The 57671-nt window shown below is 61.3% G+C and carries 48 protein-coding genes and 1 pseudogene (2 of these 49 cut by a window edge); 18 read left to right on the top strand and 31 right to left on the bottom strand.

Annotated features, from left to right (window positions below; all coding sequences use genetic code 11):
* Positions 1-942, top strand: the end of a protein-coding gene (locus GIV26_RS02200) for an MGH1-like glycoside hydrolase domain-containing protein (protein WP_236279407.1). Its footprint begins 1695 nt before the window's first position; 942 of the gene's 2637 nt are visible here — the last part of the coding sequence; its start codon lies off the left edge, out of view; the stop codon is at positions 940-942.
* A 191-nt stretch (positions 943-1133) separates the two neighbouring features.
* Here GIV26_RS02200 and GIV26_RS02195 read toward each other — a convergent pair whose 3' ends face one another.
* Together GIV26_RS02195 and GIV26_RS02190 are read right to left on the bottom strand one after the other, a co-directional pair.
* Entirely contained in the window at positions 1134-1448 is a 315-nt protein-coding gene (locus GIV26_RS02195) for an SCP2 sterol-binding domain-containing protein (protein WP_034125754.1), read from the bottom strand.
* A 56-nt stretch (positions 1449-1504) separates the two neighbouring features.
* The gene (locus GIV26_RS02190; protein ID WP_236279406.1) at positions 1505-2215 is read right to left on the bottom strand and encodes a histidine phosphatase family protein; all 711 of its coding nucleotides are present in this window, start codon (positions 2213-2215) and stop codon (positions 1505-1507) included.
* A 194-nt stretch (positions 2216-2409) separates the two neighbouring features.
* On the opposite strand from GIV26_RS02190, the gene sohB reads away from it, so the two are divergent.
* Complete coding sequence (gene sohB, locus GIV26_RS02185; protein ID WP_014718187.1) at positions 2410-3435, top strand: protease SohB; 1026 nt, start codon at positions 2410-2412, stop codon at positions 3433-3435.
* A gap of 149 nt (positions 3436-3584) precedes the next feature.
* Here sohB and dhaL read toward each other — a convergent pair whose 3' ends face one another.
* From dhaL to GIV26_RS02150, 7 genes are all read right to left on the bottom strand, one after another.
* Positions 3585-4229, bottom strand: a complete 645-nt coding sequence (dhaL, locus tag GIV26_RS02180) for a dihydroxyacetone kinase subunit DhaL (protein WP_236279405.1) — start codon at positions 4227-4229, stop codon at positions 3585-3587.
* Positions 4230-4232: 3 nt separating this feature from the next.
* Positions 4233-5234, bottom strand: coding sequence for a dihydroxyacetone kinase subunit DhaK (locus GIV26_RS02175; protein WP_236279404.1), 1002 nt, complete (start codon positions 5232-5234; stop codon positions 4233-4235).
* 96 nt (positions 5235-5330) lie between these two features.
* Positions 5331-6446 carry an erythritol/L-threitol dehydrogenase gene (locus GIV26_RS02170; protein WP_019817618.1) on the bottom strand — a complete coding sequence of 372 codons (1116 nt, stop codon included), beginning with the start codon at positions 6444-6446 and terminating at the stop codon, positions 5331-5333.
* Positions 6447-6473: 27 nt separating this feature from the next.
* A complete protein-coding gene (locus GIV26_RS02165; protein WP_236279403.1) occupies positions 6474-7229 on the bottom strand; it encodes an SDR family oxidoreductase in 756 nt (251 codons plus the stop codon).
* Between the two features lie 121 nt (positions 7230-7350).
* Positions 7351-8358, bottom strand: coding sequence for a substrate-binding domain-containing protein (locus GIV26_RS02160; protein WP_236279402.1), 1008 nt, complete (start codon positions 8356-8358; stop codon positions 7351-7353).
* Positions 8359-8392: 34 nt separating this feature from the next.
* The gene (locus GIV26_RS02155; RefSeq protein WP_014718193.1) at positions 8393-9370 is read right to left on the bottom strand and encodes an ABC transporter permease; all 978 of its coding nucleotides are present in this window, start codon (positions 9368-9370) and stop codon (positions 8393-8395) included.
* Positions 9367-10854, bottom strand: a complete 1488-nt coding sequence (locus GIV26_RS02150; RefSeq protein ID WP_236279401.1) for a sugar ABC transporter ATP-binding protein — start codon at positions 10852-10854, stop codon at positions 9367-9369. Before GIV26_RS02150 ends, GIV26_RS02155 begins: the two co-directional genes overlap by 4 nt.
* 262 nt (positions 10855-11116) lie before the next feature.
* On the opposite strand from GIV26_RS02150, the gene rpiB reads away from it, so the two are divergent.
* From rpiB to GIV26_RS02135, 3 genes are all read left to right on the top strand, one after another.
* On the top strand, positions 11117-11578 hold the full coding sequence (gene rpiB, locus GIV26_RS02145) for a ribose 5-phosphate isomerase B (protein WP_034125746.1): 462 nt from the start codon (positions 11117-11119) through the stop codon (positions 11576-11578).
* A 63-nt stretch (positions 11579-11641) separates the two neighbouring features.
* Positions 11642-12622, top strand: coding sequence for a sugar-binding transcriptional regulator (locus GIV26_RS02140; RefSeq protein WP_034125745.1), 981 nt, complete (start codon positions 11642-11644; stop codon positions 12620-12622).
* 431 nt (positions 12623-13053) lie between these two features.
* A complete protein-coding gene (locus tag GIV26_RS02135) occupies positions 13054-14622 on the top strand; it encodes a TerC family protein (protein WP_034125744.1) in 1569 nt (522 codons plus the stop codon).
* Positions 14623-14692: 70 nt separating this feature from the next.
* On the opposite strand, the pseudogene GIV26_RS02130 reads toward GIV26_RS02135, so the two are convergent.
* Both GIV26_RS02130 and GIV26_RS02125 read right to left on the bottom strand, forming a co-directional pair.
* Positions 14693-14926 (bottom strand): annotated as a pseudogene (locus tag GIV26_RS02130) (thioredoxin family protein); the annotation flags it as partial.
* 80 nt (positions 14927-15006) lie between these two features.
* Entirely contained in the window at positions 15007-15255 is a 249-nt protein-coding gene (locus GIV26_RS02125; RefSeq protein WP_034125743.1) for a hypothetical protein, read from the bottom strand.
* Positions 15256-15537: 282 nt separating this feature from the next.
* Here GIV26_RS02125 and GIV26_RS02120 point away from each other — a divergent pair, with 282 nt between their 5' ends.
* From GIV26_RS02120 to GIV26_RS02085, 8 genes are all read left to right on the top strand, one after another.
* Complete coding sequence (locus tag GIV26_RS02120; protein ID WP_034125742.1) at positions 15538-16386, top strand: transporter substrate-binding domain-containing protein; 849 nt, start codon at positions 15538-15540, stop codon at positions 16384-16386.
* Between the two features lie 52 nt (positions 16387-16438).
* A complete protein-coding gene (locus GIV26_RS02115) occupies positions 16439-17101 on the top strand; it encodes an amino acid ABC transporter permease (protein WP_034125741.1) in 663 nt (220 codons plus the stop codon).
* Positions 17102-17112: 11 nt separating this feature from the next.
* A complete protein-coding gene (locus tag GIV26_RS02110; protein WP_034135844.1) occupies positions 17113-17775 on the top strand; it encodes an amino acid ABC transporter permease in 663 nt (220 codons plus the stop codon).
* A complete protein-coding gene (locus GIV26_RS02105) occupies positions 17772-18554 on the top strand; it encodes an amino acid ABC transporter ATP-binding protein (protein ID WP_020301585.1) in 783 nt (260 codons plus the stop codon). Before GIV26_RS02110 ends, GIV26_RS02105 begins: the two co-directional genes overlap by 4 nt.
* 14 nt (positions 18555-18568) lie before the next feature.
* A complete protein-coding gene (locus GIV26_RS02100; RefSeq protein ID WP_236279400.1) occupies positions 18569-18958 on the top strand; it encodes a RidA family protein in 390 nt (129 codons plus the stop codon).
* Between the two features lie 134 nt (positions 18959-19092).
* Entirely contained in the window at positions 19093-19857 is a 765-nt protein-coding gene (locus GIV26_RS02095; RefSeq protein ID WP_034125739.1) for an IclR family transcriptional regulator, read from the top strand.
* Positions 19858-19866: 9 nt separating this feature from the next.
* Complete coding sequence (locus GIV26_RS02090; protein WP_197882016.1) at positions 19867-21075, top strand: amino acid deaminase; 1209 nt, start codon at positions 19867-19869, stop codon at positions 21073-21075.
* 143 nt (positions 21076-21218) lie between these two features.
* Positions 21219-22124, top strand: a complete 906-nt coding sequence (locus GIV26_RS02085) for a sugar kinase (RefSeq protein WP_236279399.1) — start codon at positions 21219-21221, stop codon at positions 22122-22124.
* Between the two features lie 125 nt (positions 22125-22249).
* Here GIV26_RS02085 and GIV26_RS02080 read toward each other — a convergent pair whose 3' ends face one another.
* The 14 genes from GIV26_RS02080 to GIV26_RS02015 form a co-directional block, all read right to left on the bottom strand.
* A complete protein-coding gene (locus GIV26_RS02080; protein WP_003174397.1) occupies positions 22250-22525 on the bottom strand; it encodes a peptidylprolyl isomerase in 276 nt (91 codons plus the stop codon).
* Between the two features lie 43 nt (positions 22526-22568).
* A complete protein-coding gene (locus GIV26_RS02075; RefSeq protein WP_072447743.1) occupies positions 22569-25106 on the bottom strand; it encodes a PAS domain-containing hybrid sensor histidine kinase/response regulator in 2538 nt (845 codons plus the stop codon).
* A 138-nt stretch (positions 25107-25244) separates the two neighbouring features.
* The gene (locus GIV26_RS02070; protein ID WP_236279398.1) at positions 25245-27200 is read right to left on the bottom strand and encodes an acetoacetate--CoA ligase; all 1956 of its coding nucleotides are present in this window, start codon (positions 27198-27200) and stop codon (positions 25245-25247) included.
* Positions 27201-27327: 127 nt separating this feature from the next.
* Positions 27328-28101: a 3-hydroxybutyrate dehydrogenase gene (locus GIV26_RS02065; RefSeq protein ID WP_236279397.1), complete on the bottom strand. Its 774-nt coding sequence runs from the start codon at positions 28099-28101 to the stop codon at positions 27328-27330.
* A 7-nt stretch (positions 28102-28108) separates the two neighbouring features.
* Positions 28109-29500, bottom strand: coding sequence for a GntP family permease (locus GIV26_RS02060; protein WP_054896542.1), 1392 nt, complete (start codon positions 29498-29500; stop codon positions 28109-28111).
* Between the two features lie 295 nt (positions 29501-29795).
* Positions 29796-31187, bottom strand: coding sequence for a sigma-54 interaction domain-containing protein (locus tag GIV26_RS02055; RefSeq protein ID WP_236279396.1), 1392 nt, complete (start codon positions 31185-31187; stop codon positions 29796-29798).
* Between the two features lie 145 nt (positions 31188-31332).
* Complete coding sequence (locus GIV26_RS02050) at positions 31333-32904, bottom strand: ABC transporter ATP-binding protein (protein WP_054896540.1); 1572 nt, start codon at positions 32902-32904, stop codon at positions 31333-31335.
* A 10-nt stretch (positions 32905-32914) separates the two neighbouring features.
* Positions 32915-33937, bottom strand: coding sequence for an ABC transporter permease (locus tag GIV26_RS02045; RefSeq protein WP_236279395.1), 1023 nt, complete (start codon positions 33935-33937; stop codon positions 32915-32917).
* Positions 33937-34995 carry a microcin C ABC transporter permease YejB gene (locus tag GIV26_RS02040; RefSeq protein ID WP_005788805.1) on the bottom strand — a complete coding sequence of 353 codons (1059 nt, stop codon included), beginning with the start codon at positions 34993-34995 and terminating at the stop codon, positions 33937-33939. Before GIV26_RS02040 ends, GIV26_RS02045 begins: the two co-directional genes overlap by 1 nt.
* Positions 34995-36854, bottom strand: a complete 1860-nt coding sequence (locus GIV26_RS02035; protein WP_236279394.1) for an extracellular solute-binding protein — start codon at positions 36852-36854, stop codon at positions 34995-34997. The genes GIV26_RS02040 and GIV26_RS02035 overlap by 1 nt, the downstream gene beginning before the upstream one ends.
* A gap of 129 nt (positions 36855-36983) precedes the next feature.
* Positions 36984-37265: a peptidylprolyl isomerase gene (locus GIV26_RS02030; RefSeq protein WP_236279393.1), complete on the bottom strand. Its 282-nt coding sequence runs from the start codon at positions 37263-37265 to the stop codon at positions 36984-36986.
* Positions 37266-37372: 107 nt separating this feature from the next.
* The gene (locus GIV26_RS02025; protein WP_236279392.1) at positions 37373-37867 is read right to left on the bottom strand and encodes a DUF1543 domain-containing protein; all 495 of its coding nucleotides are present in this window, start codon (positions 37865-37867) and stop codon (positions 37373-37375) included.
* Between the two features lie 148 nt (positions 37868-38015).
* Positions 38016-38498 (bottom strand): copper chaperone PCu(A)C, encoded by a 483-nt coding sequence (locus tag GIV26_RS02020; protein ID WP_054896538.1) that lies wholly within the window; start codon positions 38496-38498, stop codon positions 38016-38018.
* A complete protein-coding gene (locus GIV26_RS02015; protein WP_236279391.1) occupies positions 38498-39106 on the bottom strand; it encodes an SCO family protein in 609 nt (202 codons plus the stop codon). The genes GIV26_RS02020 and GIV26_RS02015 overlap by 1 nt, the downstream gene beginning before the upstream one ends.
* 181 nt (positions 39107-39287) lie before the next feature.
* On the opposite strand from GIV26_RS02015, the gene GIV26_RS02010 reads away from it, so the two are divergent.
* From GIV26_RS02010 to GIV26_RS02000, 3 genes are all read left to right on the top strand, one after another.
* Complete coding sequence (locus tag GIV26_RS02010) at positions 39288-39671, top strand: DUF2946 domain-containing protein (protein ID WP_054918556.1); 384 nt, start codon at positions 39288-39290, stop codon at positions 39669-39671.
* Positions 39672-39733: 62 nt separating this feature from the next.
* The gene (locus tag GIV26_RS02005) at positions 39734-40279 is read left to right on the top strand and encodes a putative natural product biosynthesis protein (protein WP_057977459.1); all 546 of its coding nucleotides are present in this window, start codon (positions 39734-39736) and stop codon (positions 40277-40279) included.
* A gap of 129 nt (positions 40280-40408) precedes the next feature.
* Positions 40409-43303 (top strand): RHS repeat-associated core domain-containing protein, encoded by a 2895-nt coding sequence (locus tag GIV26_RS02000; RefSeq protein WP_236279390.1) that lies wholly within the window; start codon positions 40409-40411, stop codon positions 43301-43303.
* A 54-nt stretch (positions 43304-43357) separates the two neighbouring features.
* Here the strand turns inward: GIV26_RS02000 and GIV26_RS01995 are convergent, their stop codons facing one another.
* The 4 genes from GIV26_RS01995 to GIV26_RS01980 all read right to left on the bottom strand — a co-directional run bounded on the left by GIV26_RS01995 (position 43358) and on the right by GIV26_RS01980 (position 55795).
* Positions 43358-47788, bottom strand: a complete 4431-nt coding sequence (locus tag GIV26_RS01995) for a SpvB/TcaC N-terminal domain-containing protein (RefSeq protein ID WP_236279389.1) — start codon at positions 47786-47788, stop codon at positions 43358-43360.
* Positions 47785-52464 carry a neuraminidase-like domain-containing protein gene (locus GIV26_RS01990; protein WP_236279388.1) on the bottom strand — a complete coding sequence of 1560 codons (4680 nt, stop codon included), beginning with the start codon at positions 52462-52464 and terminating at the stop codon, positions 47785-47787. Before GIV26_RS01990 ends, GIV26_RS01995 begins: the two co-directional genes overlap by 4 nt.
* A gap of 34 nt (positions 52465-52498) precedes the next feature.
* Positions 52499-55135, bottom strand: coding sequence for a Tc toxin subunit A (locus tag GIV26_RS01985; RefSeq protein ID WP_236279387.1), 2637 nt, complete (start codon positions 55133-55135; stop codon positions 52499-52501).
* Positions 55136-55318: 183 nt separating this feature from the next.
* Positions 55319-55795 (bottom strand): hemerythrin domain-containing protein, encoded by a 477-nt coding sequence (locus GIV26_RS01980; protein ID WP_003191732.1) that lies wholly within the window; start codon positions 55793-55795, stop codon positions 55319-55321.
* A gap of 300 nt (positions 55796-56095) precedes the next feature.
* On the opposite strand from GIV26_RS01980, the gene GIV26_RS01975 reads away from it, so the two are divergent.
* Entirely contained in the window at positions 56096-56302 is a 207-nt protein-coding gene (locus GIV26_RS01975; protein ID WP_003191730.1) for a hypothetical protein, read from the top strand.
* Between the two features lie 60 nt (positions 56303-56362).
* Here GIV26_RS01975 and GIV26_RS01970 read toward each other — a convergent pair whose 3' ends face one another.
* Together GIV26_RS01970 and GIV26_RS01965 are read right to left on the bottom strand one after the other, a co-directional pair.
* The gene (locus GIV26_RS01970; protein ID WP_003191729.1) at positions 56363-56923 is read right to left on the bottom strand and encodes a type 1 glutamine amidotransferase domain-containing protein; all 561 of its coding nucleotides are present in this window, start codon (positions 56921-56923) and stop codon (positions 56363-56365) included.
* Between the two features lie 30 nt (positions 56924-56953).
* Positions 56954-57457: a DUF4142 domain-containing protein gene (locus GIV26_RS01965; protein ID WP_054918543.1), complete on the bottom strand. Its 504-nt coding sequence runs from the start codon at positions 57455-57457 to the stop codon at positions 56954-56956.
* Positions 57458-57653: 196 nt separating this feature from the next.
* On the opposite strand from GIV26_RS01965, the gene GIV26_RS01960 reads away from it, so the two are divergent.
* Positions 57654-57671, top strand: partial view of a hypothetical protein gene (locus GIV26_RS01960; RefSeq protein ID WP_054897760.1) — the 5' end (the start) only. It continues 192 nt past the right edge of the window; 18 of the gene's 210 nt are visible here — the first part of the coding sequence; its start codon is at positions 57654-57656; its stop codon lies off the right edge, out of view.

Here is a 57671-nt window from a genome sequence, read left to right as displayed (position 1 = left end):
GCCCTGGACCTGATGCGCATCGGCCTGGAGTTGGCCAAGCGCAATGTGGTGTACGTGGACATTGCCGTGAAGTTTTTCGAGCATTTCCTCTACATCGCCGGCGCTATCAACCGCGTCGATGACAGCGCCGAAGGCTTGTGGGATGAGCAGGACCAGTTTTTCTACGACGTACTGCACCGTCCTGATGGCCAGAGCGAACCGGTGCGCCTGCGCTCCATCGTCGGGTTAATGCCGCTGTTCGCGGTGCTTGTGCTGGAACAGCGCGAGCACGAGGGCCTGGGAGGCTTGCGCGAGCGCCTGCTGGGCTTTATGCATCATCGGCCGGACCTGGCCAGGTTGGTTTCGCGCTGGACCGAACCGGGGCAGGGCAACCGCCTGTTGCTGGCGCTGCTGCGCGGTGAACGCACCAAGGATTTGCTGCGACGCATGCTGGATGACCAGGAGTTCTTGTCGGCCTTTGGCGTGCGCGCCCTGTCCAAGGCGTTCGCCGAGCAGCCCCTGGCGTTGAAGATGAATGGCGACACCTTGTGCGCCAGTTACCAACCCGGTGAATCCGACTCACGCTTGTACGGCGGCAACTCCAATTGGCGCGGGCCGCTGTGGATGCCGGTCAATTACATGCTGATTGAATCGTTGCGCGAATTTCATCGCTATTACGCGGAGCATTTTTCCGTGGAGTACCCGACGGGCAGTGGGTATCTGGCGTCACTCGAGGAAGTGGCTGACAGCCTCAGCGAGCGGCTGACGCGGCTGTTTCTCAAAGATGAAAACGGTGTGCGGCCGTCGATGGCGGGGTATGCGCAGTTGCAGGAAGACCCGGCCAGTCGTGACCTGGTGTTGTTCCATGAGTATTTTCATGGTGAGACAGGGCGAGGGTTGGGGGCTTCACACCAGACCGGGTGGAGCGCGTTGGTGGCGTTGTTGCTACAGCCAAAAACCTGAGCAGTCCTACGGATTTGCTTTTCTGTGGGAGCTGCTTGCCTGCGATACAGGCACCGCGGTGCGTCCGGCAAATGGAGTAGATGCCATCGCAGGCAAGCCAGCTCCCACAGGGGATCTTCATTCACCGCGAGAATGCCGGCAAAAAAATCCCGCCTGGGGAGGCGGGATCAGGATTCAGGGTTACCCGTGAATCAGGAAGGGAACAGCTCGCTCAGCTTCATCGCCAGCATCATGTCGCCTTCGGTGCGCAGCTTGCCGCCCATGAACGCTTGCATGCCGTCGGTGGAGCCGTCGACGATGCCTTCCAGGGTCTCGCTGTCCATCACCAGGGTGACCTGCGCGTCAGGGTTTTCGCCTTCTTTGAGCTCGCAGGTCTTGTCCTTGACCACCAGCGAGAAATTCTTGCTGTCGTCGATACGGAAACCGAACACCAGGTCCAAGCCTTCGGCAGCGCTTGGGTTGAATTTGGCTTTCATTGCTTCTACTGCTTTAGCTACGTCAGTCATGGTTTCGATCCTTAAGGGTAGAGTCCAGTGACCTTGGGGTCACGGTTGGCCGCAGTTCATCGGAAAGTGATGAGCTGCGGCGCCTTCAACAGTTGCAAGTGGGCGTGACTGTTGAAGGAAGCCAGTGCCACCTCGCGACCACGGAACTTCAGTTGGTTGAGCGAGGTGTTAACAATTTGCCAGTTCATTTCGAAGGCCTGGGCGGCAGGCATTCGGGTAATCAGGTGGAGCAGGGCGGTGATGGTGCCGCCGGAGGTGAATACGGCGATTTTGTCGGTGTGGTTGGCGGCTTCAAGGATCCGCTGCAAACCACCCTGGACCCGCTCGACAAACCCCAGCCAGCTTTCCAGCCCGGGCGGATCATAGGTGCCGGCCAGCCAGCGTTCGATGATCAGGGCGAAAATGCGTTGGAACTCGCTGCGGTTCTGCGGGCCATTGCGCAGGACGTGCACGGCATCCGGTTCACTGCTGAGCAGGTCGGGTAACAGGCCGCGAATGATTGCCTCGCCGTCGAACTCGTTGAACGCGCTGTCTGTTTCCAATGCCGGAACCGGCAAGCCCAGGGCGCTGTACTGGTCGAACGTGGCGCTGGCAGTGTGCTGCTGGCGACGCAGGTCGCCGGCGATGCAGCGGTCAAACGCAATGCCCAGGTCTGCCAGGTGGCGACCGAGCACTTGCGCTTGTTCCACGCCAATGGGCGAGAGGACGTCATAGTCGTCTGCACCGAAGGAAGCCTGGCCATGTCGAATCAGATAAATGCTGCCCACGTCCGTTTTCCCGGTACGTTGAAAGTCTGGCGAGGTTATGAGGATGCCTGCGAGCTGTCAATGAAAAAACATACGCTTGTTTTAAAAGCGCGTTGGAGCCCACCTGCTGGCGGTTTGATCACTGGCTCCTTCGCAGTGGCGTCGGTATGCTGGGGCCATCCGCGCCTGGCGCAGTGCATTTTTTAAGGAGACATATGGATTTTTTGGCCGAATACGCGAGCTTTCTGGCGAAGACCGTCACCCTGGTGGTCGCTATTCTGGTGGTACTGATCAGCTTTGCAGCACTGCGCAGCAAAGGTCGTCGTAAATCCGCCGGCCAATTGCAGGTCAGCAAGCTGAATGATTTCTACAAGGGCTTGCGTGAGCGCCTGGAGTCCAGCCTGCTCGACAAGGACCAGCTCAAGGCCCTGCGCAAGTCCGAAAGCAAAGCTGAAAAGAAGAAAGACAAGAAGAAGCCCGAGCCCAAGCCACGGGTATTCGTGCTGGATTTCGACGGTGACATCAAGGCCTCGGCCACCGAAAGCCTGCGCCATGAAATCACCGCACTGCTGAGCCTGGCCACGCCCAAGGATGAAGTGGTGTTACGCCTGGAAAGCGGCGGCGGCATGGTGCACAGCTATGGCCTGGCCTCCTCGCAACTGGCGCGTATCCGCCAGGCCGGCGTGCCGTTGACCGTGTGCATCGACAAAGTCGCGGCGAGCGGTGGCTACATGATGGCGTGCATCGGCGAGAAGATCATCAGCGCTCCCTTCGCCATTCTCGGTTCCATTGGCGTGGTGGCGCAGTTGCCCAACGTCAATCGCCTGCTTAAAAAGCACGACATCGACTTTGAAGTGCTGACCGCCGGTGAATACAAGCGCACGCTCACTGTGTTTGGCGAAAACACCGAGAAGGGCCGGGAGAAGTTCCAAGAAGACCTGGACATCACCCATCAGCTGTTCAAGAACTTCGTCTCGCGTTACCGCCCGCAGTTGGCGATTGACGAGGTGGCCACTGGCGAAGTGTGGTTGGGGGTTGCCGCTCTCGACAAACAACTGGTCGATGAGCTGCAAACCAGCGATGAATACCTGGCCACCAAGGCCAAGACCGCCGAAGTGTTCCACTTGCACTATGCCGAGCGTAAGAGCCTGCAAGAGCGCGTGGGCCTGGCGGCCAGCGGTTCGGTGGACCGGGTGCTGTTGACCTGGTGGAGCCGCTTGACCCAGCAGCGGTTCTGGTAAGCCAGTACTGAAAACCAGGTAGTCCCTTGTCGATCGTTCCCACGCTCCGCGTGGGAATGCCTCCAGTGACGCTCTGCGTCACCCTGGCGTAAGGTGGAACGCGGAGCGTCCAAGGCTGCATTCCCACGCGGAGCGTGGGAACGCTCATGTCAGGTCAAACGGGGTTTAATCGAGTCCGCCAACTGCGTAAGGATCAGGCAGCACGACACGGCCCCGGCATCCAGAACGCCGAGGGAACGCTCACCCAAACGACTGGCTCGGCCAATCTTGGCCACCAGGTCCTTGGTCGAATCCCGCCCCTGAGAAGCAGCGCTTTTCATCGCATCGAGTGCATCGCTGAAAGAACGCGCCGCTGTATGCGCCCGTTCAAAGGCTTCCACCGCCGGGATCAACGTGTCCATCAAGCACTTGTCGCCCACGCCCGCTTCGGTGATGTCCTGCAGCGAGGTCAAGCCGCCGCGCAGCAAGTGGGCGAAGGTGGCAGCGTCGATGTCTTCACTGCCGCGCACTTCGTCGGCCATGCCGATAAACAGGCTGCCATACAAGGGCCCCATGGAGCCGCCGATGCCTTCCATCAGGCTCAGGGTCAGTTCATCCAGGGCTTCGGCCAGCGTCAGTTGGCGGCCTTCGATCGTACGGCCGCAATGGGCAAAGCCCTTGGCCATGTTGATGCCATGATCGCCATCGCCGATGGCGCCGTCGACTTCGCTAAGGTACTCACGGTTGGCCACGATCACGCTGACCAGGTCGGCGACGATGGCGCTACCCTCATGGGTGGAAAAATGCTGGCTCATGGTTCACTCCGCCTGGGTCATGCCGATGGAGCGGCAGGGTTGGTCGATCAGGGTTTTCAGCTCGGCGTCGAGGCCGAGCAGGGTCAAGGTCACGCCCATCATCTCCAGGGAAGTGAAGTAGTTGCCCACGTAGCAACGGTGAATCTTCAAACCTTTGGCCTTGAGCTGTTTTTCCACCTCGGCGTAGAAAATATACAACTCCATCACCGGGGTGGCGCCCAGGCCTGAGACCAGCACCACCACGCTGTCGTCCTGGCTGAAATCGCGGTCGGCGAGGATCGGCGCCAGCATGCGCTTGGCCATGGCGGCGGCCGGTTCAATCGGGATGACTTCGATGCCCGGCTCGCCATGATGGCCAATACCTAATTCCATCTGCCCGTCGGGAATCTGGAAGTTCGGTTTGCCCACCGCGGCTATCGTGCAGGGCGTAAGGCCGATACCAATCGAGCGGCAGTGGTCGACGGTTTTCTGCGCCACCCGAATCACGCCGTCCAGGTCGTAATGCTGGGCAGCGGCGGCACCGCCGATCTTCCACATGAAGATCTCCCCGGCTACACCGCGACGCTTGGCGATGTCGGCCTTGGGCGCGGACGCCACGTCGTCGTTGGCGACCACCGTGCGGATGCGCATGTCTTTGCTGGCGGCCATTTTCATCGCCAGCTTCACGTTCATGTTGTCGCCCGCGTAGTTGCCATACAGGCATGCCACGCCTGCGCCATGGTCGGCGGCGCGGAAGGCGTCGAAAAAGCTTTTGGCGGTGGGCGAGGAAAAAATCTCGCCGACGGCCACCGCATCCACCAGGCCCGGGCCAACATAGCCGAGGAACGCCGGTTCATGCCCGGAGCCGCCGCCGGTGACAATGCCGACGCGGCCCTGGGCGGAGTGCTTGGCCTTGACGATGACCCGTGGGTTGCTTTCGTACTGGCGCAGCTCGGGGTGCGCGACCAGGATGCCGCGCAGCATGTCTTCGACCACTTGGTCGGGATCGTTGATGACTCGATTCATAACGCGGGTTCCTGTGTTCTTGTTCTAAGGGGCGACACCCTTCCATTGTGGGAGCAGGCAAGCCAGCTCCCACAGGGTTTTGTGTTGTTACTGAGATCAGGGTTCGAGCACAACCTTCAGCGATTTATCGCCGCGTTCCATCACTGCAAAGGCTTCCTTGAAGTCCGCCAGCGCAAACTTGTGGGTCACCACGTCGCGCATATCGATCTTGCGGTTGCCGATAAAGTCTATGGCCCTTGGGTACATATACGGCCCCAGGTGCGAGCCGAGGATATCCAGCTCCTTGCGGTCACCGATGATCGACCAATCCACCGTGGCCTCGTCATTGAACACGCTGAATTCCACAAAGCGTCCCAGCTTGCGCAGCATCGCCAGGCCCTGGTTTACCGCCTTGTGGTGCCCGGTCGCCTCGATATAAATGTCGCAGCCATAGCCATCGGTGATCTCACGGATTTTCGCCAGCACATCCACCTCGGCCGGGTTCCACACTTCATCGGCGCCCAGGCGCAGGGCGAGGGCGGCGCGTTCGGGTTTCATGTCCAGCACAATGAGCTTTTTCGGGTTGCGCAACCGCACCGCGCCGATGATGCCCAGGCCCAGGGTGCCGGCGCCGGCGACCACCACGATGTCGTCATGGTCGACGTTGGCGCGTTCCGCCGCGTGCAGCGAGCAGGCCAGGGGTTCGATCAGAATCGCTTCATCGGGGGCGATGGATTCCGGCACTTTGTGGATGATGCCTTCCTTAGTGAAGATCATGTATTGCGCCATGGCGCCCTGCACATTGTTCTGGAAGCCATACAGGTCGTGCTTCTGGCACATCCAGTACTGGCCGTGGTTGCAGAAGCGGCAGCCCCAGCACGGCACAATTTGCTCGGAGATCACCCGGTCGCCCACGGCCACGCCGCGTTTCTCGGCGCCTGGGCCAAGGGCGACTACGCGGCACACGAACTCATGCCCGGGGATCATCGGCGGCTTCACGTAGCGCGGTTGCTCGGCATCGCCCCAGAACGACGGCGCGCCGCGATAGGTCTTGATATCGCCCATGCAAATGCCGCACAGCTCGACTTTGGTCAGGATCTCGTCGGGGCCGGGCGTGGGCACGTCGACGGTTTCCAGGCGGTAATCTTCCGGGCCGTGGCAGACCACGGCCTGCATGGTTTTCGGGATGCTCGGGGCGAGTTGTTCAGGTGTGCGTTCGGTGACGGTGGACATGACAAAACCTCACGACATAACGATGAATTACTGAATGCTGTAGCCGCCGTCGATCACCATGTTGGCACCGGTGATCATCTGTGCGGCGTCGCTGAGCAGGTACAGCGCCAGCCCGGCGATTTCTTCCGGCTGGGCAAAGCGACCTGCCGGAATCTGCAATTTGGCCCGCTCACCCACCTCGCCGGCCCAGGCTTTTTTGCCCAGGGCGGTTTCGACGATGGTCGGGGAGATGGCGTTGACGTTGATCTGCGGCGCCCACTCCATGGCCAATACCTTGGTCATGCCGACGATGGCGGCTTTGCTGGCGCAGTAGGCGACGTGACGGTCCAGGCCAATCACGGCGGCCTGGGACGCCAGGTTGACGATGCGCCCGCTGCCCTGGGCGATCATGTGCCTGGCGCAGGCCTGAGCCATGAAAAAACTGGCCTTGAGGTTGATGTCCAGGGTGGTGTCCCAGGCGCTTTCGCTGACCTCGATGGCCTTGTCCAGCAGCACCACGCCTGCACTGTTGATCAGGTAATCCAGGCGCTGGAAATGCGCGAACACCTTGTCGACGGTCGGTTGTATCTGGTCGATCCTCCCGAGGTCGACGGCAATGCCAAGGTGCCCGGCACCCAGGCTGGCGGCCGCCTCGACCACGGCCGGGTCGCGGTCCAGCAGCGCCACCCTTGCGCCGCGTTCCGCCAGCAAGGTGGCGCAGGCCAGGCCGATGCCGGCGGCGCCACCGGTGATCACCGCGCAACGGCCGCTGAGGTCGAAGGCTTGGTTCCAGAAACCAGACATGAATGACTCCTCGTTCTCACGCTCTGCGTGGGAATGCCGCGTGGAACGCTCTGCGTTCCGATGTTAAGTGACGCGGAGCGTCACGGGATGCGTTCCCACGCGGAGCGTGGGAACGATCAAACTACTTACCGCCGCTGACTTGCTTGTACAGCGCGTCCGCATTGGCATTGGTCACCGGCACCCAGGGCAGGATGTAGTTCTTGGCCGTGCCGTCACCCCATTTCACGTCTTTGGCATAGCGCTCCCAGATCACCGATTGTGGCTTGTAGTCCTTGCCGGCCAGGGCGCGCAACGCTACGTCCAGCGCGCCTTGGGACTGGGCCTGGGCATCCTGGAGGAAGGTGGTGACTTCGTCCTTTTTCGCCGCCTGGATCGCATCCGGCATGCCGTCGATAGAGGTCACAGGCACATCCTTGGAGGTGAGGCCATGGGACTTCAGCGCCTGCACGGCGCCCAGGGCCATGTCGTCATTCTGGGCGATCACGCCATTGATGCCCTTGGGGTGGGCGTTGAGCCAGTCTTCGGTGAGCGTCATGGCCTGGGCGCGGTCCCAGTTGGCGGTTTTCTTTTCGATGATCTTGATGTTCGGGTGTTTGCCCAGCACTTCCAGCTCGCCTTTTTCCCGGTCGATCTGCGCCGACTGGCCAATCGGGCCCTGGATGATCACCACGTTGCCTTTGCCATTGAGCTTGTCGACCATGGCCTGGGCCTGCAGGCGGCCGCCTTCCACGTCGTCGTTACCCACATACGGCACGCTGGCATCGGCTACTTTCGTATTGGAGGCGATGACCACCACGTCGTTGCTCATGGCGGCCTTGACGGTACCGACGCCGGCCTTGGTATCAATCGGTACGAACAGAATCGCGTCGTAGCGTTGGGTCACCATGTTTTCGATCTGGTTGTTCTGGGTCAGGGCGTCGTAGTTGCCGTCGAACACGGTCAACTGCACGGTGCCATCCTTGACGGCCGGATGTTCCTTGAGCTCGCGGACCCAGTTCTGCATGAACTGACCCTTGAGGCCATAGACGGCTGCGCCGATCTTGTAGGTCTTGCCGTCGGCGGCCAGGGCGATACTGCTGGCGAGCAGGGAGAGGGCCGCCGCAGCGGCCAGGGTGGTACCCAGTTTCATAAGTAGAACTCCAGTTATTGTTATGGGTCGTTCTTCAGCGTTTCTTCTTGCGCCACACGTCGATCAGTACTGCAAACACGATGATCAGGCCCTTGGCGACCTGCTGGTAATAGGAGGACACGCCGAGCAGGTTCAGGCCGTTATTGATCACGCCGATCAACAGTGCCCCGAACAAGGTGCCGACAATGCTGCCGGTACCGCCGGACAAACTGGTGCCACCGATCACCACTGCGGCAATCGCGTCCAGCTCGTAGGAAACCCCGGCCTGGGGCAGGGCAGAGGTGGTGCGTGCCGACAGCACCACGCCGGCCAACCCGGCGAGCAGGCCCGAGACCACGTACACCGAGAACATCACCTTGCGCACGCCAATGCCCGATGTGCGCGCGCTTTTTTCATTGCCGCCCACCGCGTACACATAACGGCCGTAGGTGGTGTAGCGCAGCACCATCCAGAAAATAAGCGCGACCACGGCGAAGATGATGATCGGCACGCCCACCGGGCCGACCTTGCCGATGCCCAGGGCCAGGTAGGCGTCGGGCAGGTCGGTGATCGGGCTGCCGTCGTTGAGAATAAAGGTCATGCCCCGGGCGATGCTGAGCATGCCGAGGGTGGCCACGAACGGCGGGATCGACAGGTTGGCGATCATGAAACCATTGACCACCCCGAGCATCGCGCCGGCAAACATCCCCGCGCTGACCGCCGCCAACAGGCCATAACCCTGGGTGGCGACCATGGCGCTGCACAACCCGGCGAACGCCAGGATCGACCCCACCGACAGGTCGATGCCCTTGGTCAGGATCACATAGGTCATGCCCACGGCGAGAATGCCGTTGATGGAGGTCTGGCGCAGGATGTCCATCCAGTTGCGCCAGGTCATGAAGTATTCGCTGGAAAACGCCATCACCACGCACAGCAGGATAAACACCAGCGGCAGGCCGAAGCGGTCGAGGGACAGGCGCAGGCGGTTGCGCGGCGCGGCAGTAACGGGAGCAACGATGGTTTTGGCATTCATGAGGCAAGACTCAACAAGGCTTCCTGGGAAAGGGCGGTGTCGGTGCTGATAGTGACCAGCCGGCCGCCTTTGAAGACGGCGATGCGGTCGCTCACGTGCAGCAGTTCCGGTGCTTCCGACGACACCACGATGGCTGCGCCACCGGCGCGCACGAACTGGTCGAGCAGGTGGTAGATCTCCTGTTTGGCGCCTTCGTCGATGCCGCGGGTGGGTTCATCGCAGAGCAGGCATACCGGCTCGGTGGACAGGCATTTGGCGAGCACCACCTTTTGCTGGTTGCCGCCGCTCATTGATGCCACCGGCAGCTCCAGGGAACTGGTCTTGATCTGCAAGCGCTTGACCATCTCCTCGGCCAATTGCGCTTCTTTACGTGCGTTGATCAGCGACCAACTCGACAAGCGCTTATAGGCCGACAGTGCAATGTTCGACAGGATGCTGCTGGTCAGCACCAGGCCGCTGTCCTTGCGGTCTTCGGTAACCAGCGACATGCCGGCGTCGATGGTCGCCTTGGGCTGCCCGATGGGCATGGGCTTGCCTTGCAAGGTAACGCTGCCGGAATCCGCCACGGTCAGGCCGTAGATGCAATTGAGGAATTCACTGCGCCCGGAGCCCATCAACCCATAAATGCCGAGAATCTCGCCACGGCGCAGCTGCAGGCTGATGTCGTGGAACTCACCGTTGCGGCTCAGGTTGTCGACTTGCAGGCAGGTGCTGGCCGCACATTCGCGGCCCGCTTTGTGGTCGATGCGCGTCAGTTCCTGGCCGACAATGCCGCGCACCAGGTGGTCGCGGTCGATATCGGCCATGCGCCCGCTTTCCACAAAGGCGCCATCACGGAAGATGCTGTAGTCATCGGCGATCTGCGCCAGTTCGCTCAGTCGATGGGACACGTACACGATGCCGGCACCGCGCGCGGTAAGGCGGCGAATCGCCTTGAACAGGGTTTCGGCCTCGCGCTCGCCGATGGCCGAGGTGGGCTCGTCCATGATCATCACCTGGCAGTCATGGCTGAACGCCTTGGCGATTTCCACCAATTGCATCTGCGCCACGCTCAAGCGGTGCATGGGGCTGGTGGCGTCGACATCGAACTCCAGGCTTTCGAGCAGTTCGCGGGTGCGGCGGTTGAGGGCCTTGCTGTCGACGATGCAGCCGGCGCGGCGCGGTTCGCGGCCCAGCCAGATGTTTTCGGCGACGGTCATGTAGGGGATGGGTTCGAGCTCCTGGGTGATCATTGCGATCCCCGCGGCCAGGGCTTCACTCGGGCGATTGAACTGCACCGGTGCGCCGTTGAGCAGAATGCTGCCGGCGTCACGCTGGGTGATGCCCATCAGGATGCTCAGGAAGGTTGACTTGCCGGCACCGTTGCCGCCGCACAGGGCGTGGACGCTGCCGGCGCGCAGAGAAAGGCGCCCGTCGCGCAGGGCTGGTACCCCGGCGTAAGCCTTGGCGACGTGTTCAGCCTGGAGCAGTAATGGCGTGGCCATCGGCGTGTCCTCGTGCTGTGAATTCTTATTAGGTCGCACAGTCATGTTTCGCTGTGATCATATGTGTATCAAATGAAATTCTGATCAGTCAATCTCTTTCACTTAAAAGGTGTGATTCTCATCTTTGACGCGGTTATTGCCTTGGTATAGGGCTTTGACTGGCAGGTCAGTTAAATCTCGCTTGACAGTAAGGGGTGAATGCTTGCGAAATGTGTGAGAGATATTTCACTAAGTGATCATTTGATCAGTGGAGTTTGGCGCCATGAACACACCTTTCCCGGTGGCTATCGGATGTGATGAAGCGGGTTTTGAGCTCAAAGAGTTGTTGAAGCGCCATATCGAGGCGTTGGGATACCCGGTGACCGACTTCGGTACGCATTCAACGGTGCCGGTGCTGTACCCGGACATCGCCCTGGCCGTGGCCACCGCCATCAATGCCGGGCAACAGCGCCTCGGCGTGCTGGTATGCGGCACCGGCATAGGCATGGCCATCTCGGCCAACAAGGTGCTGGGTATCCGTGCGGCCCAGGCCCATGACACCTACTCGGCGGAGCGGGCGCGCAAGAGTAACGATGCGCAAATCCTCTCCATCGGTGCGCGGGTCATCGGTGCGGAGTTGGCCAAAAGCATCGTCAGTGCGTTTTTGGCCTCGGAGTTCGAAGCGGCGCGGTCCGGGGCCAAGGTCGAACGCATCAATGCGATCGAGCGCGATGGGCATCAGTAGTGGACGGCGCGGGGCAAGAGTCGGGAGAATGCGCCTTTGACGCCGAAACGGAAGCCCGCCCCCATGAGTGACAGTACCCAGCGCATGGCCAGTGATATCGATCAGATGACCGAAGTGGCGATGCTCTATTACCTTGAGAACGTCACTCAGGAGGCCATTGCCAAGCGCTTTGACCTGTCGCGGGCCAAAGTCAGCCGCCTGCTCAAGCGTGCTCGGGATGAAGGGATCGTCGAGGTGCGCGTGTTGCAGCACCCGGCGATGAACAACGAGCTGGAGCGGGCGCTGGTAGAGCGCTTCAAGCTCGACCGCGCGTTGATCGCGGTCGACCACAGCGACCCCGACACCCAGCGCTCGGCGGTCGCCAGCCTGGTCGCCAACTACCTCAACAAGACCCTGAGTGATGGGATGATCGTTGCCGTGGGCATGGGGCGTAACGTCGGCGCGGTGGCCGATAACGTGTTTCTGCCGGTGACCCGCAACTGCACTTTCGTGTGTGCCATCGGCGGTTCGCTCAAGGCCGGCGAATACATGAACCCTGACCACATCTGCCGACGCCTGGCCCTGCGCTTTGGTGGCGAAAGTGAAAGCCTGTACGCCCCGGCGCTGGTGGCCAACCCGGAACTGCGCGGGGTGCTGATCAACAACGACACGGTGCGTTCGACTCTTGACCGCGCCCGCCGTGCCGATATCGCCCTGATCGGCATCGGCGACATGAGCGAGAACAGCAACATGGTGCGCATGGGCTGGTTCTCGCCCCAGGAAATCGCCCAGGCGCGGTTGTCTGGCACCGTGGGCGACATGATGGGCTATGACTTTATCGACATTCACGGCCAGCCGGCGGTCAACGCCATCCAGGGGCGCGTGATCGGGTTGACGGTGCAGGAGCTGTTTCGCATCCCGGATGTGGTGGCGATTGCCAGCGAGAACACCAAGGCGGCGGCGACCTTGGGGGCGTTGCGTTCGGGGGTGATCAATACGCTGGCGACCACCGTCACCAATGCCCACACCATCCTGGCGCTGGACGATGCCACTCGTAAAACCTGATACAGATCGTTCCCACGCTCCAGCGTGGGAACGCATCCTGTGACGCTCCGCGTCATCCTTGCGCGGGTGGGACGCGGAGCGTCACAGGCGGCATTCCCACGCAGAGCGTGGGAACGATCATGCATCGAGGTGCCGGCATCGCAGGCCAGCTCCCACAAGAGTTGCTGTGCTTCTGATGGGGTTTACAGGTTTTGTAATAGTTTTGCGTTGTGGGAAATTTGTATTTCGAATGTAGGATTCAAGTCCTTTTGTCATTTCAGGACTTGCATGAACACCCTCTCGGAGCCTCCCAGTCGTCTTTCCCCAAGACAACCGCTGTCGCTGTTCCCGCTGAAGCACCCCGTATTCCGTCAACTAACCTTGTCCCGGTCGTACGACCGCACTTTGCCGTGCCCGGCGTTCTGAACACTTTAAAGACAGAGAATTTATAAATGGAATGGTTAGCGGATCCTACGGCCTGGCTCGGCCTTGCGACCTTGATTGTGCTGGAACTGGTGCTGGGTATCGACAACCTGGTGTTTATCGCGATCCTGGCGGACAAGTTGCCACCGGAGCAGCGTGACCGTGCACGGTTGATCGGCTTGTCCTTGGCGCTTTTGATGCGCCTGGGCCTGTTGGCGAGTATTTCCTGGTTGGTGACCCTGACCCAGCCGCTGTTCGAGGTGTTCGACAAGAGCTTCTCCGGCCGTGACCTGATCATGCTGTTTGGTGGTGTGTTCCTGTTGTTCAAGGCCACCATGGAATTGCATGAGCGCCTTGAAGGCCATGTGGCGCAGCACAAGGGCAGTGTGGCTTACGCAATGTTCTGGCCTATTGTCGCGCAGATCGTGGTGCTGGATGCGGTGTTCTCCCTCGACGCGGTGATTACCGCCGTGGGCATGGTCGACGAGCTGGCGGTGATGATGATCGCCGTGATCGTGTCCATCGGCCTGATGATCGTGGCGAGCAAGCCGCTGACCCGTTTCGTCAATGCGCACCCCACCGTGATCATGCTGTGCCTGGGCTTCCTGATGATGATCGGTTTCGCCCTGACCGCCGAAGGCCTGGGCTTCCATATTCCCAAGGGCTACTTGTACGCGGCCATTGGTTTCTCGATTCTGATCGAGGTGTTCAACCAGATCGCCCGAGCCCGTCGCAAGAAGTCGGCGCAGGGCGTGTTGCCGGTGCGTGAGCGTACCGCCCATGCGGTGATGCGCTTGTTGGGCGGCCGCAGCCTGGCGGTGGAAGAGGTGGGTGAAGACGTGGCTGACCTGCTGGGCGAGCCGGATGCTGCGCAGGGTCCGCTGTTTGACCGACGCGAACGGGTGATGATCAGCGGCGTGCTGCAACTGGCCGAGCGGCCGATTCGCACCCTGATGACGCCAAGGGCCAAGGTTGATTGCATCGACCTGGCGGATGACCCCGAGACGATCCGTCTGAAACTGATGCACTCGTCCTACTCGCGTCTGCCGTTGATCCGTAACGGTGCGGTGGATGAGCCCCTGGGTTTTGTGCACAAGAAGGAGTTACTCAAGGAGTACCTGGCGGGCAACGAGCCGAACCTGGAACACCTGGCGCGTCGGGCGATCAACCTGCTGGACAGTTTTTCGATCCTCAATGCCCTGGAGCAGATGCGCCAGGAGTCCACTCACATCGCTTTCGTGATCAACGAATTCGGCGACTTCATGGGCGTATTGAGCATGACGGATATTCTGGAATCCATCGCCGGTGAATTGCCTGATGCCAGCGAAATCGAAGGGCCCGATATTGTCGAGCAAGGCGATGGCTTCCGTGCCAATGGCGCCTTGAACCTCAACCTGGTGCGTCAACGCACGGGCTTCAAGGCGGTGACGACCGAGGATTATCAAACCCTGGCAGGTTTGGTGATGAGCCTGCTTGACCGCCTGCCGGTGGTGGGCGATAGCCTGGAACATGAAGGCTGGCGTTTGACCGTGGCTGAAGTGGAGGAGCGTCGAGTGACGCAAGTGCACTTGCACCCTTGCTCAGGTCATAACGGCTGAAGATGTCCTTCACGTACTGCTCTTGTTCTTCAAGGGGGCCCAAACCTTTGTGTTGTTCCACCAGGGCGCCCTTGCGATAGATCAGCAGCGTCGGGGTGCCTGACACGTCCGGGTGCCTCGGCGTATGGGCGCAATCGAGTACCAGGCTCACGACCCAGGGATGCTGCCAGGCGTGCTGTTCGAACACGGCGCCTGCCTGCGCGCAAGCGGGGCAATGCTCTGATACAAACAGGAGGAACACCGGGCGCGGTGTATTCAGTACGCGTTCGAATGCTGTGGCGCTGGAAATGATGCGGGTGGCCATTCCCATGGTGATCTCCCTTCAAGCCGCGTGGGTGTTTGCCAACGCTAAGCCCGTGGCTTATCACCGTCTACTGTCAACCTTCACAGGTCTGCCTCGCGCTCTATGCGCTCCCTGGCCTTGCGGGCCTGGCTCGCGCACTTCTCGTATTCCTCATTGTCGCGGGAGGCCTTGGCCCGGCGATAGCCATGGTGATTCTGGGCGGTGTAGTCGGTACTGAAGGCTTCCTTGAGTTTCTGCAGTTCTTCCTTGCATTCACGACGGTCGCTACTGGCCAGGGCGTTGCCAGCCACCCCGAGCAGAAGCACGGGCAAGATATATCGCAGTTTCATCAGTCAGGGTTCCATGTAAGGGCGAGCAAGCACGCTCTTAGAGGTTAGCCCAGGCGTTCGGTATTGGTGCGCAGTAACAGGGTTTGAGGTCTTGCGTAGCAAAGCGTTAGTACTCACAGGCAGGCGCCGTATTCCCGTCAGGCCGCTATCTGACTGATCCACAAGGCATTTGCGGGGCGCATGTCTTTCCATGAGCACCTATGGCACACTTTCTGCTGTCTATTCCGTTGTTACATACCAAGTTCCGGTATAGCGGAATACATCCTCCCTGGAGTGCTTGTCATGCATCACCGACCTTCCGTATTCAAAGCGTGTGTTTTTCTCGTCGCTGCATCGGCTTCCCTCGCCAGCGTGGTGCAGGCGGCGGACAGCAAGCTTGATGATGTGCTCAAGCGTGGGCACTTGATCGTAGGCACAGGCAGTACCAATGCGCCGTGGCACTTCCAGGGAGCGGATGGCAAATTGCAGGGGTTTGATATCGACATCGGCCGCATCGTGGCCAAAGGCTTGTTCAATGACCCGAGCAAGGTGGAGTTTGTGGTGCAGTCGTCTGACGCACGTATTCCCAACCTGCTCACCGACAAGGTCGACATGAGCTGCCAGTTCATCACCGTTACCGCCAGCCGTGCGCAGCAGGTGGCCTTTACCCTGCCGTACTACCGGGAAGGCGTCGGCCTGCTGTTGCCCAATAACAGCAAATACAAGGAAATCGAAGACCTGCAGGCGGCGGGCGACGACGTCACCGTGGCTGTGTTGCAGAACGTGTATGCCGAAGAGTTGGTGCACCAGGCACTGCCCAAGGCCAAGGTCGATCAGTACGACAGCGTTGACCTGATGTACCAGGCCGTGAACTCAGGCCGCGCCGATGCTGCTGCCACCGACCAGTCCTCGGTCAAATACCTGATGGTGCAGAACCCTGGCCGCTACCGCAGCCCCACCTACGCCTGGAGCCCGCAAACCTATGCCTGTGCGGTCAAGCGGGGCGACCAGGACTGGCTGAATTTCGTCAACACCGCGCTGCACGAAGCCATGACCGGTGTGGAATTCCCCACCTACAAAGCCTCGTTCAAGCAGTGGTTCGGCGTGGACCTGCCAGAACCGGCGATTGGTTTTCCCGTGGAATTCAAGTGACCCGCAACAACAGGGGCGTGCCTGAACACGCCCCCTTCAGGTGCTGCTGACCATGAACTATCAGTTGAACTTTGCCGCCGTCTGGCGTGATTTCGACACCTTGCTGGCGGGGCTCGGCCTGGGGCTGCAGTTGGCGTTGCTGTCGATCGCCATCGGCTGCGTGATCGGCCTGTTGATGGCGTTTGCCATGCTTTCCAGGCACCGCGCGTTGCGTATTATTGCCTCGGTGTATGTCACCGTGGTGCGCAACACCCCGATCCTGGTGTTGATCCTGTTGATCTACTTCGCCTTGCCCTCCCTGGGCATTCGGCTGGATAAGATTCCCTCGTTCATCATCACCCTGTCGCTGTATGCCGGCGCCTATCTCACCGAGGTATTCCGTGCAGGCCTGGTGAATATTCCCAAGGGCTTGCGGGAAGCCGGCCTGGCCATCGGCCTGGGGGAGTGGCGGATTCGCGCTTACATCACCGTGCCGGTGATGCTGCGCAACGTGTTGCCGGCACTCTCGAACAACTTCATCTCGCTGTTCAAGGACACCTCCCTGGCCGCCGCGATCGCGGTGCCGGAGCTGACCTATTACGCCCGCAAGATCAACGTCGAAAGCTACCGGGTGATTGAAACCTGGCTGGTCACGACCGCGCTCTACGTGGCTGCCTGTTACCTGATTGCCATGCTGCTCCGTTACCTGGAACAGCGTTTGGCTATCCGTCGTTAAGGAAGGGCCCCATGTACGAATCCCCCAGTTGGCTGCATGAATTGTGGATCGCCCGCGAGACCCTCTGGGCCGGCTTCCAGGCCAGCGTGGCGGTCTCGGCGCTGGCGATTGTCTTTGGCACCCTGATCGGCATCGTCGCCGGGTTGATCCTCACCTACGGCAAGTTCTGGATGCGTGCGCCGTTCCGTCTGTACGTCGATTTGATCCGTGGCACGCCGGTGTTTGTGCTGGTGTTGGCATGTTTCTACATGCTGCCGGCGCTTGGCTGGCAAATCAGTGCGTTCCAGGCCGGTGCGGTCGGGCTCACCTTGTTCTGTGGCTCCCATGTATCGGAAATCGTGCGCGGCGCGCTGCAGGCCATTCCCCGTGGGCAATTGGAAGCGGGCAAGGCCATTGGCCTGACGTTCTATCAGTCCCTGGGCTATGTGCTGCTGCCCCAGGCGCTGCGGCAGATCTTGCCGACCTGGGTCAACTCCTCCACGGAAATCGTCAAGGCTTCCACCTTGCTGTCGGTGATCGGTGTGGCCGAATTGCTGCTCAGTACCCAGCAGGTGATCGCGCGCACCTTCATGACCCTGGAGTTCTACCTGTTCGCCGGTTTTCTGTTCTTTGTCATCAACTACGCCATCGAATTATTCGGGCGCTACATTGAAAAGCGGGTGGCCTTGCCATGAACCAAGCTCAAACCAACCCAGCGCTGCTGGACATTCGTGGCCTGCGTAAACAATACGGCCAGGTGGAAGTGCTCAAGGGCGTCGACCTGTCCATGCAGCGCGGCAATGTGGTGACGTTGATCGGCTCCAGCGGCTCGGGCAAGACCACCTTGCTGCGCTGCGTGAACCTGCTGGAAGAGTTCCAGGGCGGGCAGATCACCCTGGATGGCGAGTCCATCGGCTACAGCGATGTCGGCGGCAAGCGTGTACGCCACCCGGAGCGAGTGATCGCCCAGCACCGCGCAATGACCGGCATGGCGTTCCAGCAATTCAACCTGTTCCCGCACCTGACCGCGCTGCAGAACGTCACCCTCGGCTTGCTCAAGGTCAAGAAAATGGGCAAGGATGAAGCGGTAGCGCTGGCCGAAAAATGGTTGGACCGCGTCGGCCTGCTGGAGCGCCGCAACCACTTTCCCGGCCAATTGTCCGGCGGCCAGCAACAGCGCGTGGCCATTGCCCGGGCCATTGCCATGAACCCCAGCCTGATGCTGTTCGACGAAGTCACCTCGGCCCTCGACCCGGAGTTGGTGGGCGAAGTGCTCAGCGTGATCAAGGGGTTGGCGGAGGAGGGCATGACCATGTTGTTGGTCACCCATGAGATGCGCTTTGCCTATGAGGTCTCGGACCAGATCGTCTTCATGAACCAGGGCCGCATTGAAGAGCAGGGCAGTGCGAAGGACATCTTCGAGCGGCCGCAGTCGCCGCGCCTGGCGGAATTTCTCAAGAACATTCGTTTTTAACAAGGAGCAACTTTATGAGCACTACTCGTTACGGCACCGGCAGCACCGCAGGTGGCGGCCAGCCACGTCCGTTCGCCCGCGCTGTGGAAGCCGATGGCTGGCTGTACGTGTCGGGCCAGGTGCCTGCGGTGGACGGTGAAATCATCAGTGGCGGCATCATCGAGCAAACCCGCCAGACGATGCGCAACGTGGTGGCGATCCTCGAAGAAGCCGGCTACGAACTCAAGGATGTGGTGCGGGTGGGCGTATGGTTGGAAGACCCACGGGACTTCTGGAGTTTCAACAAGGTATTCGGTGAATACTTCACCCCGGAGCACGCACCGGCGCGCGCCTGTGTTCAGGCCAATATGATGGTCGATTGCAAGGTCGAGATCGATTGCGTGGCCTACAAGAAAAAGGCCTAACTGATCATTCCCACGCTCTGCGTGGGAATACCGCCTTGGACGCTCCGCGTCCGCGCATGTGACGCAAAGCGTCACCGCATGCATTCCCACGCAGAGCGTGGGAACGATCATCTGGAACGGGACCGAGTACTGCCATGACCGAAGACACCATCAAACGCCGCGCCAAAGGCCTGGACCGTGCGTTCGATATTCTCGATTTTCTCAAGGAAATCGGCCAACCCCTGCGCCCGAATGATATCGCCAGCGGCATTGGCAGCCCCAAATCCACGGTCTACGAACTGGTAGCGTCGTTGCTGGAGCGGCGCATCCTGGAGACCGTGGGCAAGGACGGCCACGTGTACCTGGGGCGCCAGCTGTATTTCCTCGGCCAGGCACACTTGCGTCACTTCGACCTGACCCGCGAGGCCGACCACGCCTTGCAGGAGATCGTCAGCCAGACCCACGAAACCGCGCAGATGTGCCTGCTCAACGGGCGCAAATACACGGTGGCGCTGATGCGCGAGGGCCAGCGGCATTTCCGTATTTCTTCGGACATCGGTGAAAACGCGCCCATTCCGTGGACTGCCTCGGGACGCTTGTTGCTGGGGCATTTGAGCGATCAGCAGATCGTCGACCTGATCGATCCCGACGATTTCATCCTGCCGGATGGCCTGCGCCTGCCGCTGGACACTTTCCTGGCGCAGATCCGCCAGGCCAGCCTGGATGGTTTCTTCTCCTTCGACAGTGTGGCCGACACCTTCACCCACTGCTTTGCCGCCCCGGTGCGCGATGCCCAGGGCGTCAGCATCGCGACCCTGTGCATCGTCGCCCCCCGGGCTGATGCGAGCAAAAACTACCACGACTATCGCCGGGTACTGATCGACAGTGCCAACAGCCTGGCCCGGCGCATCAACGAATAGGAGTTTTCCATGTCTGCCCTCAATGCCGTTGAAAAAGGGGCCGCCGCAGTCGGTGCCCATTTGGTTCGCGATGTCAGCCTGCCGGCCCTGGTGCTGCACCGTGACGCCCTGGAACATAACATCCGCTGGATGCAGGACTTTGTCCGCAGCAGCGGCGCCGAGCTGGCGCCCCACGGCAAGACCAGCATGATGCCCGCGCTGTTCCAGCGCCAGATCGCCGCCGGTGCCTGGGGCATCACCCTGGCTACCGCCGTGCAGACCCGCGCCGCCTACGCCAGCGGCGTGCGTCGCGTGCTGATGGCCAACCAACTGGTGGGCGCGGCGAACATGGCCTTGATCGCCGACCTGCTGGCCGACAAGGATTTTGACTTCCATTGCATGGTCGATCACCCGGACAACGTCGCCGACCTGGGCCTGTTCTTCGCCGCCCGTGGCCAGCGCCTCAACGTGATGATCGAGTATGGCGTGGTCGGTGGCCGGTGCGGCTGCCGCAGCGAGCAGCAAGTGCGCGACCTGGCCAAGGCGATCCAGGCCCAGCCGGCATTGGCCCTCACCGGTATCGAGGGTTACGAAGGCGTGATCCACGGTGAGCACGCCATCAGCGGTATCCGCGCCTTCGCCGCCAGCCTGGTGAGCCTGGCGGTGGAACTGCAAGACAGCGGCCTGTTCGACCTGCCCAAGCCGATCATCACCGCATCGGGCTCGGCCTGGTACGACCTGATCGCCGAGTCGTTCGAAACGCAGAACGCCGCCGGCCGTTTCCTCAGCGTGTTGCGCCCTGGCAGTTACGTGGCCCACGACCATGGCATCTATAAAGAGGCGCAGTGCTGCGTACTCGAACGCCGCAGCGACCTCAACGAGGGCCTGCGCCCGGCAATGGAAGTCTGGGCGCATGTGCAGTCGTTGCCGGAGCCTGGTTTTGCGGTGGTTGCCCTGGGCAAGCGCGACGTGGCCTACGACGCCGGTTTGCCGGTGCCACTCAAACGCTACAAGGCCGGGATCGTGCCGGCGCAAGGTGATGATGTGAGCGGGTGCAAGGTCACGGCGGTAATGGACCAGCATGCGTTCATGACCGTGGCGCCCGGGGTTGAATTGCGTATTGGCGACATCATTTCCTTTGGTACGTCCCACCCTTGCCTGACCTTTGATAAATGGCAGGTGGGGTGCCTGGTGGATGAGCAGTTGCAGGTGGTCGAGTCTCTGCGTACCTGCTTCTAGACCGCGTCGAGGCTATCGCAGCGATGCGGCGACCCGACAAGCCAGCTCCCACAGTGACCGCGTTTTAACTGAAGGAATGCAGTCGAATGTGGGAGTCGGGCTTGCCCGCGATGGGGCCCTCCAGCACACCTGAGAACTTTGCCATGAACACCCACCCCCGCATCGCCCTCATCGGCGAATGCATGATCGAACTGCAACACCGCGCCGACGGCAGCCTGCACCAGAGCTTCGGCGGCGACACCCTGAACACTGCGGTGTACCTGCGTCGCGAGCTGGGCGATGCCGGCAGCGTTGACTACGTCACCGCCCTGGGCGATGACAGCTTCAGCGATGCCATGTGTGAGCATTGGCACGCCGAAGGCCTTGGCCTGGGCAGGGTCCAGCGTCTGCCTGGGCGCCTGCCGGGCTTGTATTGCATCCAGACTGATGCCCAGGGCGAACGTAAATTCCTCTACTGGCGCAACGAAGCGGCCGTGCGCGACTGCTTCACCACGCCTGCCGCCGAGCCGGTCCTGGCGGCATTGCCGGGCTATGACGTGGTGTATTTCAGTGGCATTACCCTGGCGGTGCTGGGAGACATCGGGCGTGAGCGCTTACTGCAGGCGCTGATCGAAGCCCGCCGGCGCGGCGCCAGGGTGGTGTTCGATAACAATTACCGGCCCCGGTTGTGGGCCGATGTGCAAACGGCTCGTGAAGCGTATCGCAGGGTGCTGGCCGAGGTGGACATTGCCTTGCTCACCGAGGATGACGAACGCGCGTTGTTTGGTTATGAGGATAGCGATCAGGTGTTCGCGGCGTACCCGTCGATTGCAGAAGTGGTGCTCAAGCGGGGAGCGGATGCGTGCCTGATTCGTTGCGCGGGCGAGCGCTTTGCGGTGCCGTCGTTGAAAGTGGAGAAGGTGGTGGACACCACGGCGGCGGGGGATTCGTTCAGTGCGGCGTATTTGGCCTGTCGGCTCAAGGGTGGCTCGCCCCAAGACGCCGCACTGGCGGGGCATCGGTTGGCAAGCCGGGTGATTCAGGTGCCCGGGGCGCTGATACCGAGATGATCACTGATCGTTCCCACGCTCTGCGTGGGAGCGCAGCCCGGGACGCTCTGCGTCCCAGAAGCGGACGCAGAGCGTCCAGTGAGGCATTCCCACGCAGAGCGTGGGAACGATCGGAGGCAGCCGTATCAATCCCGGTAAAACACCTGCACCAGGTGATACCCAAACTTGCTCTTGATCGGCCCGTGCACCACCTTCACCGGTTTCTTGAAGATCACCGCATCAATCGCCCCCACCATCTGCCCGGGCCGCACTTCGCCCAGGTCACCACCGCGTTTGCCCGACGGGCAGGTGGAGTACTTCTTGGCCAGCACATCAAAGGCTTCGCCCTTGGCAATGCGCTGCTTGAGTTGTTCGGCTTCTTCGCTGGTTTTCACCAGGATATGACGGGCTTGGGCTTTCATGGGGCTCTACCAGCTGTGCGACGGCGCGCGATTATGCCTGAACTCAGGCCTCGACGCCGATCATGCTACGGATTTTGTTGGCCAACAGGTCAATGGAAAAAGGCTTGGCGACCATGTCCATACCATCCTCCAGGAACCCCTGGCGCTCGGCGGCTTTCTCGGCATAACCGGTCATGAACAGCACGCGCAGGCCTGGGCGATGCTGGCGGGCGATTTCCGCCAGTTGCCGGCCGTTCATGCCGGGCAGGCCAACGTCGGTCACCAGTAAGTCCACACGCAAATCCGACTCCAGCAGCGGCAGCGCCGCACGGGCATCCGCCGCCTGGTGCGCGGTGTAGCCCAGTTCGTCGAGCACATTGACCACCAACATGCGCACCGCCGGGTCGTCCTCGACCACCACCACCGCTTCACCGGCCAGGGCCACGGGCGCTTCGGTCAGGCTGGCGGGCAGGCTGCTTTCCAGCGCCGTGCCATACAAACGCGGCAGGTACAGGCGCACGCAGGTGCCCTGGCCCGGTTCGCTCTGGATGGTCACATGGCCGCCGGATTGCTGGGCAAAGCCGTAGATCATCGACAACCCAAGGCCAGTGCCTTGGCCGATGGGCTTGGTGGTAAAGAACGGGTCGAACGCCTTGGCGAGGATTTTCGGCGCCATGCCGCTGCCGTTGTCGCTCACGCCAAGCATCACATAGTCACCGGCCTTGACCGGTTCCAGGGTGGTGATGTCGGTGCCGTCCAGATAACTGTTGGCGGTTTCGATCAGCAGCTCACCGCCGTCGGGCATGGCGTCGCGGGCGTTGATCACCAGATTGAGCAGGGCATTTTCCAGTTGGCTGGCGTCGGTGTTGACCGGCCAGATGTCCTTGCCCAGTTGCACCTTGAGCGTGATATGCGCGCCCTTGGTGCGCCGGAACAGGTCTTCCAGGGACGCCACCAGTTGGTTGGGGTCGGTGGGGCGACGGTCCAGTGACTGGCGCCGCGAGAACGCCAGCAGCCGGTGGGTAAGGGCGGCGGCACGGTGCGCGGAGGACACGGCAGCATCGGCAAAACGGCCGATATCGTCGCTGCGCCCGGCGGCGATATAGCGCTGCATCAGGTCCAGGCTGCCGATGATGCCGGTGAGCATATTGTTGAAGTCATGGGCGATACCGCCGGTGAGCTGACCGACCGCTTCCATCTTCTGCGCATGGCGCAGGGCATCTTCTGCACGTTCGCGCTCGAACATCTCGTTCTGCAGGCGCTGGTTGGCCTCGGCCAGCGCCTGGGTGCGCTGGGCCACGCGTTCTTCAAGGTTCTCGTTGAGGTGGCGCAGGGCCTCTTCGGTGAGCTTGCGTTCGGTCTCGTCGATCACAAAGATGTAGAAACCATTCACCGAGCCGTCACTGCTAAACCGCGGCAGGTACTTCATCAGCGCATGGCGGGGGCGGCCGTCGCGATGAGGCGTCACCGTCATGAAGCTGCACGCCTTGCCCTTGAGCGCGGCGGCGATCTTGTCTGCGCGCCCGGCATACACCTCGTCGCCGAGCACTTCGCGGATGGTCTTGCCGTACAGCTCCTGGGGCGTCTTGCCATACCACTCGAGGTAAGCGCTGTTGTTGAGGCGAAAGCGCTGTTCGTGGTCAACGTAGCCGATCAATACCGGCATGGCGTTGATGATCAGTTGCAGCTCGGTCTGGCTCTGGCGCAAGGCCTGCTCGGTGTTTTTGCGCTCGGTGAGGTCCAGCGCGGCGCCGAGGAACCGCGCCGGCCGGCCCTGTTGATCCTTGTAGCAGCGGCCACGGGCGAACACCCAGCGCACCTGGCCATCGGCCTGTTGCAGGCGGTATTCCTCGGCGTACTCGGTGCCATGGGTGATGCAATGCTTGATGCTACGCGTCACCGTGCCCCGGTCTTCGGGATGCACGCCGTGCAGGTAGGCGCTGATGGGCAGCAGGCTTGAATCGTTGGGGTCGACGCCATGCAGGTAGGCGAAATGGGCGTCGGCGATGAAGCGGTCTTCACCGATATCCCAGTCCCAGGTACCCACCGCGTCGGTGGCCGCCAACGCGAGTTGCAGGCGTTGCTCGGTGTTGTGCTGGGCCTTGAGGCTTGCTTCGGAGCGCTGTTGCAGTTCGAGGGTTTTGCTGCGTCGCTCATTGGTTTCAATGGCCGTGACCAGAATGCCGGCTACCCGGCAGCTTTCATCGCGCACCGGGCTGTAGGTCAGATCCAGCCAGATTTCGGTATCGCAGCCCTGGCGATGCAGCACAAAGCGTTGCTCGCTGAAGGTGCGCACCTGGCCGCCGAGCACGGCGTCGTACACCGGCGCGGCGAAGCTTTCAAGCTCTGGCCAGGTGTGGTGCGCCGGCTGGCCCAGGGCGCCGGGGTGCTTGCTGCCAATCAGGTGTGCAAAGCCATCGTTATAGAGTTGCGTGAGGTGCGGGCCCCACAGCAGTACCATCGGCATGGGCGAATGCACGACGATATCAACGGCAGTGCGCAGGCTTTGCGGCCACTCACTGGCCTCACCGAGTGGGCTTTGCGCCCAGTCCAGCCGCTTGATCAACGCAGCGGCTTCGCTACCGGTGGATGTTCCATTCATAAAAAGCCCTGAGCATGACGCTTTGAAAAATGACAACACCCATTATCCCAAGGAGCGGCAACGGGTGGCTACCCCGGAAAAATAGCATGCCTTGAGGGTTTTTCTTCAAAACGCTGCGTCAGCGCTGAAACCTTTCATCTAATAAGCCAGCTCAGCTCTGTCGCGAAATTGCTCCAGTGCCTGGGGGTTGGCCAGGGCATCGGTGTTTTTCACCGGCTCTCCATGCACCACGTTGCGCACCGCCAATTCGACGATTTTGCCACTGATGGTGCGGGGGATATCCGTGACAGCGAGGATCTTGGTCGGCACATGGCGCGGTGTGGTGTTGGCGCGAATCACCTGGCGGATCTGCTGTTGCAGCGCCTCGTCCAGTTCAATTCCATCATCCAGGCGCACAAACAGCACCACGCGCACGTCGTCCTGCCAATGTTGGCCGATGGCGAGGCTTTCCAGCACCTGCGGGACCTTTTCCACCTGGCGATAAATCTCGGCGGTGCCAATGCGCACGCCGCCGGGGTTGAGCACCGCATCGGAACGCCCGTGGATCAACAGGCTGCCGTTGGCGCGTTGCTCGGCATAGTCACCCTGGGCCCATACACCGGTGAACTGACTGAAATACGAAGCGCGCAGTTTCTGCTGCTGCGGGTCGTTCCACAGCCCGATGGGCATGGCAGGGAAATGCCGAGTGCACACCAGTTCGCCTTTCTCTCCGATCAGGGGCCGGCCCTGGTCGTCCCACACTTCGATGGCCATGGCCAGGCTCTTGCACTGCATTTCACCGCGCCGCACCGGCAGCACCGGGTTGCCGATCACAAAGCAGGAGACAATGTCGGTGCCACCGGACATCGAGGACAGGCACAGCTCGGCTTTGATCTCGCGGTACACGTAGTCGTAACTCTGGGGCGACAGCGGCGAGCCGGTCGAAATCAAGCCCTTGAGGCTGCCCAGATCGTGGCTCAGGCGCGGCTGCAACCCGGACTTTTCCAGGGTGGCGAGGAATTTGGGGCTGGTGCCGAACACGCTGATTTTTTCCGCATCGATCAGGTCGATCAAACGTTCGGGGCCGGGGTGGAACGGCGAGCCGTCGTACAGCACCGCGGTGGCGCCGATCGCCAGCACCGACACCAGCCAGTTCCACATCATCCAGCCGCAGGTGGTGTAATAGAACAGGCAGTCCTCGCGGTTCAGGTCGGCATGCAGGCCGTGTTCCTTGAGGTGAGTCAGCAATACGCCGCCAGTGCCGTGGATGATGCATTTGGGGATGCCGGTGGTGCCGCTGGAATAAAGGATATACAGCGGGTGGTCGAACGGCACCGCGACAAATTCGGGTTCGCCGCCGGCTTGATAGAAGTCGTCCCACAGCGCGACGTGGGCGTGGGTGGTGTAGTCCCCAGCCTGCGCTTCGGGCTTGGCGTAAGGCACGATGATCAGCTGTTGCAGGGAGGGCAGGCGTTCAAGGATCTCATTGAGCTTGGCGCTCTGGTCGATGCGCTTGCCGGCATAGCGGTAACCTGCGCAGGTGATCAGCACCTTGGGCTCGATCTGGCCGAAACGGTCGATGACGCCCTGCGTGCCGAAGTCTGGCGAGGAGCACGACCAGATCGCACCGAGGCTGGTGGTGGCGAGCATGCCCACCAGGGTTTGCCAGGTGTTGGGCATACACGCGGCCACCCGGTCACCTATGCCGACCCCGGCCGCCCGCAGGCTTTTTTGCAGGCCGGCAACCTGTTCCGCCAGTTGTGCATAGCTCAACTGTTCACGTTGGCCGTCTTCGCTGACAGCCACCACCGCAGGATGATCGTCACGGCGGCGCAACAGGTGTTCGGCGAAGTTCAGGGTGGCGCCGGGAAACCATTGGGCGCTGGGCATCTCGATGTCTTCGATCAGCGTGACGCTGGATGGGCTGCGAAACTGCACGTCGAAGAACGCGACAATCGCCTGCCAGAAATCCGGGCGCTGGTCGATGCTCCATTGGTGCAGGGCGGGGTAGTCGTCGAGCTGCACGCCGTGCCGTTGGTTGATGAAGCGGCGGAACTGATCCATGCGCGTATTGGCGATGCGTTCCGGGGAGGGTTGCCAGAGGATGTCGGACATAAGCTGCCTCTTCTCGTTCCCACGCTTCGCGTGGGAATGCCTGACTGGACGCTCTGCGTCCGCTTTTGGGGCGCGGAGCGCCCCGGTCTGCGCGCCCACGCAAAGCGTGGGAACGATCATCACGGGTTTACTGGGCCAGCCAGCCACCGTCGATGTTCCAGGCCGCGCCGCGCACCTGGGCACCGGCTTCACTGCACAAGAACAGCACCAGCTCCCCGAGCTGCGACGGCGTCACAAACTCCAGCGACGGCTGTTTCTCTGCCAACAGATCCTGCTGCGCCTGCTGGGGGTCTATTCCAGTGGCCACGCGATCATCAATCTGCTTCTGCACCAGCGGCGTCAGCACCCAGCCCGGGCAGATGGCGTTGCAGGTGACATTGCTGGTGGCGGTTTCCAGGCCCACCACCTTGGTGAGGCCGATCACCCCATGTTTGGCCGCCACATACGCCGCCTTGCCCACTGAGCCGACTTGCCCATGCACCGAGGCGATATTGACGATACGCCCCCAGCCCTTGGCCTTCATGCCCGGCAAGCTCAGGCGTGTGCTGTGGAACACCGAGGACAGGTTGATGGCGATGATCGAATCCCAGCGCTCCACAGGGAAGTCTTCTACCGCTGCCACATGCTGGATACCGGCATTGTTGACCAGGATGTCCGCGCCACCGAACTCGCGCTCGGCATAGGCGAGCATGTCGACGATTTGCGCGGGGTCGCTGACGTCGGCCGGGTGATGCCCGACCTTGCCGCCAAACGCCTGCACCTGGGCGACCACCGCGCTGGCGTCGCCAAAGCCGTTGAGAATCAGGTTGGCGCCGGCCTTGGCCAGGCTCAGGGCAATCCCCAAGCCGATACCGCTGGTGGAGCCGGTGACCAGGGCGGTCTTGCCATTCAAAGTTGTCATGAAAACCTCACACAATGCCGGTGGCGTAGAAAGTGCCGATCACCACGAACACCGCAAGGGTCTTGATGATCGTGATGCCAAAAATGTCCTTGTAGGCTTCGCGGTGGGTCAACCCGGTGACCGCCAGCAGGGTGATCACCGCGCCGTTGTGGGGCAGGGTGTCCATGCCGCCGCTGGCCATGGCCGCGACTCGGTGCAGCACCTCAAGGGGGATATTGGCCGCGTGGGCGGCTGCAATGAAGCTCTCGGACATCGCCGCCAGGGCGATGCTCATGCCGCCGGAAGCGGAGCCAGTGATACCGGCCAGCAAGGTCACGGTGATCGCTTCGTTGACCAGTGGGTTGGGGATGCCCTTGAGCCAGTCCGCCAGTACCAGAAAACCTGGCAGCGAGGCGATTACTGCGCCAAAGCCGTATTCCGAGGCGGTGTTCATTGCCGCCAGCAGCGCACCGCTTACCGCGCTTTTACTGCCTTCGGCCAGCTTGCTCTTGATCGCCGAGAAGCCGAACACCAGCACCACGATAATCCCCACCAGTAATGCCGCCTGCACCGCCCAGATCGCGGTGAGCTTGGCGATTTCGGTGGTCACCGGCGCGCTCATGCCCGGCAGGCTGAGGCTGTGGGTCTTGCCGTACCACTGCGGGATCCAGTGGGTGAACAATAGGTTCATCACCCCCACCAGGATCAGCGGCGACAGCGCGACCCATGGGTTGGGCAAGGCAAGGTTGTCGGCGGTTTCCGGCTCATTGCGCAGCTCGGTGCCATAACCTTCACCGGCGCGCTGGGCTTTGTTGCGCTGGCGCGCGAGGTAGAGCATACCGGCGCAAAACACGAAGATCGTGCCGATCAGCCCCAGCCACGGCGCCGCCCAGGCGGTGGTGTTGAAGAAGGTGCTGGGGATGATGTTCTGGATCTGCGGCGTGCCGGGCAGGGCGTCCATGGTGAACGAGAACGCACCGAGGGCGATGGTCGCCGGGATCAGGCGCTTGGGGATATTGCTCTGGCGGAACATCTCGGCGGCAAACGGGTACACCGCAAACACCACCACGAACAGCGACACGCCACCGTAGGTGAGCAGGGCGCAGACCAGCACAATCACCAGCATCGCCTGGCGCGTGCCGAGCAAGCGGATCGCAGCGGCCACGATCGAGCGCGAAAACCCCGACAGCTCAATGAGCTTGCCGAACACCGCACCGAGCAGGAATACCGGGAAATACAGCTTGATAAAACCGACCATCTTTTCCATGAACACCCCGGTAAAGGCAGGTGCGACGGCGGACGGGTCGGTGAGCAGCACCGCGCCAAGGGCGGCGATGGGGGCGAACAGGATAACGCTATAGCCACGGTAGGCGGCCAGCATCAGCAGCGCGAGCGCGGCCAGGGCAATGATCACACTCATGGTGTGTCTCCATCGGATTGTTATTGTTGTGGGTGAGGCTGTGGGAGGAAGCTATAGCGAGATGTGTGCCAGATTTTTAAGTTGTTGATATATATGAATTTATTTACTTTTTAAAGACGGTTTTCCAGAAGGCAGTCTCAATCGAGAGACGAGTGGAGATCCCTTGTGGGAGCTGGCTTGCCTGCGATAGCGGTGTAACAGTGCCATATTCTCTAGCTGAACCAACGCGATCGCAGGCAAGCCAGCTCCCACACAGGATTGTCTCCATAATGGGAATGTAGTCTCTTTAATGAGACTAAGTTATTCCAAGAGCCAGCATTTTTTTATACAACGTTGACCGCCCAAGCCCCAACCGCTTGGCTGCCTCTACCACATTCCCTTCACACGCCGTGAGCGCGGCTGCGATCACCTGCCGATCAAACCGTTCCCGTGCCGCACTGAATGTCTCTTCCTCCATCGACACCAGCGCACGGCGTTCAACCGGCGTAAAAGTGCCAATCGCTGTGCGTATCTCCTCGGCATTCAACACCAAGTCATCACTCAGCAACGCCGCCCGCTCCAGCACATTGCGCAGCTCGCGGATATTGCCCGGCCAGGCATGTTGGGCCAACAGCGCCAGGGCATCGCGGTCCAGTTCGTGCTGGCTGCGCAACTCCTCAAGGATCGCCTCGCTCAGCGCCGGAATATCCTCCAGCCGTTCACGCAGCGGCGGCACCTGGATCGGCAGCACGTTGAGGCGGTAATACAGATCGGCGCGAAACTCGCCACGCTTGATCGCCGCTTCCAAGTCCATGGACGTCGCGGCAATCACCCGCACATCGCTGTGCAGCATCTCGTTGGAGCCCACCGGTTCGAATTCCTTTTCCTGCAACACCCGCAGCAATTTGCTTTGCAGTGGCAGCGGCATGTCGCCGATTTCATCGAGAAACAACGTGCCGCCCTGGGCAATCTGGAACTTGCCGGGGCGACCCTTGCGGTCGGCACCGGTAAAGGCGCCGGGTGCGGTGCCGAAGAATTCGGCTTCAAGCAGATCATGGGGGATCGCCGCGCTGTTGACGCTCACAAAGGCTTTGTGCGCCCGTGGCGATGCGCCGTGAATGGCCTGGGCCAGCAGCTCCTTGCCGGTGCCGGTTTCCCCGAGCAGCAATACCGGCGACTCGGCACTCGCACTGCGCCGCGCTCGGCGCTTGACCTCAAGGCTGGCGGCGCTGGTGCCGATAAAGTGCGCAAAATTGTATTTGCTTTGCCGCGAACGCAGCAGCGAGCGCGTGGAGGCCAGCTCCTGCTGCATGCTCAGGTAGCGCTCGATCAGCGGCGACAGGTTGCGCAGTTCATCGAACAGCGCAAACCCAATCGCGCCGATCACCGCCCCTGCCTCGTCGTGGATCGGCAGGCGCATCACCACCAGCGGGCCCTTGGGGGTGTCCTGGATGTCCAGCAGGATCGGCCGGTCATTGCGCACCACCTGGCGCAGCAGGCTGTTGGAAATCACCTGCTCGCAAGGCTGGCCGATGGCTTGGTCGGCGCTCTTGAGGCCAAAACGCTTGGCGTAACGCTCGTTCATCCACACGATGTTCGCATCGCGGTCGACGATGACTGTGCCCTCGCTGGACTGCTCGATGATCTCGAACAGCGACTGGATGGCCAGGCCGCGAACCTGTTGGTAGTCCTTGAGGCTGGTACTCATGGGTACAGAATCCTGTTAATGATCGTTCCCACGCTCTGCGTGGGAATGTCTACCGTGACGCTCTGCGTCACTTGGCGTAGGGCCAAGACACGACGCGGAGCGTCTCGGGTTGTGTTCCCACGCAGAGCGTGGGAACAATCTCATCTCACAAAGGGATGTGCGCTGCTGCCAGCAGTTCTTTGGTGTACGGGTGTTGGGGCGATTCGAACACATCATGGCTCGCGCCACGCTCTACCACCTTGCCATCCTTGACCACGATCATGTCATGGGCCATGGCCCGCACTACCGCCAGGTCATGGCTGATAAACAGGTAGGTCAGGCCGTATTTGTCCTGCAGTTCGCGCAGCAGCGCCACCACTTGTTTCTGCACTGTACGGTCGAGGGCCGAGGTCGGTTCGTCGAGCAGCATCAGCGCTGGCTTGAGTACCAGGGCGCGGGCAATGGCGATGCGTTGGCGCTGGCCACCGGAAAACTCATGGGGGTAGCGATGTCGGCTGGCAGGGTCGAGGCCCACGTCCTTGAGCACCTGTATGACTTGCGCGTCACGCTCGGCCAGGCTGCACGGCGCGTGTACTTCCAGGCCCTCGCTGATGATCTGCTGCACCGACATGCGCGGGCTGAGGCTGCCATAGGGGTCCTGGAACACCACCTGCATCTGCTTGCGCCATGGGCGCATCTGCTGATGGTTGAGCGGGTCCAGGGCCTCACCCTGGAAGCGAATGCCGCCGCTGGAGTCGAGCAAGCGCAGGATAGCCTGGCCCAGGGTGGACTTGCCGGAACCGGACTCGCCGACAATCCCCAGGGTTTTGCCGCGCTGCACGCTGAGGCTGATGCCGTCCACCGCGCGCAGGTAGGTCTTGGCCCGGAACAGCCCGCCACCGAGGGGGAATTGCACGCTCAGGTCATCCACTTCCAGTACCGTCTCACGGGGCTCGCTGCACAGCACATCGCCCGAGGGCTCGGCGTCCAGCAGCAGGCGGCTGTAGGGATGCTGCGGTGCGGTGAACAAGGCCTGGCAGTCAGCCTGCTCGACGATTTCCCCGGCACGCATCACGCAGACCCGCTGGGCGATACTGCGCACCAGGTTGAGGTCATGGCTGATCAGCAGCAGCGACATGCCCAGGCGTTGTTGCAAGGACTTGAGCAGCAGCAGGATCTTGCGCTGCACCGTCACGTCCAGCGCCGTGGTGGGCTCGTCGGCAATCAGCAGTTCGGGCTCGCAGGCCAGGGCCATGGCGATCATCACTCGCTGGCGTTGGCCGCCGGACAATTGATGGGGGTAGGCCTTGAGCCGTTCCTGGGGTTTCTGGATGCCCACCAGTTCCAGCAATTCGAGGATGCGCGCCTGCGCCGCCTTGCCGCCCAGGCCCTTGTGCAGCAGCAGGGTTTCGCCGATCTGCTTTTCGATGCTGTGCAGCGGGTTGAGGGAGGTCATCGGCTCCTGGAAGATCATGGCAATGCGGTTGCCGCGCAATTTTTGCAAGGTACTCGGTGAGGCGCCGATCAGTTCCTGGCCGCGATACTTGATGGAGCCCAGGGTTTCGGTGCCGGCTTGCGGCAGCAGTTGCAGGATCGAATGGGCCGTCACCGACTTGCCCGAGCCCGACTCGCCCACCAGCGCCAGGCACTCGCCAGGGCGCACGTCCAGGCTCAGGTTGCGCACGACGGTCTGGCCGTTGAAGGCGACGCACAGGTCGCGGATTTCGATCAGGTTCATACGCAGTCACTCATGAGCGGGGGTCGAAGGCATCACGCAGTGCCTCGCCGATAAACACCAGCAACGACAGAATCAGCGCCAGGGTGAAAAACGCCGTCAAGCCCAGCCACGGCGCTTGCAGGTTCTGCTTGCCCTGGCCGATCAGCTCGCCCAGGGACGCGCTGCCGGCGGGCATGCCGAAGCCAAGGAAATCCAGGGCGCTCAAGGTGGATATCGCCCCGGTCAAAATGAACGGCAAATAGCTGAGGGTCGCGGTCATGGCGTTGGGCAGGATGTGCCGACGAATGATCTTGCCATCGCCCAGGCCCAGGGCGCGTGCGGCCTTGACGTATTCCAGGTTGCGCCCGCGCAGGAACTCGGCGCGCACCACGTCCACCAGGGCCAGCCAGGAAAACAGCGCCATGATCCCCAGCAACCACCAGAAGTTCGGCTCCACAAACCCCGACAGGATGATCAGCAGGTACAGCACCGGCAGGCCAGACCACACCTCGAGGATGCGCTGGCCGAGCAAGTCCACCCAGCCACCGTAGTACCCCTGCAACGCCCCGGCGGCAATGCCAATGACGGCGCTGATGGCGGTCAGGGCCAGGGCAAACAGGATCGACACCCGTGCACCAAAGATCACCCGGGCCAACACATCGCGGGACTGGTCATCGGTGCCCAGCCAGTTCACCGCCGACGGCGGGCTCGGGGCAGGGCGGGAGAGTTCGTAGTTGGGCGTGTCATCGCTGAACGGAATCGGCGGGAACAGCATCCAGCCGCCCTCCCTCTTGATCAGCTTTTTCACGTAATCACTGCGGTAGTCCGCCCGGAACGGCAACTGCCCACCCCACTGCTGCTCGGTGTAGCGCTTGAACACCGGAAAATACAGCTCGTTCTTGAAACTGAGCACCAGCGGCTTGTCATTGGCGATCAACTCGCCGCCCAGGGTCAGGATAAACAGGCCGATAAACAGCCACAGCGACCACCAGCCACGGCGGTTTTTCTTGAAGCGTTCGAAACGCCGGCGAGCCACGGGAGACAGGTTGAGCATCAGGCGTTCCTCGCGGCGAAGTCGATACGCGGGTCCACCAGGGTGTAGCACAGGTCACCGATGAGTTTTATCAGAAGGCCGAACAGGGTGAAGATAAACAGCGAGCCGAACACCACCGGGTAGTCGCGGGACACGGCCGCCTCGTAGCTCATGCGGCCCAGGCCATCGAGGGAGAAGATGACCTCGATCAGCAGCGAGCCGGCAAAAAACACACTGATAAACGCCTGGGGAATCCCCGAGATCACCAGCAACATCGCATTGCGGAACACGTGACCGTACAGCACCCGGCGTTCGCTCAAACCCTTGGCGCGGGCGGTGACCACATATTGGCGGGTAATTTCATTGAGGAACGAGTTCTTGGTCAGGATGGTCAAGGTGGCAAAGCCGCCGATCACCAGCGCCGTTACTGGCAGTACCAGGTGCCAGAAATAGTCGGCGATTTTGCCCACGGTGCTCAGTTCGGCGAAGTTTTCCGAGACCAGCCCGCGTACCGGGAACCAGTTCAGCGAGGTACCGCCGGCGAACACCACGATCAGGAACATCGCAAACAGGAACGCCGGCATCGCGTAACCGATGACGATGGCCGTGCTGCTCCACATATCAAAGCTGCTGCCATGGCGCACGGCCTTGCGTATGCCCAGCGGGATCGACACCAGGTAGGTGATCAGCGTGGCCCACAGGCCGAGGGAAATCGTGACGGGCATCTTTTCCAGGATCAGGTCAGTTACCGTTGCGCCTCTGAAGAAACTGTTGCCGAAGTCCAATTGGGCATAGTTCTTGAGCATCAACCACAGGCGTTCCGGCGCGGATTTGTCGAAGCCGTATTGTTTTTCGATGTCCTTGATCAGCTTCGGGTCCAGGCCGCGGCTGGCTCGCGAGCCGCTGATGCCTTCGCCGGATGCGCCCGCCACACCTCCGCCACCAATGCCTTGCAAGTGGGCGATGGCTTGCTCCACCGGCCCGCCGGGCGCGGCCTGCACGATCACGAAGTTCACCAGCAGGATGATCACCAGCGTCGGGATGATCAGCAGCAGGCGCCGTACGATATAGGCAAACATCAGTGGGCCTCTCCGCGTTTTTTCAACTCAGCCTGCATTTGTTCGTTCGTCAGCGGGGTGGGGCTGACTTCCCACCAGGTTTCCAGGGCTTCGTCGTTCTTCGCCTCGATGGCCGGGCGCCCGAAACGGTTCCACCATGCGGCGGAGGTGCCCGGTGGGTAATAGTTGGGGATCCACAGGTAATTCCATTGCAGCACGCGGTCCAGGGCGTGGGCATAGGTGAGCATCTTCGCCTGGGTGTCAGCCTTGACCAGGCCATGGATCAGGGTATCGACGGCCGGGTCCTTGAGCACGATGTAGTTGTTGGCGCCCGAATCGAACGCGGCGGCAGAGCCGAAATAGTTGTACAGCTCCATGCCGGGCGAGGTGGTGACCGGGAAACCCGTGACGATCATGTCGTAGTCGCGGGCCATCAGTCGGTTGACGTATTGCGAGGAGTCGATGCGGCGGATATTCAGGGTGATGCCGATCTGCGCCAGGTTGCGTTTGTAGGGCAGCAACAGGCGCTCAAGGCCGTTCTGGACGTTGAGGAAGGTGAATTCCAGTGGCTCGCCCTGGGCATTGACGAGTTTGTCGCCCACAGGTTTCCAGCCGGCGTCTTCCAGCAGGGCCAAGGCTTGCAGCTGTTTGTCGCGGATCATGCCACTGCCATCGGTGACCGGGGCCTTGAACACCTGGGTAAACACCTCGTCGGGAACCTGACCGCGCAGGGGTTCGAGGATCGCCAGTTCTTCCGGGTTCGGTAACTGGCTGGCGGCCAGCGGGCTATTGGAGAAATAGCTCTGCTGGCGGATGTACAGGTTGCGCATCATCTGGCGGTTGGCCCATTCAAAGTCCCACAGCATCGCCAGGGCCTGGCGCACGCGGCGATCCTTGAACATCGGTTTTTGCACATTGAACACATAGCCCTGGGCCGGCTGCGGCATCTCCTTGGCCAGGTGCGCGCGCTGCAGACGGCCATCGTCCAGGGCCGGGCCGTTGTAGCCGATGGAGTAACCGGTGGCGGAGAATTCACGGTTGAAATCATAGGCGCCGCCGCGTAGCACTTGGCGCGCTACTTCGGTGTCGCCGAAGTACTCCAGGCTCAGGTGATCGAAGTTGTACAAGCCGCGGCTGACCGGCAAGTCCTTGCCCCACCAGTCGGGGTCGCGGGTGAAGGTGATGGTACTGCCGGAGTCGATCTTGCTGACCTTGTAAGGGCCGCTGCCCAGTGGCGCTTCGTAGCCGCCGCCGTTGGCAAAGTCGCGGGTCTTCCACCAGTGCTCGGGGAACACCGGCAAAGTGGCGAGATCCAGAGGGAGGGTGCGGTTTTCGTTGCTGGAAAAATCAAAGCGCACCTGTCGTTCGCCTTCGATTTCGACGTGTTTGACGTCTGCAAATAACGTGCGATAGCGCAGGCTGCCTTGGGTCATCAACACGTCAAAGCTGTAGCGCACGTCTTGCGCGGTGATGGGCTTGCCATCGGCAAAGCGCGCCTTGGGGTTCAGGTAGAAGCGCAGTGACAGGCCATCGTCGGCGCGCTCCATCTTTTGCGCCACCAGGCCGTAGACGGTGTAAGGCTCATCCAGCGAGCGCAACGCCAAGGGCGCATACACCCAGCCGTCGACCTGGGATACGCCGATGCCTTTGTCGATATACGGCAGCACATGGTCAAACCGCCCCACCTCCAGCGCGGAACGCCGCAGGCTGCCGCCCTTGGGAGCGTTGGGGTTGGCATAGTCGAAATGGCTGAAACCTTCGGCGTATTTGGCGGGCTCGCCGTACACCGTCAGGTAGGTTTGCGGGGCTGCGATCACCGCAGTGCTGGCCATTAGCAAGGCCAGGGTGGAACAGAGCAGAGATGAAAAAGCCAATCGCATTATCAGCCTTGAGCGCCGGGTAAGAGTCATAAGGATTTGTACGCTAACGGCCTGGGCATCGCCAGTCATCAGATGCACAACGGCCCACCAAAGGGCGGGCCGTTGTTTATAGCATCAGCGCGGATTGAATCAATCCTGGCGGCTGGTGACTTCCAGCAGGTGGTAGCCGAACTGAGTCTTCACCGGGCCTTGCACGGTGTTGACCGGGGCACTGAATACCACGGTGTCGAATTCCTTGACCATCTGGCCTGGGCCGAACGAACCAAGGTCACCGCCCTGGCTGCTGGATGGGCAGCTGGAGTTGGCTTTAGCGATTTCTGCGAAATCAGCGCCGCCTTCGATTTGGGCCTTGAGTTCGTTGCACTTGTCTTCAGAGGCAACGAGGATGTGACGGGCGGTGGCTTTGGCCATGGTGAGTAACTCCTAGAGTAAAAAACGGTGAGCGTACCGGATTCAGGCGGTTATTTCTCGGCAAAGTTCCACTGGGTTTCAGCCGGCACTGTTTTCGCCGTGAGGATTCAAGGCAGCACAAGGTAGTCGTTGCGCTGCACGATCGGGCGGTGCCCCGCTTGCACCAGGTGGATATAGCGGCCGTCCACCAGGTCGATGGGCAGGCAGTCGTCGATATCCAGCACCGCGTCGGTGTGGGCCTGGGACCAGTGGCTGAGCATCTGCTGCTTGCCTTTGCCCATGGCCTCCTGTTTGTTACGGGCGACCACCAGCAGGTAGTGATGGGACTCGCCAAAGCTATTGGCTTCGTAACCGCCCAGGTTGATGAAGTACAGGCGGAGTGCATCGCCGTGGGGCGCCAGGTGGCTCAGTTCAACCTTCCAGCCGTCGACGCCATCGACGGCCATCCATGAATCGATGTGTACGCCTTTGGGGCTGCCGAACCAGGCGTCGCGTAATTGCGGGTAGGTGGCTTGCAGGGTGTCCGCCACGGCGAACACCACATCGTGTACTTCGATCCTGGCCCGCGGGTGCTTGCCCCCGAGCATGACGACGAACAGCATTACCGATGATTCCTGGGGCGGGCGGCCTGACAGCCTATCTGATCACTCCCGGCAATCAAACTGTGGGAGATTCTATGTATGGTTGAGGGACAACCCTCAACCAACGTTACCGGGGAGCAGAGCAAGCGCTGCAGGCTTGTTTGCGCAATCAATGCATCTTGCTATGGTCCATCTTGCTGTGGTCCATGCCATCCAGCCCACGCGCCGTCGCCTTCACTTCGACGGCCTGCTTTTCACCCTTGGCATCTTCTACCGTAAGGGTCAGTGGTACCTGGTCGCCTTCCTTGATCTGGCCGGTCAGGCCCATCAACATGACGTGGTAGCCGTTGGGGTCGAGCTTGACGGCTTTGCCGGCAGGCAGGGCCACCGAGCCCACCGGGCCCATGCGCATGACGTCGTCCTTCATGCTCATCTCATGAATCTGCACGTCCTTGGCCACTGGCGATGCCACGCTCAACAGTTTGCTGTCGCTGTCGGCTGTGAGGGTCATGAAGGCGCCACTGGACGGTTGGCCCACTACGGAGGCGCGTACCCAGGCGTCAGTGACTTGTACCTGGGCACTGGCGTGGGCAGCGAGGCCCAGCAGGGTTAGACCGAGGGTGAGACGCTTGAGGTGTTGAACGGCAGTCATTAGCAGACCTCCATGACGGTGAGCAGGTCTTCTGCGCACTCTTGAGCGGTAAGGGATGCCTGCAACCCAAGGCGCAGGTTGCCACGGGTGTCGAACACGAAACTGGTGGCGGTGTGGGAGAGGGTATAAGTGTCGCCGGCGGGGATCTTTTCATAAAAGATCCCGAACTCCTTGGCGGCCACGGCGATTTCTTCCGGGGTACCGTAGAGCGCTTCGAAGCTTGGGTCGAAGGCCTTGACGTAGTTGTCGAGAATTTCGGGGGGGTCGCGCTCGGGGTCCAGGGTGATGAACACCACCTGCATGATCTTGCCATCGCGGCCCATCAGCTTCTTGGCCTGGGCGGCGCGGGCCAGGGCTGTCGGGCAGACGGCCGGGCACTGGGTGAAGCCGAAGAACACCACCGGCATCAGGCCGCGGTACGAGCTCAGGGTGACGGTTTCGCCGTCGGTGTTCTTGAGCTTGAAGGTGCGGCCCATGATCTTGTCACTGAGGTCCTTGCCGTACTTGAAGTTCAGCTTGGGGCTGTAGTCACAGCCGCCCAGCAGGCTGCCCAGGCCCAATAGGCCCATGCCGGTCAGCACTTTGCGGCGGGTGAATAACGTACTCATCAACTGTGCATCCTGTGAAACGCCTGTAGGGCCGTGGAGCTGCTCCGCCAGGCTTTGAAAAGGAGTAACGAGAAGGGTGCAGAGTCTAGCAACCCTGGCCGGCGCGCGTAATCTGCGACGTTCTGCCACAGGGGCGCGTCGCATTTCTTTCTTTTATGGCTTCGGTGGTAGAGTCGCCGCCATGAAATTGCGCCACTCTGACCGCTCACTGATCGCCTGGGCCCTGTACTTCTGCGTGCTGATGAACCTGTTCGCCTGCGGTTTGGGGCATGGCCAGATGATGGGGCAGCAGCTCAACGGCATCGGCGGGCTGTTCTGTTCGGTGGACGGCGGGCAGTCGCCAATTTCCGACAAAGGGTTGGCGAACCCGTCCTCCAGCAACATCTCGAACTACTTTGCCTGCCCGGTGTGCAACGCGGTTACCGTTGCCCTGGTGTTTCTGATCGGCCTGGCCTGGCTGCTCGGCCTCACCCAAGCCCCGCGTGTCGCCCATGAGCGGCGCAATAAGGCGCCGCCGCGCTATTCCTGGCCCTCGGCCAACCCCCGCGCTTCTCCCGCATCCTGACGTGTGCCTTGGGCTTCCTGTAACCAGGAGGCATTCTCTCGTCACGATTGTGAGAACACTCTATGAACCCTCAATTGCCTGCCGGCGCCGGCCGCCTGGTCAGCAAGGCGTCGCGGCGCCTGCGTGCGCAACCGGCGCTGTCTGATTACCCGAGTAATTCGCGCTGCTTCGTGCACCTGGATGCACGCCTGTTGCCTCACTGGCATACCTTGTTCGACATCTGCCCGGCGTTGCTCAAGCTCGACCCACCGGAGGGCTTGAACCTGTTTCGCGCCTTCATGACCTGGGCCTATCGCAACCAGCCGCCGCTGGACTGGACGTACCATCTGAACGTATGCCGCTGGTTGCTGAGTTCGGCGTACTGCACACAGATCGATGAGGAACCGATCGAGGCCTTCATGGCCGCCGCTGCTGCGCGTTGGGTGCTGACGGATGACAGCCCGGCGGCAGGCATTGTCTTGAGCTGGCGTGATTGCACCCTGTTCGACTGGAAGGGCCACCCTTCGATAGCCGCGCCGCGACCGGCATTGCCGTCGCCCGCCTGGGATTTTGCCTGGTCCCCGTTGGGTGCCCAAGGTGCTTTCAGCGGTTGGCTGCCGGTGCCATGAAGCGCCGCGTCCGGTAAGCCTCACGACACCCTCGGAAGCGCCGCACACTGCGCAGCGTGCGGAGCCCGCAGGCTGGCACCGGCTTGATGACTAGGCTCTAGGCTTCTTTGGTTTCCAGGTCATCAGGTTATGTCTTCTTTGCATCACAACACGCCCACGCTGACGGTGGTCGACCCGCGAGGGTTGACCGTGCGCAGCGTGGCGTACCATCGCAATACCGCGCAGCAATCACCCAGCGCGCAGGTCACGCGGCAGGTGTTCGACGCTCGCGGCCTGTTGCAGCAACAGTGGGACCCCAGGCTGTTCGAGTTGCACGCTGCCGATCCCGACGTGCTGCCCAATCTGTCTCATCGTTATAGCTTGAGCGGGCAAGTGCTGAGCACCGACAGCGCGGATGCGGGCCGTCAGACGCGCTTGCTCGGCAGTGGCGGCCAGGTCGTGCAACAGTGGGACAGTCGAGGCACGCGCCAGCGGTTCGAATACGACCCGTTGCTGCGCCCCGTCGCGGTATTCGAGCGCGCGGAGGAGGTGGCGGCTGAACGCTGTGTCGAGCGCGTGAGTTACGCGGGCATGACGTCCACGGAGGCGGCGCGCAATCGCTGTGGGCGCATGATTCGTCACGATGACCCGGCAGGCACGTTGCTCGTTGAGCGCTACGACGTGCAAGGCAACATCACCGAGCAAACCCGGCGCCTGTGCACGTCGCACACCGCGCCCGACTGGCCGCTGCCCGTGAGTGAGCGGGATGCACAGTTGCAAGCCCAGACCTTCACCACCACCTGGCAGCACGATGCGCTGGGGCAACGCCTGGAGCAGGTCGACGCGCGCGGCAATCGCCAGCAATCTCAATACGGTGTCGACGGCCAATTGACGAAAAGCGAGATCCTGTTCAAAAGCGGAGCGCGCAAGACCCTGGTGGATCAACGCAGCGTCAACGCCTCGGGCCAGGTGTTGAGCGAACGCTTGGGTAATGGCGTGGTCAGCGTTGCCGAGTATTCGGACACCGATGGACGTTTGACACGCTTGAGCGCCCACCATAAGGATTCGGCAGGCAAGCGACTGCAAGACCTCTTCTACAGCTACGACCGGGTCGGCAATGTGTTGCGCATCCGCGATGCTGCGCAGCCGACCCGCTGGGCCAGCAACGTGCAGGTGGAGGCAGTAAGCACATTCGAATACGACAGCCTGTCGCGATTGATCAAGGCCACCGGCCGTGAAAACGCGCGCAATACCGGCGCATCCGCACTGCCGGGGCGAATCACGTTCGGCGCCACAGACGACAACCTCTGGGGCAACTACACCCGCCACTATGCCTACGACTCGGCCAGTAACCTGACGCAGATGCGCCATGTGCCCAGCACCGGCAGCGGTTATACCCAACGGATGCAGGTGGGTGAACACAGCAATCACAGCGTGATTGCCCGCGAGGGCGCAAAGGCGCCGGGCCTGGGCAACGGCTTCGACCAACGTGGCAATCTCCAGGCCCTGGCGCCTGGTCAGGCGTTGACCTGGAATGGGCGCAACCAGTTGGTTCGCGTCGCGCAGGTGCTGCGTGACAATGGCGAACATGACGATGAGGTGTATCTGTACGACGGCGCCGGCCAGCGAGTCATCAAGCGTCGCGTGGCACATGGCAAGACGCAGACTCACACCCATGAAGTGCTTTATCTGCCAGGGCTGGAGCTGCATCGCCACGGGCCGGATGGCGAGTGGTTGAACGTGGTGCTTGCTCCGGGCGGGCGCCATTCGGTCAGAGGTCTGCAGTGGGAGCAGCAGCGCCCCGACGAGATGCAGGACGAGCAACTGCGGTTCAGCCTCGACGATCATTTGGGCAGCGGCACTCTGGAGCTGGACGAGGCAGCCGGCCTGTTGAGCCAGGAAAGTTATTACCCATTCGGCGCTACTGCCTGGTGGGCGGCAAAAAGTGCCTTGGAGGCGAACTATAAAACCCGACGTTATTCGGGCAAGGAGCGCGACGCCAGCGGGCTGTATTACTACGGCTTCAGGTACTACGCGCCGTGGTTGTTGCGGTGGATCAGCGCTGACCCGGCGGGGGATGTGGATGGGTTGAACCTGTATGCGATGGTGGGGAACAACCCCATGGGTTATGTAGACGAAGACGGTTTGCAGCGCCGCTCGATGCTGGAGGTGGTGACGGTTCTGCTCCTGGTGTTGTTGATCGGGCACGGAGTAGGGGTAGAGATAGGCTATAGGGCTGAACTGGCTTATTTCGGGCTGATTTCAGGTGTGGTGGGCGTGGCGCTTTACGCGCTTCAGCGATTAGGCACCACTGACGTTCAGCGCAGAGCGTTCTATGAGCAGTCCGTAACGGTCGGTGCGCAAGAGCTGGGCCGCAGACAGGGCGCTACCGAACATGAAGTCAGCGAGTTGGCGGACTTTTTCCTGGAACACCGTCTGGCTACCGCTGACACTAAGAGTCTGTCCTACGGGCTGACCCCGGCAGCGCGGGGCGGTCTCTATGGGTACGTTGGGCCCACCGAGCATCGGGACCGGGCTGAAACAGCCTCACGAACGGAGCGTAACCCTAGCTTTACGCTTGCCAGGTTGGGGTTTGTAGGCATAGAACTGCGCGCCCCGGCTCGCAAAGTGGGCGCCAGCCCGCTGCCAGCGGCTGGGCTGACCCACACCGAAGTACAACCGCAAACCAGGGTCACGAGCGTGGGCCGCAGAGGCTCCGCTTCTGAGGTGCCCGCCGCGCAGCCGGTAAGCCCGGGACCTTCCTCCGGGCTGGTGCCTGAGCCCCTCGAGATTGACGTCACACCTATTCAGAATGAATTACATGGCCCGGGAGGTGAAATTCTCAGAAGGGTGATTGATCGGCTGGAAGACCGCACACTGGATTTTCATACCGGCCATTCCATGGCGGGTGGGCAGAATGTCCGCAGTTTTGACTTGCCGCGTTATCGCGGGCAGCGCGGTCGTGGCGCCTATCGGGTGATGATCCAGCACATCAGTGGGCTTAACTATCGGGCGGTCAGGGTGATGGACCCTCACCGCCGTTAATACGCGCAACGTCAGGCCAAGGAGCGCGGGCCGTGTAACGGCCCGGCTCTGTTGTCAGGCCGGCGCGTGCGTGTCGTTTTCGTCTTCAGCGATGCTGTACCAGGCGCAGTAGGTCTGGCGCCGCGTGTCGCCATTGGCATTGAGCACGCGTACCGGGCGCCCCAACGCGTCATGAAAGTGCTGCTCGCTGGGACGCAAGGTGTTGAAGGCCGCATCGTCGATATAGCCGGCACGGTCGGCAAAGTAAGGTCGCCAGGTGCGCGCCAGGCAACCCTGATTGTCATACTCCACACGGCCGCTGATCCGCCAACGGCGAGTGGCATCGGTTGGCTCGGCACCCGCGCTCAACATACCGGCGTCATCGACTGCAAAGGCCGGGCCCGGTTGCGCCTTTTCCTGGGTTTGCCGCACGCGGCCAAAGCCGTCGCTGAAGGCGAGGGCTACCTGGATCTGCGCCGTTTGCGACGTGCCTTGCCAACGGTCGGCGTGCAGTACCACGACGTGCACCGGCACTTGCCTGGCCGCCTGAATCAGGCGCTTGAGGGTTTGATGATGGGGGAGCGCAGCGCTCAGGCTGTTCAGGCGTGCCAACGCCGAGGCACGAATATGCCCGCTGGGCAGCAGGTAACCGTTGCTTACCCATTGCGCCTGGATGCTGGCGGGTGGAATGCGCCCCATCCAACTGAACACGTCGTAGAAGCACGCGCTTTGAGCGTTGAGCAACGCCGCCTTCGGATCAGCCAGGGCCTGCGCCGGGCCCGTATCGGGCGAGCGGATGAAGGGCGTAGGGGCGTCATGGCCCACGGGCTTTCCTTGCTCCTCACCCTTGAGGCCGGTCGCCAGCAGCTGCCCGTGGGCGTCGTAGTGCGCGTAGCGTTGTGTACGCTGTGCGTCAGTCACCGTCACCGGCAGGCCAAGGCGGTAGTCGTACTGCGCCTGGGTCGTGCAGCCGTCCGCCAATTGCACTTTGATGATGTACAGCCCATAGCGGTCGTACTCGGACTGCGTGAACCCATGGCTCAGACTCGCCTGATGCCGACGAGGCCGATAGAACATTTCGGCCTGGCCGTAGCGGGTGTAACCCTGGCAGAGGGACCACAGGGTGATGGCCTCGTCCTGCCCGGGGTCCGGTGACAGGAACGCGGCCATGGCCTGATAGTGCTGTGCACTGAGCGTAGCAGTGACAGTGCGGCCCTCATATACCTCCAGCGCTTGCTGATCGAGTTCGGCTGTCTCGATATAGGCAGGCAGCGCCTGAAAACTCGCGGTGCCGGCCGGCAAGGGTTCGGTGTGCTCCGCCACGCAGTAGTGCTGCACCGACAGCCCCCCCAGACTGCGTTCGGCCGCTGTTCCCAATGGATCGGACGGGCCCTGCGCGATGAAGTGTTCATAGCTTATTTTTTCAATCGCTAACGCCTCTTTGCTCAGCACCAGCACGTTGCTTCGTTGCTGGTAGGGCAAGTGCAAGCGCCAGCGCTGCGCGGCGTCCAGGTGAATGAAGCGGGCGCGGGTTTCGTTGAGGTAATACGTCTGCTGCGCTGAGTCGTGTGCGTCACGCCACCACTGCTGCTGGTGGGCTGGCCCAGGCGGTGGGGAGTCGCTGGCTGTCCTGCGACGGGCATAGTCGACCACCACGCTGTGGAGATTGCCGGCGTAGCGGTCCCAGCGCAGATTGAGGATGTGCCGGCAGCACGGGTCGTCCGGTTGGCGCTCGTAGCGACAGGTCAGCGACTCCAGCAACAGTGGCAGCAGCACCGCCGGTTCGCCGGCCTTGGCCGACGGGCTTAATTGCCGTATGAGATAGCGCTGTTGCTGCACCGAATACGGCACTGCCTGTGGTGGCGAATCGGCGGCGGCATACACCTCTTCACGCAGCAGGCTCCCCGCCAATGCACGCTGCATCGCGCGGCGGGTGGTTGCGACGGGCGTGGCGATCAGCGTGTCTCCTGTGCGCCCGGCCTCCAACTGGCCCAGCAGGGTTGGCCCCAGCGCGGGCGCCTGTGGGTCGCCCGGGTAAAAAGCCTCCTGCGAGGGCTCAAAGGTGTGGAACCAGCGTTTGGTCAACACCCCAGGCTGCGCATCGGCCGTAGGGGGTTGCTCGGTGTGCAACACCAGGCCAAAGCCGAGGAACTGGCGCTCCTCACGGTCATAGCAGGCTTGCCGGTAACGAAAATACTGGGTGGAGCGGTTGCCGCTGACCAGGTCCTTTTGCTGTTGCCGCTTGACCACCTGCACTGGGAACGCAAGGCTACTGCCTTGGGGCACTCCCAGGGTTTGCCAGTGCTGTTTTTCGTCGAGCCATTCCTGGGCGCTGCTGCGGTAGCTCAGCTGGGTGGTGGCCCCCCGGTTGTTGAGCGTGGCGGTTAACAAATACGGTTTGAGACTGACGAAGTCATACCGCCAGTGCTGGGGGGTCATGTGCGGCACGCTCAGGATCAGGCTGGAACAGCCCAGGCCTTGAAGGTCGGCAAAGCTGACCTGGCACGTCGCGTCATGTCGCACGCCCTCGGGCCAAGGCAATGTCAGTGGCTCCGATGCCAGCCCGCTGCCGGCGCGGTTCATATAGATCTGTACGTGTTCAGGCGCCAGGTAAATCAGGTCCACCGCGCCTGAACCATCCAGGTCGGCGAGGCGAATATGGGCGGCATCGAAGCTGGCGTGGTCGAACGCCAGTGTGGCGAAGACAAACCCTTTGCCGAAGCGTCCACGGCCGAGGTTGGGCCAGCATTTGATTTCGTTATGGCGGATACGCACCAGGTGTTGTTGGCCGCTGCCCAGGGGGTCGCAAAAGGCGATCAATTCAGCCGGCGAATGGCTGAGGGTGGGTAGCCCCTCATCGTCGGGCGCATGGCGCACCTCCTGGCCAGGATCAAACCCGCCGTCCTGGCGCTGAGCATACAGGCGCACGCTACGGCTGCCGATCAAGGCCAGGTCCAGCCTCCCACTGCCCATCAGGTCGGCCAGTTGCCCGTGGGGATGGAAAAACTCCTGGGGCATCGCCGCAAAAGGCACGAAACCCGACCATTGCCGCTGCGAGTCGAGGCTGAAAAAACCACTCAGCCCCGGTTGCGCCACCACCCATTCCAGATGCCCATCGCCGTCAAGATCCGCCAGTGCGTGGCGCGTGGCTTGGACGGTATCGGCGAGGGGGATGCGTGGCAGGGCCTGCCATGGACCATAGATCAGCGCATTGCTGCTGGCTGGGCCGGGGGCCCTGAGCGGCTCGCGGTAATACCAGCTTTTATCGGTGCGGTGCAGGATGCCCGGCAAGCCGTCGCGGTACAGGTCCACCAGTTGATAATGCTGCCCATCGTTGACGCCCGCCATGGCGTCGAACGCTTGGTAGCGCGCGGCGTCCAGCGTCGGCACGAAGGCGCTGTAGGCCAGTTCCAGGGGCGGCCAGGCACTGGCGTTCCCCTGGGCGTCAAAGGCCTGGTTGTGCACGGCGTTCAGGCAACTGCCGATGGCGTGGCGATGGGTGTACTCCAGCAACAGACGCCGCGTCAGCACCGGCTCGGCGCCCAGGCTCGGCTCGTCGGGGAAGTAATGAAACATCAGCACTTGCTGGCACCGCCGCAGGGTGCCGAGTTCAAAGCCATAGGCATAACTGCTGATCGGGTCGTTGCGGACCGGCCAGGCGTGTTGTTCGGCATAGGTCGGCACTTGGCTCAGGCCGGTGTGGCGTTCACCATAATCCAGCAGCAGTTCGAAGTGCCATTGCTTGTCAGCGAGGGCGTCCGCGCGCCACAGCGCCAGGTGCTCAAGGGGCTTGAGGTTGCCGTAGCACACCCGCGCCAGATAACGCTGGGCGCGATAGTCCCTGGTGGCGCTTGGTGGCTGGTCGTCGTGTTTGTAGTGGTAATAGATCTGCTCACCCAGCGGGTTGAGGCTTTCCTGCAACAGCCATTGGGCAACACGTAGATCGTCGTTCGGGTCTGCACAGCGCGCGATCAGAGTCTTGCCGAACAGGTGCACGCAGCCGTCGGCCCCCTGAACCAACCAGAACCCGGCCTTGTCGCTGTCGCAAGACCAATGCTCGATACGGTCGAAGCGCGCTTCTATCACCGGAAAATAGCGCACCACTCGGTGGGGTTCGTCCAGGGCCAGGCCGTTATAGTGGTCCCAGGTCGTGGCCTGAATTTCGCCGTCGGCATCACGCTCAGGGATCATGTCGATGCCTTGGGGGCTGATGAAACGGTCGTCATCACCGTAGGCCGGTACGCCTTTGCGGGTATCACGACTGATGGCGCCTGCCGACATCGCCCAGCCGAGGCCGAAGGGCCCGTTGCCTTGGGCGCTGCGATAACCCAGGCTCAGGGCCGGCGTGAAGCCACGGCCCGGCGAAATGGGCAAGGGCACCTCCAGGCACGCCTCACCCCGTGTGCCCACGGCGCCCCATTGCGCGCCGGGGCCCTGGATGGCGCCACCGCCCTTGGGCAGCGCAGGAATCTTAGGTTCCAGGAGTTCGGGCGGCTGCACGCTCATCGTTGACCTCCGGTGTTTTTAGCGGTGTAGCGCAGGTGCACGATGATATCGGTGAGGGATTCGAGTAGAGCGTTTTGCCGGGCATGGTTGGGAAAGGTCAGTTGCCAGGTGGAGATCGCTCCTGTGTATTCGAACGGCAGGTAACGTTCGTCGCTGTCGAAGTTCAAGGTGAACAAGCCGCTGTCGTTGAGCCCGCTGGACAGGGCGATTTGCTGTTTGGCGCGCAGGTCTTTTTTTACCGCGGCTTCGGTGTGTCTGGTCGCGGGGGTGACGTGCGTGGTATTGGCGGTTTGGGTCAGGATGGCCTTGATGTCTTCATAGGGGCCCAGCGTGGCGGGCAGGGACACACTGACGTGCTTGATACGCCGCAGGTAATGGCCTGGGTAGTCGTCGTCAAACAGCTTGAGGGTCAGTTCAAAGGTCAAGGTACCGGTTTTTACCAGCTCGGCTTTAAGCGCGGCCCAGGGCATGTCGCGCGTGGCCATCGGGTCTTGGCTGTGCAGATGGCGCAGCGACACGGTTTTAGTGATCTCCAGCAAACGTTCGTTGTGGGTGACGTAGGCGTTACTCATGCTCAGTAGATTTTGCTTGAGCGCTTCGCCGGCGCTGAAGCCGCGATATTGATGGGTCCAATGCTGGGTTTGAATGAAGTGCTTGTCCCACTGAGCCCGTTCTTCCTGCCAGCAGGCCTCGGCCGCCAGGCACAGCGACAGGGTCGAGTCATAGGCTTGGTAGTAGAAAGTGGAAAGTTGGCCATTGAGCCATTGATACAGTTGGGCGTTGGTAAAGCGTTTGCCGAGCTGGTCGTACAGGCTTCGTGCCTGGGTCAGGCTGGTCTGGGCCAGGGCCAGTTGCAAGCGGGTATGGGCTTGCTGTTCGGTATAAGCCTGCAGTTGGGCGTCGACCTGGGCCAGCTCAAGGCGTGCCTGTTCAAGCGAATGGGCCCACTCGGCGGCGCGTCGGGCAAACAGGTCGGTGCGGTCCAGGTGGGCAGCGTTGGCGCGCTTTTCATTGGCAATGCCTTGGGACGCCGCGTGCAGGGCGTGAAAAGCGCCCTCGTAGCGCACGCCGCCGTTGGAGGTGCCAAAAATATTCGGTATCAGCATCGCCAGCCCCGCGCCGGCTTGTGCCACGGCGGCGGCGGTGTCCCAGCGCGCACTGTCCTGGTACTCCTGGGTGGCCTGGGCCTCGGCCGGGCTGATGCCTCGCTTGAGCTGCTGTTCGAAGAACGCCACCCGCGCTTCGACCATGCGGCGTCCTGCCAACAGCGCCTCCTGGTTCCTCGCATCGAACTGTACGGCCTGGGCCTGTTGCTCGACGGCCAGCCTCGCCAAGTCCCAGGCTTGCTGCTGCTGGGTTTCCAGGTACTGGGCCTGCTCTTTGCGTTCGAACAACGACAATAAGGTCGTCCCCAACTGGATCAGGTTGTCGACCGCTTGCAAGGCGTGTCCCAGCAGCACCTGGAAGCGATAGTGCGCGGCCTGGGCGGTGCGCAGCGACGGGCGCAGGCTGGCGCCGACCGCCCCTTGCTGGTACGCGGCAAGCAGCGTTTGAGGCGTCAGGGTCGCGGCGTACAGCGGCAGACTCAAGGGTTTGCCGGTCAGATCCAGGTGATGGCGCAGGTTGTGCAGGCGAGATTCGATCTTGTCCCAGCGCAGCAGCAGATCAGGGCTCAGGGACCGACACAGCCGCGAGGTGCCCGCAGGTACTGTCGTGCTGTCGAGCGTGGAAGGGTTTTGCAGTTTGTCCAGGGTCGTGGCTGCCCAGGGATCGACCGGGTTGAGCGGCGGCCTTGGCCCGAGCAAGCCCTTGACGCGGATGTACCACAACTTGGCGTCGGCCAGGCCGTCACGGGTCATTTGCCGGTAGGCCGCATCCCCGCGATTGAGCAGGATGTCGACGTACAGCAGGTACAGCGCCTGACGAAAATGTACCGCGCTGCTTGTCGCCAATGGGTGGGACACGGACGAGACGTCGTGGCGTTGTGGCGCACTGGTAAGCAGCGCAGGCAGGCGCCAGAACCCGGATGGGTGTACGGGATCGAACACGTAGCGTATCCACGTTTCGGCCTCGGCGTATTGTTGCTCCTGGTTCAGGCGTTGTGCCAACAGCCAGGGCAGGTAAAGAAACAACTCCCAGTAATAGGTGCCATGGGGGCCGTGAAAGTCCAGGGGACTGGGCTTTTTCTCGCCTGGCAAGGGCGGCTCGCGCCAGGCATCCGGCGCCAACGCAAACAGCTCATGCAAACCTGCGCCCGCGGTTTTTGCCAGCAGCCCGGCCACGCAGGTGTTGGTGCGTATGGGCGCTCGTTTGTTTTCAGGCTTATCGAGAGACTCGATAGTGGACCCGCTGAAGTCGATGAACTCTGCCGTGCCATAGGGCGGGGTAGCGAGTCGCCGGATAAACGGAGCCAGTGGAATGATGGGGGTGCTGTTATCGGGCGGCAGGGTGAAAGTCGCGGTTTTCAGCGCGTAGCCCAGGATGATGGGGTCGGGGTAATGCACATCGCTTTCCAGTAGCAACACGCCGTGAATCAGCGTCAATGTGGAAGCCGTCGTGTCAGTGGAGTCCTCGTCGTAGGGGTGCAAGGTCGAGGGAGAGAGTTCGATCTGCGCCTCAAGCGTGTGCGTTTCGGAGAGTTCAGTGAACGTGTCGCGCAGGGTGCGCCGAGAGGCGTCTGCCAGGCCGACGAGTACCGTGTTATTGCGGTGAGGGCTTTCCGGTAAAGCGCTGTGTCCCTGTCTGGGATACATCAACACGGGTTTGTACAGGCGTTGTTTCTGCTGGACCTGGACCTTGTCCAGTACCAAGTCGTAGGCATGGCTGCTGGACTCCGCTTGATTGTTGTAGAACGAGAGAATGACGGTATAGGTGGCGTCCGGCGTATTGAAAAAATAATCGAAGGCTTCTTGGCTAATGCGTTGGTCGCGCAGATTGAATGTCGCGCTTTTCGGGGTTTCTTGATCTTTTTCAATCTGCGGCAGGGTAAAGGTCGTCGGCTGATTCGCTGCATTTTTTATGAATTGGGCATAGCTGACGCCGGTCTCGTTGCACTTGAGGGTCAAGTCGATGCGCACGTTGGAGAAGGTTGCCAGCCTGGCGCTCTCCAGGAAAATCTCGGCGGTGGGGCCTAACGCCAGCATCTCGTTCTGGGCAGGACCGCTGCTGCTGAGGGTGATGGTCAAATTGGCCATTGCGTCTGCCTTGCTGAACCTGACAGTGCGGTGCGGTTCGAAGCGTTTCGCCAGGCGGGTGGTGACCTCCAGTACTGACGTCGTTCGGTTGAACCGGATATCGCTCTCAGCCGAAAGACTGCGGATATGCTGTTGATTGTCTTCGTAATTCCAGCCATGGGTGGTGCCATGGGGCGCATTGTTGGTCAGGGAGTGAACTTTGACCTGGACCGTTTCGGGCGCCCTGAATTGAAATCTTGACCTGTTGTGGTGCCCGAACAGGGCCTGGTACCGCCCGGCCAGTTCAGACTCTTTATGCCAGGAGAACATCCGCCGAGTGCTGCCCAGAGTTTCCAGCCAATGGACGTTGAAGTGCTGATCCAGCCGTACCGCTTGAAAGAAATGCCGATGCACGCCGTTGTGCGAGGAAGCCGTTTGATGGTTCGGCTGTGCGCTCAGGCCCAGGAACAGAGACGGCGGTTGGCTTTTTGAATCGAGTACGGCGATGGACGCAGTGGCACTCATCAAGTCTTCCGAGCTCAATTCGTCAAGGCCCTGTGCAAGGCTGTATTCCTGAATGCAGGCCTGCGGCACGCTCCAACTGTCATCCAGTTTTTTATAGGAAAAGTACAAGCGCAACTGTAGATAGGTGGTCTTTATCCGGGTTTCCAGCCGTTGTTGGTATTCCCTCTCCGATTCGACATCACCTCGTCCAATCGGGGTGATGTCCCTCGACGACGACGTCGGGTTGATGCATTGGGCCCACACCACGAAGAGGCGCCCGTTGAACACCACCGGGCGAATCGTCTGTTCGGGGACGTTATCGTCAATCGACAGCGGGATCTTTTGCCAGGAGGACCAGGCTGGCGGAGTGGCCGCGTCGCCCGAGGCCATTTTCAGCGTGCGCCAGTAATAGGTGTTTTCCGGACTGGACTTGCCGGTGAAGTAATAAGTGCTGCTGGCAAAGCTGTCTTTATCACCGTCGATATAACCATTGAGGGTCTTGATGTTGGCAAGTGCTTCGAAGCGGCTGAGGTAACTGTGGACGGCTGTCTGCAGCGGCGCAGGCTCGATGCGAAATTGGTTGAGCTGGTTCTCCAGTTGCCTGAAGTTGTCGCTTTTGTCATGGCGCAATGCAGGGCTCAGGTAGGTGGCCGGGTAGTGCTGGAGTTGCTGGTGGGCACGCCACAGTGAATAGGACAGCAACTGGTCTCGCCACTCGGTCTGCTCGTCAGCGCTCATGCCCTGTTCGTCGTAGCCGGGCTCCAGGCCCAGGTAAATGCCTGTGATGTACTGCTGCAGGCTGGCAATGGCGCTGGCGACACGGGTGGTGGGCACCGTATGGCTGACCTGGGGGTCGAGCAGCCAATAGGTATAGACATCGTCTACGGTCTTGACGGTATCGGCCACTGCCGTGTCTTCAGGCAGCACGCTGTTGAGGTAGAACCCCAGCATCGCGTCGCGCAGGTGTTCGTTGAGGTGTTGGGTGAGGGTGTCAGACATGGTCATTCCTTGAACCAGGCGAAATACAACGGGGTTAGGGGGTTGTGGCGATCAATGCCGAGCCAACGTGTTGCCAGTCTTCATTCATCAAGGTGGCATGCAGGTCGGCAGCCTTGAGCAAGGCGCTGGCGGAAAGGCCGGTGAGCCTGACGGCTTCATGGCAACGCAGGAGCCAGTCCAGGTCGGCCAGGGTCCTCACCTGTTTGGCAGGCAGAGATTCAACGAGCAGGTTGATTTCATCGACATCCCACTTGAGCAATGCGGCCAGTTGCGAGGTGCAAGCCCCATTGTCAGTTATGGCGGAGCCTTCGACGGAGGATGAATTGGCGCATTGTAAATAGGCGAGCACGCTGTCCTGGGCCAGCCCGTAGGTGCTGAGGCAATGGGCAAAGCGTTGCAGCAGGTACAGCGTGCTCAGCGTCAGCTTGAGCAGCGAGGCCGCGGTGTGGTCCGGGCTCAGCCAGTGCGGATGGAGCACGAAGGTCTGCAAGGCCTCACGACTCACTGCCAGCCCCAAGGACACTTCGGCATCCGGCAGGCTCAGCAATACATTTTTGTGCAGCTCCGTGGTGGATTCGGCAGTGGCGGTTCGGGCAATTTGTCGAACCACGAGTTTGCGCCATTGCAGGTACGCGGCGGGGTCACCGGCAAGGTGTGAGGGAGCGTTGAGCAGCGTGTCGATTTTTGCTTTCAGCGGCTGCATTTGTTGGTAGAACGCGCCCAGCTTCTTGGTCACTGCCTGTTTGGCATCGCTGTGCAGAGCCGTGTTGCGTTCTGGGTCGAGGCTCAGGGTCTGGGCTTCGATAAGCTGCACCAGCCCATTGGGCAGTTCTTTGGGCGGCGCGGGCTTGAGCAGCGGTTGGCTGTGCAGCAGCCCTTGTACGATGAGGGCATGCCAGGCAATGGGCGCCGCTTTGGTGTCAGGCTCGGGCTGGGGCAATGACAGGTCAGCGAGGTCTTCTTGCGCCAACAGGCCATGCCGGGTCAATTCGACCACCTCATCGAGTTGGGTGATGTACGTCTGCACGTGGGGCGGTGGGGATTGGGCATCCAATAGCAATTGGCGGCGAAGCTGATCAACCGTTTGACCCGTGTCGTTGAGCCAGCGGACCAGCCAGTCCATTTGCATCAGCACATCGAGCAGGTCGGCAGGGGCATTGACGCCGGAGCGACGCAGGCTCGGGTTGACCAGTTGTGCGGTGTAATCCTTACCGCCCAGCAGCGCCGCCACATGGTAGCTGTCGAGCACTGACAGCCCGAACAATCGCGCGATACGGGTTTGGCGATACAGCGCGCTATAAAACGTAAGCGTTGGGCAAGAAGCGGGTAGATGCAGGCGGGCCTGCTTGATCAGCCAGTGCAACGAGGCCGGGGTGTCGCTCAGGTGCAGGCCGGTGCAGAGCTGGTGGCGCAGGGTTGTCGGGATTTCCTCCCTCAAGGCCAGGGTCGGCCTGTCCAGGGTCAATGCCTGGCCTGGCAACGGGCCGGGATTGAACAGCTGGTCGTACAGCGACAGACGAGTGCCGGGTGCCCACACCGGTATCTCATCCAGCACGGCGGCAAAGGCTTGCAATGACAGGCTGTAGCGGCGCTCCAGATAGCGATAGACGCCCAGTGCGCGCAGGGTATTGTCGTTGGCGGGCTGCGCCGGGTCGCCCTCGTGTTCACGCCGCACCACGCTCGTCGACAGGGCGTCGAGTGCGTCGAAGGGCAATTGCGTCCAGCGTTGCAGGCGGATCATTCGGTGCAGGCGCTGATAACGTTCCCATGAGGTATTGAGCAGGCGCGCACCATCCTTGTCCTGCGCATTGATCGACAGGGGCGACTGGGTCGCGCCGGCCTCGGTGATCGGCCCGTTCACGTACGCGGCACCGTTGTGCAGGCGCAGCTTGGCCGGCGGCGTTGGCAGGGCGCTTGCCAGAACATTGCTCGACAGCACCGGCACATACTTGCCGCAGGCCAGTAGCGCTTCGGTCTGATCGGCGGTGAGTCCGGTTTTCTGCAACCAGTGGGACAACTCCTCAAGGGGCTGCTCCTGGGTACCATAGTGCTGGGTAAAAAAATCTTCTGCCTGTACGTCTCCCGTTCTTATTAACAAAGGCTCGATCAATAACACCTGCTGGGCAGGGCTCAGCCCGGACAGCAAACGTTGCGCTTCATAGGCCTCGTGCCGGACCACGCCGTAAGTGTTTTGCGCGCGCTGGCTGGTGGGCAGCTTGAGGCTGATGCGGTAACTGAGTTCGCCCAATTGTGGCTTGCCGCCGGACAAACCGAGCCAGCACTGGCGATGCGCGCGTTCGAACGGCAGCACGAAGGGGAAGCGTTGCCTGCCGAGCACCTCATCAAGGGAGCGGCCGCGGTATTCACGGCGGGTTTGTTTGAGATGAGCGTCGATCTGGCGGGACAGGGTTTCGTTGATCATCGAGAGTTGAGGAATCACAGCGCTGAGGCCGCGTTCGTCCAGGGGCAGTGTCTTGAGTTCGGGGCGTCGCCGGTCGAGGGTGATCTTGGGCTGTTTGCCTTTACCGCTTTTTTCCAGCGCTTGGGCAAACAGGTATAACGCCTTCAGGTAGGCGATCGGGGAGTCGATTGCCGCCATGGAAGAGGCCGAACACAGCAGGTGCCAGTCCTCTTTGAACAGGTGGGTATAGGTGGGGGAGTGCGTGTCCATTGTGATGAATCTCCTGAAAGCCCCCGGCCACTGCCAAGGGCAATGGCACGCTAGCATGGGGCGCCAGGCCGGCTCGGTCGGCCGGATCGCTGAGTGAGCGAGGAGAAATCATCGGTGCAAATCGATAGCGCGACAGGGCCTGTGGGTCACTGTCGCGCGAACCTTGCTGCGAGGAGGTAGCCGTTACGCCGCCAGCGGTTTTTTCGCCATGGCTTTTTTGTGCGCGGCCTTCATCGCTTCCATCTCGGCTCCCAGCTCTTCGAGCAGCGCTTTACCCAGCAGTTTCTTGGCCTGAGGGAACATCTCGGTTTCTTCTTCTTCGATATGGTGCTCAAGCAACTCCTTGACCACTTTGACGCGACCGGAAAACTCGGTGGACGAGGGGTCGGTTTTCTTCAAGTCCGGCAGTACCAGCGAGTCGACGGTACGGTGCTCTTCCTTGGCTTCGTGGTACATGATGTCCTGTTCCTTGCCACCAGCTTTCCTGAACGCGGGGTAGAGGATCTCTTCTTCGAGTTGGGTATGCAGGGTGATCTCCATTTCGAGTTTGGCCAACAACTCGGTACGCTTTTTTACCCCGCGTTCAGTGGATTCGCTTAACTGGGTCAGCAGGGTCTTGACGCGTTCATGGTCGGCTTTTAGCAGGTCGATGGCATTCATAGGTAACCTCACGGGGGGGTATGCGGGCGTGTCGAAGTGCACGCCTCGTGGTGAGGAAGGTTGCATCAGGCGTACCAACTTTTATGGTTAAAAATTATCTTATAAATCAGTTGGTTGTATTTTTTTGTATGCTTGGAGGTCGTGCAGCTTGCATGGTCGGGCCGCGTTGAGATTGCACAACGCACAACCGGTTGCTGACGCTCCAGCGCAACGGGCGGCCAGAAAGTGTGGCCAGGAAAATTCTAATGGAACCCTTGGGGCATCTGCTTGACCTAACGCTTAGACTTCAGGAGGTGAATCATGCAAATTGAATATATCTGGATCGTATTGGCGGTGGTTCTGCTGCTCTTGGAACTCTGGGCGATCAATATCGTTTTGCGCAGCACTGGCGGATGGGAGACCAAGGGGTTGTGGGTCGTGGTGCTGGTGTTCGTGCCGCTGCTGGGGTTGATTGCGTGGGCGATGTTCGGACCCAAGCGTGAAATGGCGCAGCAGCGTAAAAGCTGAAGCGGTGAGTGATAAAAAACAGGCGCCCATGGGGCGCCTGTTTTCATTGCGGTCAACCGATCAGCCGCCGACGGCCTTGGCAATCGCCTCATTGAACGCCGGTAGATCGTCCGGCGTACGCGAGGTGATCAAGGTCCAGCCATTGGCCTGGCACTCTTTAACCTCGGCATCCACCACGCCGGCAGCGCCGGCGTTTTCAAGGTCGATGCGCACGCTTTTATAGGCGGTCAGGGTTTTGCCCTTGACCACGCCAGCGTCGATCAGGGTCCATGGCCCGTGGCAGATCGCCGCGATGGTCTTGCCGGCCTGCACGAACTCATTGATCAAGCGCAGCGCGGCGGCATCCTGGCGCAGTGTATCGGCATTCACTGTACCGCCCGGGATGACCAGCGCATCGAAGTCGGCGCTGACAACATCCGACAGTTGCACGTCGGATTCCACGGTCTGGTCTTTTTCCGTGTCGCCGACAAATGTCTGGGTTGTGCCCCCTTTGCTGGAGGCGTGCGTTACGGTCGCGCCGTAGCCACGCAGCGTCTCCAGAGGCTTGAGCAACTCGTCGCGCTCGATGCCGGTGTTGGAGGTGATGACGAGGATGTGCTTGCCGTTGAGTTGCGAGCTCATGGTCGAGTGTCTCCTTGGGTCATGGATGGATTAATGGGCGTATTTGGTTTGCAGTTCCTTGGCCATTTTCAGGTGGGCTTCAAGGGTGGGCAGGGTCTTGGTGGCGAAGGCTTTCAGCTCGGGATTGTCCGAGGAGGCCGCTTCTTTCTTGAACAGTTCGACGGTTTTTTCATGGGCCGCTACCTGGTTGTTGGCATAGGCCTTGTCGAAGGATTCATCGCGCATTTGCAGGATGGCTTTCTTCGCCTGGTCGGTGAGCGCAGCGTCATCGGGTACTTCGATATCGAGTTTTTTCGCCAGGGCCATCAGTTCCTGATTGGCCTTGGTGTGGTCTGTGACCATATGCTGGGCGAAGGTCTTTACGTCCGCCGAGCTGCTTTTTTCCAGGGCCAGTTTGCCCGCTTCCACCTCGGTGATACCGCCCTCGGCGGCGTTGTCGACAAAGTCGTTGGAGGTCGCCGCCATCGCGGTGGAAATCGAGCCTGCAATCAGCATGAAGGTAAGGCCCATCGGTTTCATCAGTCGAGTTTTCATGGTGTCTCTCCTTGGAAATGGCGGGATGCCGTTACCTGACTGTTGAATCGAGAGGCGGGTAAAAGGTTTAAAATTTTTTGCGCTTTTTTGCCCAGCGGTGAGGCGAGGCAATTGACTTGAACCAATCCGGATTCGCAGGGTTCTGCTGCATAGGGCCGCCATCTCAGGGGCCTGCCACTGCCAGGAGGATTGCACTGTGACTGATCGTAAAACC

It is taken from the genome of Pseudomonas sp. PA-1-3F (assembly GCF_021609665.1).
Classification (GTDB): Bacteria; Pseudomonadota; Gammaproteobacteria; order Pseudomonadales; family Pseudomonadaceae; genus Aquipseudomonas; species Aquipseudomonas paracarnis.
This window is presented reverse-complemented; position numbering and strand designations above follow the sequence as displayed.

What these genes read in the sequence shown, in the direction of transcription:
- GIV26_RS02065 (WP_236279397.1), bottom strand. Translation starts at nt 28,101, where the DNA reads ATGACAACTTTGAATGGCAAGACCGCCCTGGTCACCGGCTCCACCAGC.
- GIV26_RS02120 (WP_034125742.1), top strand. Translation starts at nt 15,538, where the DNA reads ATGCATCACCGACCTTCCGTATTCAAAGCGTGTGTTTTTCTCGTCGCT.
- GIV26_RS01970 (WP_003191729.1), bottom strand. Translation starts at nt 56,923, where the DNA reads ATGAGCTCGCAACTCAACGGCAAGCACATCCTCGTCATCACCTCCAAC.
- GIV26_RS02170 (WP_019817618.1), bottom strand. Translation starts at nt 6,446, where the DNA reads ATGTCCACCGTCACCGAACGCACACCTGAACAACTCGCCCCGAGCATC.
- GIV26_RS02055 (WP_236279396.1), bottom strand. Translation starts at nt 31,187, where the DNA reads ATGAGTACCAGCCTCAAGGACTACCAACAGGTTCGCGGCCTGGCCATC.
- GIV26_RS02015 (WP_236279391.1), bottom strand. Translation starts at nt 39,106, where the DNA reads ATGAGTACGTTATTCACCCGCCGCAAAGTGCTGACCGGCATGGGCCTA.
- sohB (WP_014718187.1), top strand. Translation starts at nt 2,410, where the DNA reads ATGGATTTTTTGGCCGAATACGCGAGCTTTCTGGCGAAGACCGTCACC.
- GIV26_RS02110 (WP_034135844.1), top strand. Translation starts at nt 17,113, where the DNA reads ATGTACGAATCCCCCAGTTGGCTGCATGAATTGTGGATCGCCCGCGAG.
- GIV26_RS01975 (WP_003191730.1), top strand. Translation starts at nt 56,096, where the DNA reads ATGCAAATTGAATATATCTGGATCGTATTGGCGGTGGTTCTGCTGCTC.
- GIV26_RS02070 (WP_236279398.1), bottom strand. Translation starts at nt 27,200, where the DNA reads ATGTCCGACATCCTCTGGCAACCCTCCCCGGAACGCATCGCCAATACG.
- GIV26_RS01965 (WP_054918543.1), bottom strand. Translation starts at nt 57,457, where the DNA reads ATGAAAACTCGACTGATGAAACCGATGGGCCTTACCTTCATGCTGATT.
- GIV26_RS02020 (WP_054896538.1), bottom strand. Translation starts at nt 38,498, where the DNA reads ATGACTGCCGTTCAACACCTCAAGCGTCTCACCCTCGGTCTAACCCTG.
- GIV26_RS02075 (WP_072447743.1), bottom strand. Translation starts at nt 25,106, where the DNA reads ATGAATGGAACATCCACCGGTAGCGAAGCCGCTGCGTTGATCAAGCGG.
- GIV26_RS02095 (WP_034125739.1), top strand. Translation starts at nt 19,093, where the DNA reads ATGACCGAAGACACCATCAAACGCCGCGCCAAAGGCCTGGACCGTGCG.
- GIV26_RS02090 (WP_197882016.1), top strand. Translation starts at nt 19,867, where the DNA reads ATGTCTGCCCTCAATGCCGTTGAAAAAGGGGCCGCCGCAGTCGGTGCC.
- GIV26_RS01980 (WP_003191732.1), bottom strand. Translation starts at nt 55,795, where the DNA reads ATGAATGCCATCGACCTGCTAAAAGCCGACCATGAACGCGTCAAGACC.
- GIV26_RS02005 (WP_057977459.1), top strand. Translation starts at nt 39,734, where the DNA reads ATGAACCCTCAATTGCCTGCCGGCGCCGGCCGCCTGGTCAGCAAGGCG.
- GIV26_RS02035 (WP_236279394.1), bottom strand. Translation starts at nt 36,854, where the DNA reads ATGCGATTGGCTTTTTCATCTCTGCTCTGTTCCACCCTGGCCTTGCTA.
- GIV26_RS02105 (WP_020301585.1), top strand. Translation starts at nt 17,772, where the DNA reads ATGAACCAAGCTCAAACCAACCCAGCGCTGCTGGACATTCGTGGCCTG.
- GIV26_RS02115 (WP_034125741.1), top strand. Translation starts at nt 16,439, where the DNA reads ATGAACTATCAGTTGAACTTTGCCGCCGTCTGGCGTGATTTCGACACC.
- GIV26_RS02135 (WP_034125744.1), top strand. Translation starts at nt 13,054, where the DNA reads ATGGAATGGTTAGCGGATCCTACGGCCTGGCTCGGCCTTGCGACCTTG.
- GIV26_RS02010 (WP_054918556.1), top strand. Translation starts at nt 39,288, where the DNA reads ATGAAATTGCGCCACTCTGACCGCTCACTGATCGCCTGGGCCCTGTAC.
- GIV26_RS01985 (WP_236279387.1), bottom strand. Translation starts at nt 55,135, where the DNA reads ATGGACACGCACTCCCCCACCTATACCCACCTGTTCAAAGAGGACTGG.
- GIV26_RS02045 (WP_236279395.1), bottom strand. Translation starts at nt 33,937, where the DNA reads ATGCTCAACCTGTCTCCCGTGGCTCGCCGGCGTTTCGAACGCTTCAAG.
- GIV26_RS02100 (WP_236279400.1), top strand. Translation starts at nt 18,569, where the DNA reads ATGAGCACTACTCGTTACGGCACCGGCAGCACCGCAGGTGGCGGCCAG.
- dhaL (WP_236279405.1), bottom strand. Translation starts at nt 4,229, where the DNA reads ATGAGCCAGCATTTTTCCACCCATGAGGGTAGCGCCATCGTCGCCGAC.
- GIV26_RS02080 (WP_003174397.1), bottom strand. Translation starts at nt 22,525, where the DNA reads ATGAAAGCCCAAGCCCGTCATATCCTGGTGAAAACCAGCGAAGAAGCC.
- GIV26_RS02150 (WP_236279401.1), bottom strand. Translation starts at nt 10,854, where the DNA reads ATGGCCACGCCATTACTGCTCCAGGCTGAACACGTCGCCAAGGCTTAC.
- GIV26_RS02030 (WP_236279393.1), bottom strand. Translation starts at nt 37,265, where the DNA reads ATGGCCAAAGCCACCGCCCGTCACATCCTCGTTGCCTCTGAAGACAAG.
- GIV26_RS01990 (WP_236279388.1), bottom strand. Translation starts at nt 52,464, where the DNA reads ATGTCTGACACCCTCACCCAACACCTCAACGAACACCTGCGCGACGCG.
- GIV26_RS02155 (WP_014718193.1), bottom strand. Translation starts at nt 9,370, where the DNA reads ATGAATGCCAAAACCATCGTTGCTCCCGTTACTGCCGCGCCGCGCAAC.
- GIV26_RS02175 (WP_236279404.1), bottom strand. Translation starts at nt 5,234, where the DNA reads ATGAATCGAGTCATCAACGATCCCGACCAAGTGGTCGAAGACATGCTG.
- GIV26_RS02125 (WP_034125743.1), bottom strand. Translation starts at nt 15,255, where the DNA reads ATGAAACTGCGATATATCTTGCCCGTGCTTCTGCTCGGGGTGGCTGGC.
- GIV26_RS02160 (WP_236279402.1), bottom strand. Translation starts at nt 8,358, where the DNA reads ATGAAACTGGGTACCACCCTGGCCGCTGCGGCGGCCCTCTCCCTGCTC.
- GIV26_RS02140 (WP_034125745.1), top strand. Translation starts at nt 11,642, where the DNA reads ATGAGTGACAGTACCCAGCGCATGGCCAGTGATATCGATCAGATGACC.
- GIV26_RS02040 (WP_005788805.1), bottom strand. Translation starts at nt 34,995, where the DNA reads ATGTTTGCCTATATCGTACGGCGCCTGCTGCTGATCATCCCGACGCTG.
- GIV26_RS02050 (WP_054896540.1), bottom strand. Translation starts at nt 32,904, where the DNA reads ATGAACCTGATCGAAATCCGCGACCTGTGCGTCGCCTTCAACGGCCAG.
- GIV26_RS01995 (WP_236279389.1), bottom strand. Translation starts at nt 47,788, where the DNA reads ATGAGCGTGCAGCCGCCCGAACTCCTGGAACCTAAGATTCCTGCGCTG.
- GIV26_RS02000 (WP_236279390.1), top strand. Translation starts at nt 40,409, where the DNA reads ATGTCTTCTTTGCATCACAACACGCCCACGCTGACGGTGGTCGACCCG.
- rpiB (WP_034125746.1), top strand. Translation starts at nt 11,117, where the DNA reads ATGAACACACCTTTCCCGGTGGCTATCGGATGTGATGAAGCGGGTTTT.
- GIV26_RS02060 (WP_054896542.1), bottom strand. Translation starts at nt 29,500, where the DNA reads ATGAGTGTGATCATTGCCCTGGCCGCGCTCGCGCTGCTGATGCTGGCC.
- GIV26_RS02085 (WP_236279399.1), top strand. Translation starts at nt 21,219, where the DNA reads ATGAACACCCACCCCCGCATCGCCCTCATCGGCGAATGCATGATCGAA.
- GIV26_RS02195 (WP_034125754.1), bottom strand. Translation starts at nt 1,448, where the DNA reads ATGACTGACGTAGCTAAAGCAGTAGAAGCAATGAAAGCCAAATTCAAC.
- GIV26_RS02025 (WP_236279392.1), bottom strand. Translation starts at nt 37,867, where the DNA reads ATGCTGTTCGTCGTCATGCTCGGGGGCAAGCACCCGCGGGCCAGGATC.
- GIV26_RS02165 (WP_236279403.1), bottom strand. Translation starts at nt 7,229, where the DNA reads ATGTCTGGTTTCTGGAACCAAGCCTTCGACCTCAGCGGCCGTTGCGCG.